This is a genomic window from Halorubrum sp. B53, assembly GCF_059752395.1.
Map to the genome: position 1 here is coordinate 169384 of NZ_MWTH01000015.1, position 54075 is coordinate 223458.

Annotated in this window: 57 protein-coding genes, 4 tRNA genes and 1 pseudogene; 21 read left to right on the plus strand and 41 right to left on the minus strand. The window is 69.6% G+C overall.

Going from position 1 to position 54075, the window contains the following annotated elements:
* The 3 genes and pseudogenes from gcvPA to fen all read right to left on the minus strand — a co-directional run.
* Positions 1–1004: pseudogene (gene gcvPA, locus B4V06_RS13335) on the minus strand (aminomethyl-transferring glycine dehydrogenase subunit GcvPA); the annotation flags it as partial.
* Between the two features lie 171 nt (positions 1005–1175).
* On the minus strand, positions 1176–1559 hold the full coding sequence (gene gcvH, locus B4V06_RS13340) for a glycine cleavage system protein GcvH (RefSeq protein WP_123112466.1): 384 nt from the start codon (positions 1557–1559) through the stop codon (positions 1176–1178).
* A 270-nt stretch (positions 1560–1829) separates the two neighbouring features.
* On the minus strand, positions 1830–2807 hold the full coding sequence (gene fen, locus B4V06_RS13345; protein ID WP_123112467.1) for a flap endonuclease-1: 978 nt from the start codon (positions 2805–2807) through the stop codon (positions 1830–1832).
* Positions 2808–2929: 122 nt separating this feature from the next.
* On the opposite strand from fen, the gene fer reads away from it, so the two are divergent.
* Positions 2930–3586, plus strand: coding sequence for a ferredoxin Fer (gene fer, locus B4V06_RS13350; RefSeq protein WP_498170197.1), 657 nt, complete (start codon positions 2930–2932; stop codon positions 3584–3586).
* An 82-nt stretch (positions 3587–3668) separates the two neighbouring features.
* On the opposite strand, the gene B4V06_RS13355 is transcribed toward fer, so the two are convergent.
* Together B4V06_RS13355 and B4V06_RS13360 are read right to left on the minus strand one after the other, a co-directional pair.
* On the minus strand, positions 3669–5900 hold the full coding sequence (locus tag B4V06_RS13355) for a DHH family phosphoesterase (protein ID WP_498170198.1): 2232 nt from the start codon (positions 5898–5900) through the stop codon (positions 3669–3671).
* A gap of 150 nt (positions 5901–6050) precedes the next feature.
* A complete protein-coding gene (locus B4V06_RS13360; protein ID WP_123112470.1) occupies positions 6051–6665 on the minus strand; it encodes a YIP1 family protein in 615 nt (204 codons plus the stop codon).
* Between the two features lie 171 nt (positions 6666–6836).
* Here B4V06_RS13360 and B4V06_RS13365 point away from each other — a divergent pair, with 171 nt between their 5' ends.
* A complete protein-coding gene (locus B4V06_RS13365) occupies positions 6837–7310 on the plus strand; it encodes a type IV pilin domain-containing protein (RefSeq protein ID WP_498170199.1) in 474 nt (157 codons plus the stop codon).
* Between the two features lie 46 nt (positions 7311–7356).
* On the opposite strand, the gene B4V06_RS13370 is transcribed toward B4V06_RS13365, so the two are convergent.
* Both B4V06_RS13370 and B4V06_RS13375 read right to left on the minus strand, forming a co-directional pair.
* Positions 7357–8529: a Gfo/Idh/MocA family protein gene (locus tag B4V06_RS13370; RefSeq protein ID WP_498170200.1), complete on the minus strand. Its 1173-nt coding sequence runs from the start codon at positions 8527–8529 to the stop codon at positions 7357–7359.
* A 15-nt stretch (positions 8530–8544) separates the two neighbouring features.
* Positions 8545–9516, minus strand: coding sequence for a sugar phosphate isomerase/epimerase family protein (locus B4V06_RS13375; protein WP_123112473.1), 972 nt, complete (start codon positions 9514–9516; stop codon positions 8545–8547).
* A 165-nt stretch (positions 9517–9681) separates the two neighbouring features.
* Between B4V06_RS13375 and B4V06_RS13380 the strand changes: the two genes are divergently transcribed.
* Positions 9682–10614: a PspA/IM30 family protein gene (locus B4V06_RS13380; protein ID WP_123112474.1), complete on the plus strand. Its 933-nt coding sequence runs from the start codon at positions 9682–9684 to the stop codon at positions 10612–10614.
* Between the two features lie 50 nt (positions 10615–10664).
* Here B4V06_RS13380 and B4V06_RS13385 read toward each other — a convergent pair whose 3' ends face one another.
* The 3 genes from B4V06_RS13385 to B4V06_RS13395 form a co-directional block, all read right to left on the minus strand.
* Positions 10665–11714, minus strand: a complete 1050-nt coding sequence (locus tag B4V06_RS13385; RefSeq protein ID WP_123112475.1) for a dipeptide epimerase — start codon at positions 11712–11714, stop codon at positions 10665–10667.
* Entirely contained in the window at positions 11711–12832 is a 1122-nt protein-coding gene (locus B4V06_RS13390; RefSeq protein WP_176329415.1) for an N-acetyltransferase DgcN family protein, read from the minus strand. Before B4V06_RS13390 ends, B4V06_RS13385 begins: the two co-directional genes overlap by 4 nt.
* Before the next feature lie 601 nt (positions 12833–13433).
* Positions 13434–13751: a DUF5785 family protein gene (locus B4V06_RS13395; protein WP_123112476.1), complete on the minus strand. Its 318-nt coding sequence runs from the start codon at positions 13749–13751 to the stop codon at positions 13434–13436.
* Between the two features lie 121 nt (positions 13752–13872).
* Between B4V06_RS13395 and B4V06_RS13400 the strand changes: the two genes are divergently transcribed.
* Complete coding sequence (locus B4V06_RS13400) at positions 13873–14340, plus strand: hypothetical protein (RefSeq protein ID WP_123112477.1); 468 nt, start codon at positions 13873–13875, stop codon at positions 14338–14340.
* Positions 14341–14368: 28 nt separating this feature from the next.
* Here the strand turns inward: B4V06_RS13400 and fdhF are convergent, their stop codons facing one another.
* Positions 14369–16507 carry a formate dehydrogenase subunit alpha gene (gene fdhF / locus B4V06_RS13405; RefSeq protein WP_498170201.1) on the minus strand — a complete coding sequence of 713 codons (2139 nt, stop codon included), beginning with the start codon at positions 16505–16507 and terminating at the stop codon, positions 14369–14371.
* Positions 16508–16714: 207 nt separating this feature from the next.
* On the opposite strand from fdhF, the gene B4V06_RS13410 reads away from it, so the two are divergent.
* A complete protein-coding gene (locus B4V06_RS13410; RefSeq protein WP_123112479.1) occupies positions 16715–17884 on the plus strand; it encodes a glutathione-independent formaldehyde dehydrogenase in 1170 nt (389 codons plus the stop codon).
* Positions 17885–17940: 56 nt separating this feature from the next.
* On the opposite strand, the gene B4V06_RS13415 is transcribed toward B4V06_RS13410, so the two are convergent.
* Complete coding sequence (locus B4V06_RS13415; RefSeq protein ID WP_176329414.1) at positions 17941–18108, minus strand: hypothetical protein; 168 nt, start codon at positions 18106–18108, stop codon at positions 17941–17943.
* A gap of 183 nt (positions 18109–18291) precedes the next feature.
* Between B4V06_RS13415 and B4V06_RS13420 the strand changes: the two genes are divergently transcribed.
* Positions 18292–18444 carry a hypothetical protein gene (locus B4V06_RS13420; RefSeq protein ID WP_004046465.1) on the plus strand — a complete coding sequence of 51 codons (153 nt, stop codon included), beginning with the start codon at positions 18292–18294 and terminating at the stop codon, positions 18442–18444.
* A gap of 1 nt (position 18445) precedes the next feature.
* Here the strand turns inward: B4V06_RS13420 and B4V06_RS13425 are convergent, their stop codons facing one another.
* A complete protein-coding gene (locus tag B4V06_RS13425; RefSeq protein ID WP_498170204.1) occupies positions 18446–19567 on the minus strand; it encodes a CobW family GTP-binding protein in 1122 nt (373 codons plus the stop codon).
* Positions 19568–19682: 115 nt separating this feature from the next.
* On the opposite strand from B4V06_RS13425, the gene B4V06_RS13430 reads away from it, so the two are divergent.
* A complete protein-coding gene (locus B4V06_RS13430) occupies positions 19683–20342 on the plus strand; it encodes a hypothetical protein (protein ID WP_123112481.1) in 660 nt (219 codons plus the stop codon).
* Between the two features lie 6 nt (positions 20343–20348).
* Here the strand turns inward: B4V06_RS13430 and yqeC are convergent, their stop codons facing one another.
* Positions 20349–21080, minus strand: a complete 732-nt coding sequence (gene yqeC / locus B4V06_RS13435) for a selenium cofactor biosynthesis protein YqeC (RefSeq protein ID WP_123112482.1) — start codon at positions 21078–21080, stop codon at positions 20349–20351.
* Positions 21081–21184: 104 nt separating this feature from the next.
* On the opposite strand from yqeC, the gene B4V06_RS13440 reads away from it, so the two are divergent.
* Complete coding sequence (locus B4V06_RS13440; RefSeq protein ID WP_123112483.1) at positions 21185–23188, plus strand: aldehyde ferredoxin oxidoreductase family protein; 2004 nt, start codon at positions 21185–21187, stop codon at positions 23186–23188.
* 36 nt (positions 23189–23224) lie between these two features.
* Here the strand turns inward: B4V06_RS13440 and B4V06_RS13445 are convergent, their stop codons facing one another.
* Genes B4V06_RS13445 through mvk form a run of 4 tightly spaced genes read right to left on the minus strand, consistent with a single transcriptional unit; the run spans position 23225 to position 26438 of the window.
* Complete coding sequence (locus B4V06_RS13445; protein ID WP_123112484.1) at positions 23225–23545, minus strand: DUF7976 family protein; 321 nt, start codon at positions 23543–23545, stop codon at positions 23225–23227.
* Positions 23542–24585, minus strand: coding sequence for an Mrp/NBP35 family ATP-binding protein (locus B4V06_RS13450; RefSeq protein WP_498170207.1), 1044 nt, complete (start codon positions 24583–24585; stop codon positions 23542–23544). The genes B4V06_RS13445 and B4V06_RS13450 overlap by 4 nt, the downstream gene beginning before the upstream one ends.
* A gap of 45 nt (positions 24586–24630) precedes the next feature.
* Positions 24631–25425 carry an isopentenyl phosphate kinase gene (locus B4V06_RS13455; RefSeq protein WP_498170208.1) on the minus strand — a complete coding sequence of 265 codons (795 nt, stop codon included), beginning with the start codon at positions 25423–25425 and terminating at the stop codon, positions 24631–24633.
* Positions 25422–26438, minus strand: a complete 1017-nt coding sequence (gene mvk, locus B4V06_RS13460) for a mevalonate kinase (RefSeq protein ID WP_123112487.1) — start codon at positions 26436–26438, stop codon at positions 25422–25424. Before mvk ends, B4V06_RS13455 begins: the two co-directional genes overlap by 4 nt.
* Positions 26439–26567: 129 nt before the next feature.
* Here mvk and B4V06_RS13465 point away from each other — a divergent pair, with 129 nt between their 5' ends.
* Together B4V06_RS13465 and B4V06_RS13470 are read left to right on the plus strand one after the other, a co-directional pair.
* Positions 26568–27116 carry a mechanosensitive ion channel domain-containing protein gene (locus B4V06_RS13465; protein WP_123112488.1) on the plus strand — a complete coding sequence of 183 codons (549 nt, stop codon included), beginning with the start codon at positions 26568–26570 and terminating at the stop codon, positions 27114–27116.
* 63 nt (positions 27117–27179) lie between these two features.
* On the plus strand, positions 27180–27530 hold the full coding sequence (locus B4V06_RS13470; RefSeq protein ID WP_123112489.1) for a DUF4870 domain-containing protein: 351 nt from the start codon (positions 27180–27182) through the stop codon (positions 27528–27530).
* 165 nt (positions 27531–27695) lie between these two features.
* Here B4V06_RS13470 and rpsB read toward each other — a convergent pair whose 3' ends face one another.
* From rpsB to B4V06_RS13535, 13 genes are all read right to left on the minus strand, one after another.
* Positions 27696–28544: a 30S ribosomal protein S2 gene (rpsB, locus tag B4V06_RS13475; protein WP_498170210.1), complete on the minus strand. Its 849-nt coding sequence runs from the start codon at positions 28542–28544 to the stop codon at positions 27696–27698.
* A gap of 16 nt (positions 28545–28560) precedes the next feature.
* The gene (gene eno / locus B4V06_RS13480) at positions 28561–29763 is read right to left on the minus strand and encodes a phosphopyruvate hydratase (protein ID WP_123112491.1); all 1203 of its coding nucleotides are present in this window, start codon (positions 29761–29763) and stop codon (positions 28561–28563) included.
* Positions 29763–29942, minus strand: a complete 180-nt coding sequence (locus B4V06_RS13485; protein WP_008008427.1) for a DNA-directed RNA polymerase subunit K — start codon at positions 29940–29942, stop codon at positions 29763–29765. Before B4V06_RS13485 ends, eno begins: the two co-directional genes overlap by 1 nt.
* Before the next feature lie 2 nt (positions 29943–29944).
* Positions 29945–30139 carry a DNA-directed RNA polymerase subunit N gene (locus B4V06_RS13490; RefSeq protein WP_123112492.1) on the minus strand — a complete coding sequence of 65 codons (195 nt, stop codon included), beginning with the start codon at positions 30137–30139 and terminating at the stop codon, positions 29945–29947.
* Positions 30140–30151: 12 nt separating this feature from the next.
* Positions 30152–30550: a 30S ribosomal protein S9 gene (locus tag B4V06_RS13495; RefSeq protein ID WP_123112493.1), complete on the minus strand. Its 399-nt coding sequence runs from the start codon at positions 30548–30550 to the stop codon at positions 30152–30154.
* The gene (locus B4V06_RS13500; protein WP_123112494.1) at positions 30544–30993 is read right to left on the minus strand and encodes a 50S ribosomal protein L13; all 450 of its coding nucleotides are present in this window, start codon (positions 30991–30993) and stop codon (positions 30544–30546) included. The genes B4V06_RS13495 and B4V06_RS13500 overlap by 7 nt, the downstream gene beginning before the upstream one ends.
* The gene (locus B4V06_RS13505; protein ID WP_092564725.1) at positions 30990–31343 is read right to left on the minus strand and encodes a 50S ribosomal protein L18e; all 354 of its coding nucleotides are present in this window, start codon (positions 31341–31343) and stop codon (positions 30990–30992) included. Before B4V06_RS13505 ends, B4V06_RS13500 begins: the two co-directional genes overlap by 4 nt.
* 39 nt (positions 31344–31382) lie before the next feature.
* Positions 31383–31467, minus strand: a tRNA-Leu gene (locus tag B4V06_RS13510).
* Between the two features lie 167 nt (positions 31468–31634).
* Complete coding sequence (locus tag B4V06_RS13515) at positions 31635–32387, minus strand: DNA-directed RNA polymerase subunit D (protein WP_123112495.1); 753 nt, start codon at positions 32385–32387, stop codon at positions 31635–31637.
* Position 32388: 1 nt separating this feature from the next.
* Entirely contained in the window at positions 32389–32778 is a 390-nt protein-coding gene (locus tag B4V06_RS13520) for a 30S ribosomal protein S11 (protein WP_004046448.1), read from the minus strand.
* Positions 32779–32784: 6 nt separating this feature from the next.
* Positions 32785–33312, minus strand: a complete 528-nt coding sequence (locus tag B4V06_RS13525; RefSeq protein ID WP_092564730.1) for a 30S ribosomal protein S4 — start codon at positions 33310–33312, stop codon at positions 32785–32787.
* The gene (locus B4V06_RS13530) at positions 33309–33830 is read right to left on the minus strand and encodes a 30S ribosomal protein S13 (protein WP_123112496.1); all 522 of its coding nucleotides are present in this window, start codon (positions 33828–33830) and stop codon (positions 33309–33311) included. Before B4V06_RS13530 ends, B4V06_RS13525 begins: the two co-directional genes overlap by 4 nt.
* A gap of 57 nt (positions 33831–33887) precedes the next feature.
* Positions 33888–33973, minus strand: a tRNA-Ser gene (locus B4V06_RS13535).
* Between the two features lie 246 nt (positions 33974–34219).
* Here B4V06_RS13535 and B4V06_RS13540 point away from each other — a divergent pair.
* From B4V06_RS13540 to B4V06_RS13560, 5 genes are all read left to right on the plus strand, one after another.
* A complete protein-coding gene (locus B4V06_RS13540; RefSeq protein WP_123112497.1) occupies positions 34220–35260 on the plus strand; it encodes a zinc-binding dehydrogenase in 1041 nt (346 codons plus the stop codon).
* Positions 35250–35579 (plus strand): DUF7977 family protein, encoded by a 330-nt coding sequence (locus B4V06_RS13545; protein ID WP_123112498.1) that lies wholly within the window; start codon positions 35250–35252, stop codon positions 35577–35579. The genes B4V06_RS13540 and B4V06_RS13545 overlap by 11 nt, the downstream gene beginning before the upstream one ends.
* Before the next feature lie 48 nt (positions 35580–35627).
* Entirely contained in the window at positions 35628–36206 is a 579-nt protein-coding gene (cmk, locus tag B4V06_RS13550) for a (d)CMP kinase (RefSeq protein ID WP_123112499.1), read from the plus strand.
* Positions 36207–36231: 25 nt separating this feature from the next.
* Complete coding sequence (locus tag B4V06_RS13555) at positions 36232–37209, plus strand: RNA-guided pseudouridylation complex pseudouridine synthase subunit Cbf5 (RefSeq protein ID WP_123112500.1); 978 nt, start codon at positions 36232–36234, stop codon at positions 37207–37209.
* A gap of 158 nt (positions 37210–37367) precedes the next feature.
* A tRNA-Pro gene (locus B4V06_RS13560) sits at positions 37368–37438 on the plus strand.
* Positions 37439–37676: 238 nt separating this feature from the next.
* On the opposite strand, the gene B4V06_RS13565 is transcribed toward B4V06_RS13560, so the two are convergent.
* Complete coding sequence (locus B4V06_RS13565) at positions 37677–38492, minus strand: enoyl-CoA hydratase/isomerase family protein (protein WP_123112536.1); 816 nt, start codon at positions 38490–38492, stop codon at positions 37677–37679.
* A gap of 199 nt (positions 38493–38691) precedes the next feature.
* Here B4V06_RS13565 and B4V06_RS13570 point away from each other — a divergent pair, with 199 nt between their 5' ends.
* The gene (locus tag B4V06_RS13570; protein WP_123112537.1) at positions 38692–40197 is read left to right on the plus strand and encodes a replication factor C large subunit; all 1506 of its coding nucleotides are present in this window, start codon (positions 38692–38694) and stop codon (positions 40195–40197) included.
* A 36-nt stretch (positions 40198–40233) separates the two neighbouring features.
* Here B4V06_RS13570 and B4V06_RS13575 read toward each other — a convergent pair whose 3' ends face one another.
* Positions 40234–41358, minus strand: a complete 1125-nt coding sequence (locus B4V06_RS13575; protein ID WP_123114830.1) for a sensor histidine kinase — start codon at positions 41356–41358, stop codon at positions 40234–40236.
* A 270-nt stretch (positions 41359–41628) separates the two neighbouring features.
* Between B4V06_RS13575 and B4V06_RS13580 the strand changes: the two genes are divergently transcribed.
* Entirely contained in the window at positions 41629–42705 is a 1077-nt protein-coding gene (locus B4V06_RS13580) for a zinc-dependent alcohol dehydrogenase family protein (protein WP_498170211.1), read from the plus strand.
* 1 nt (position 42706) lies between these two features.
* Here the strand turns inward: B4V06_RS13580 and B4V06_RS13585 are convergent, their stop codons facing one another.
* From B4V06_RS13585 to B4V06_RS13610, 6 genes are all read right to left on the minus strand, one after another.
* Positions 42707–43633, minus strand: coding sequence for an amino acid ABC transporter permease (locus B4V06_RS13585; protein WP_123112539.1), 927 nt, complete (start codon positions 43631–43633; stop codon positions 42707–42709).
* Positions 43633–44379, minus strand: coding sequence for an amino acid ABC transporter ATP-binding protein (locus tag B4V06_RS13590; RefSeq protein WP_123112540.1), 747 nt, complete (start codon positions 44377–44379; stop codon positions 43633–43635). The genes B4V06_RS13585 and B4V06_RS13590 overlap by 1 nt, the downstream gene beginning before the upstream one ends.
* Positions 44376–45173, minus strand: coding sequence for an amino acid ABC transporter permease (locus B4V06_RS13595; protein ID WP_123112541.1), 798 nt, complete (start codon positions 45171–45173; stop codon positions 44376–44378). The genes B4V06_RS13590 and B4V06_RS13595 overlap by 4 nt, the downstream gene beginning before the upstream one ends.
* A gap of 1 nt (position 45174) precedes the next feature.
* Complete coding sequence (locus B4V06_RS13600) at positions 45175–45975, minus strand: basic amino acid ABC transporter substrate-binding protein (RefSeq protein WP_123112542.1); 801 nt, start codon at positions 45973–45975, stop codon at positions 45175–45177.
* A gap of 138 nt (positions 45976–46113) precedes the next feature.
* The gene (locus B4V06_RS13605; RefSeq protein ID WP_123112543.1) at positions 46114–47007 is read right to left on the minus strand and encodes a COX15/CtaA family protein; all 894 of its coding nucleotides are present in this window, start codon (positions 47005–47007) and stop codon (positions 46114–46116) included.
* A gap of 619 nt (positions 47008–47626) precedes the next feature.
* Entirely contained in the window at positions 47627–48082 is a 456-nt protein-coding gene (locus B4V06_RS13610) for a DUF5814 domain-containing protein (RefSeq protein ID WP_498170644.1), read from the minus strand.
* 171 nt (positions 48083–48253) lie between these two features.
* On the opposite strand from B4V06_RS13610, the gene B4V06_RS13615 reads away from it, so the two are divergent.
* Positions 48254–48326: transfer RNA gene (locus tag B4V06_RS13615), tRNA-His, on the plus strand.
* 223 nt (positions 48327–48549) lie between these two features.
* Here B4V06_RS13615 and B4V06_RS13620 read toward each other — a convergent pair.
* Entirely contained in the window at positions 48550–49284 is a 735-nt protein-coding gene (locus tag B4V06_RS13620) for an MBL fold metallo-hydrolase (protein ID WP_498170215.1), read from the minus strand.
* A 124-nt stretch (positions 49285–49408) separates the two neighbouring features.
* Between B4V06_RS13620 and B4V06_RS13625 the strand changes: the two genes are divergently transcribed.
* From B4V06_RS13625 to B4V06_RS13635, 3 genes are all read left to right on the plus strand, one after another.
* Positions 49409–50545 (plus strand): DUF7972 family membrane protein, encoded by a 1137-nt coding sequence (locus B4V06_RS13625; RefSeq protein ID WP_498170217.1) that lies wholly within the window; start codon positions 49409–49411, stop codon positions 50543–50545.
* Between the two features lie 149 nt (positions 50546–50694).
* On the plus strand, positions 50695–51330 hold the full coding sequence (locus B4V06_RS13630) for a PH domain-containing protein (protein WP_123112546.1): 636 nt from the start codon (positions 50695–50697) through the stop codon (positions 51328–51330).
* A gap of 4 nt (positions 51331–51334) precedes the next feature.
* The gene (locus tag B4V06_RS13635; RefSeq protein ID WP_123112547.1) at positions 51335–52003 is read left to right on the plus strand and encodes a PH domain-containing protein; all 669 of its coding nucleotides are present in this window, start codon (positions 51335–51337) and stop codon (positions 52001–52003) included.
* A 359-nt stretch (positions 52004–52362) separates the two neighbouring features.
* Here the strand turns inward: B4V06_RS13635 and B4V06_RS13640 are convergent, their stop codons facing one another.
* Positions 52363–54042, minus strand: a complete 1680-nt coding sequence (locus B4V06_RS13640; RefSeq protein WP_498170220.1) for a Na+/H+ antiporter NhaC family protein — start codon at positions 54040–54042, stop codon at positions 52363–52365.
* Positions 54043–54075: the final 33 nt, after the last annotated feature.

Below are 54075 nucleotides of genomic sequence, written 5' to 3' on the forward strand. Positions count from 1 at the left end.
CACGCCTGGTTCGTGCAGATGTTGGAGGTCGCCCGCTCCTTCCGGATGTGCTGTTCGCGCGTCTGGAGCGTGAGCGTGAACGCGCGGTCGCCGTCGGCGTCCTCGCTCGCGCCGACGAGTCGCCCCGGCACCTGCCGGAGGAACTCGTCGCTGCAGGCGAAGATCCCGAGCCCCATCCCGTAGGCGGTCGGGAGCCCGAGCGCGCCGGCCTCGCCGACGACGACGTCGGCGCCGACGCTCGCCGGCTCCTCGAGGACCGCGAGCGAGACGACGTCCGAGCCGAGGACGAACAGCGCGTCGGCGTCGGCCGCGATGTCGCCGACCGCTCCCAGCCGCTCCTCGATACAGCCGCGGACCGTCGGGTTCTCGGCGTACACCATGACGACGTCGTCGCCGACGCGGTCGGCGAGGGCGTCGACGTCGGCGTTGCCGTCGACCATCGGATAAGCCTCGACGGTCAGGTCGGCGCCGGCGCAGTAGTTCTCCAGCACGGCCCGCTTGCCCTCGCGGAGCTGCTCGGGGACGAGGACGGTGTCCCCCGAGGTCGACCGGACGCGGTCCGCCAGCGTCGCCGCCTCGCCGAGCGCGGTCGCGGCGTCGTACATCGAGCAGTTCGCGACCGGGAGCCCCGTGAGCTCGACGAGCATCGACTGGTACTCGAACAGCGCCTGGAGGAACCCCTGCGATATCTCCGGCTGGTACTGGGTGTAGCTCGTGAGGAACTCCGCGCGGTCCGAGAGGTGGTCGACCACGCTCGGCACGTAGTGGCCGTAGTGCCCCCGCCCGAGGAACTCGGTCAGGTCGTCGTTCCGGGCGAAGATCCGCGAACACTCCGCGCGGATCTCCCGCTCCGCGCGGGGTTCGATCCCGAACTCGCCGTCGAAGGCGACGTCGTTGGGGATGTCGAACAGCGCCTCCTCGTCGTCGACGCCGATCGCCGAAAGCATCGCCGCGGTCTCGTCGTCCGTGTGCGGCGCGTACGGGGTGCCGTCCGTCCCGCTCATCGGTTCGCCCCCGCGCGTTGGCTCGCCCCCGCGCGTCGGCTTGCCCCCGCGCGTCCGCCGTCGCTCTGTCGTCCGGTTCCGGGTCGTCCGTCGAAGGGTGGCGTGGTCATGGTGGTGTGTCGGCTGCCGAGTCCCGCTCCGGGACTCGGTTCGGTCCGCGGTCCGCGGTCGTTACGCGATCTGCGCGTCGTACTCGTCGGCGTCGAGGAGCCCCTCCGCCTCGCCGCCCTCGGTCGCGTCGACCTCGAGCATCCAGCCGTCGCCGTACGGGTCCTCGTTGACGAGCTCCGGCCGGTCGAACAGCTCCTCGTTAATGGCGACTACCTCGCCCGAGACGGGCGCGTACAGGTCCGAGACGGCCTTGATCGACTCGACGACGCCGAACGGCTCGCCGGCGGTCACCTCGTCGCCGACCTCGGGGAGCTCGACGAAGACCACGTCGCCGAGCTCGTCCTGCGCGAAGTCGGAGACGCCGACGCGGACGGTGTCGGCGTCGCTCGTGGTCCACTCGTGCGATTCCAGGTATCGTAACTCGTCGGGAACTTCGAAGCTCATTGGTGAAAGTGGTCGTCGTGGGACACCCGATTCTGCGCGCGCGAGCGGATCGACGCGCTCCGCCGCGCCGCGCGGGTCCGACGGGCCGCCCCCCGCGAGGCGCCGACCGGCGGAATCGTCGGTCGAGAGGTGGTCCACGACACGTGTAGGTCATCCTTCCCACGACGGGGAAATAAAAGGTATGTTCGCGGCCACTGCGTCGTTCTCTCGCCGTCCGTCTTGACTGCGACCCCGACGGGAGGCGGGGGACCGTGCTCGCCGCAACCCCGTTCACGACCACCGGTCGAGCCCGGTCTGGACCTGCGACTCCGTGATGCGCTCGAAGCCCCGCTCGACCTCCTCGGCCGCGACGCCCCACTCGTCGACGACGTACGCGCGAGCGGCGTCGACATCGGGGTTCACGTCCGCGTCGACGTCGACGTCGGTCGCCGGCGGGTTCATGAACAGCTCGCGGATCTCCGCGGCGTTCGGGATCTCGGCGCCGCGCGCGTCGAGGGCCCCCCACAGGTCGCCGTGTTCCTTCACGGCCGTCACCGCGGTCTTCGGCCCGACGCCGTGGACGCCCTCGTTGAAGTCGGTGCCGCACAGCATGGCGACGTCGACGAGCCCCTGCCGGTCCAGCCCGAGCTCGTCGAGGGTCGCCGCGAGCTCCATCAGCTCCGGATCGCCCTTGCTCGTGAGCTGCCGGAGCGTCGTGGGGGCGCCGAACAGCAGCGTGTCGTAATCCTCGCTGCCGGCGTGGTCGACCGTCCCCGTCGCCGCCATATGCGCGCACTGCGCCTCCCCCTCCGCGGGGGCCTCGACGATCGGCACGTCGAGCAGGGAGAGCAGCTCGCGGGTCGTCTCCTGGATCGTCTCCGTGAGCCGCTGGGTGCGGGCCTCGAGCCGGGCGGCCTCGACCGCGTCGCCGCGCTCCTGGGCCGCCGCCCGACGCTCCTCGGCCCGCTCGCGCTTCTCGCGCCGGTCCGCGACCTCGTCGGCCTTCAGGTCGGTGACGGCCCCGTCGAACACCATCACCGGGATCAGGTCGTGTTCGAAGAACTTCGGGAGCCCCTGCACGACGCCGATCAGGTTCGCGACCTCGACGCCGTCGGCGGTGGTGTACTTCTCGTCTGCCGTCCACTTCACCGTCGTCGTGAGATACCGGTACAGCCAGTTGTGCGCGTCGACGGCGACGACGCCTCCCCCGATGTCCTCGAAGGCGACGTCCCGGATCGCCGCGAGGTCGCGTAGATCGGCGTTTCCCATCACTCGATCCCTCGGCGCGGCGGCTCTTAAACCATCGACTCGCGCGCCGCATCGATCCGCCACCGCGCGCTGCCGGCTTGTGGGGCGTTTATGTGCGTCAGTCGACTACGATTCGGTACCGAATGGTCTCGCCGTTCGAGGTGTTACGAGTCGACGAGGACGCGGACGAGGCCGCGATAGAGCGCGCCTACCGCGAACGGGTGAAGGAGGCTCACCCCGACCAGGGCGGGACCGTCGAGGAGTTCCAACTGGTCAGGCGCGCCTACCGCGAGATCGACGAGCAAAGCCGAAACGGAAACGGGGCCGACGCCGCCGACGTCACCGAGGTCGACCTGGCCGACGACGGGGACGAGGCCGCCGAGGTCGATCCCGTGCGCGTCGAGTTCCTCGATTACGACGCCCTCGCCGACTACGGCTGGTCGCTCGACGACGACGATCTATTTAAAAAGGCCTCGCACGCGGACCTCGGCGAGGCCGAGCACGGCCGCCTGCTCGTCCAGCCGGACGAGAGCCTGCTGGAGGCGGCCGAGAACCGCGGGTTCGGGTGGCCGTTCTCCTGTCGCGGCGGGGCCTGCGCGAACTGCGCGGTGTACCTCGTCGAGGGCGACCTCTCGCAGCCCGCCAACCACATCATGCCCGATGAGCTGGCGGCGCGCGGGTTCCGGCTCTCGTGTAACGGCTACCCGCTGAGCGACGAGCTGAAGGTCGTGTTCAACGTGAAACACCTCGCCGAGCTCGACGACCTCATCCTCCCGCCCGGGCCGTTCACGCGGCGGTGACCGTCCTCGGGACCGACGTCGAGATGGCGCTGCTCTTATAAAAGAAACCGCGGCGGCGGGCCTCGAACCGATTCGCCTCCGATCAGAACGCTTCGGCGACGGCGGCGACGACGGCGTCCTCGACGGCGTCGCGCTCGCCCGAGAGGAACTCGATTTTCCCCTCGCGGAGCCCGGCCGTGGTGACGTCGGCGGCGGGCGCGAGCTCTGCCGCGCGCTCGGCCACGTCGCGGACGGAGACGTCCTCGCTCGTCCGGAGGTACAGCTCGTCGGTGCCGATGCCGACGGTCGCGTGCGCCTCGCCGTTCACGCGGCGGCGGTGGAGGTCGTCGAGGAGGAGCGGCGTCGGCGGGAAGTCGTATCGGTGCGTGTAGCCGTCGGTGTCGAGCACGTCGAACTCGACGCCGTCGACCGCCTCGGTGACGACGTTCGCGGTCGCGGTCTCGACCTCCGTCTCCAGCTTCTCACGGAACTGCTCGGAGACGTGCGCCGCGAGGTTGCCGCCGTCCTCGAAGAGGAGGTCGGCGACCAGCTCGCGCTTGTCCTGATACGACTGGTAGTACGCCTCCAGCGCGACGGCCTCGCGGAGCTCCGCGACGCGCTCGACGTCGTAGCCCGCGTCGCGAGCGAGGTCGACGTAGCGGTCCGGGGTGTCCGCCCAGTAGCTCACGGCCGGGAGGTGCCGCAGGTCGTCGCGGACCTCGTCGTTGACCGCGGAGGCCAGCGAGGCGACCAGCGCGCCCGTCGAGAGGTCGCCCTCGACCGACTCGATCTCCGGCGAGACGAGCGTGTCGACGGCCTCGCGGGTCTCGGGGTCGGCGACCTCGGCGTCGACGACGACGGCGTCGACGCCGTAGACGGAGAGCAGGTCGATGCCGTCCGCGGACTCGACGGTCGAGCCGGTGCCGACGAGTAAGAAGAGCGGGAGCTTCTCGTCGTGGCGGTCGCGGTCCTGCAGCATGCGGGTCGCGTCGTTCGTCGCCGCGTCCATCCCGTACACCGGGTCGTCGAGCGGTCGTCGGGTGAAGTAGTGGTACTCGGCGTCGCTCTTGGCGTGCTCGTCGCGGATCAGCGGGAGCACGGCGCGCTCGACCGCCGCACCGGCGACGTAGCCGTCGGCGGTGGCGGGGTGGCGCACGACGATCGGGCGCGACTCGAGGACCGCGCGGCGGAGCGCCTCCGCGGCGTCGAGCAGTCCGTCGGCGAGCTGCGCGACCGTCTCGTCGCCCGCGAGCGGCTGGAGCCCGTCGGGACGCGCCTCGTCGGTGAGCGCCTCCGCGAGCCGGCGGCGGACCGTCTCGGCCCCCTCGCCCTCGAGGAGGACGAGCGCCTCGGACTCGACCTGCACGTCGCCCCGGTGGCTCTCGACCTCGCCGTCGATCCGCACCGCGTCGCCGACCTCGACGTCCGGGTACGCCCGGACGCCGGGCTCGACGAACGCCGCCACGTCGACGACGCCGGTCTCGTCGCGGACCTCGAAGACGGTCGGACCGCCGGTCTGCCGGACGCCGACCACTTCGCCGTCGATCCGCACCGCGTCGCCGACGGCCTCGGAGAGGGTCCCGATCTCGACGCGCTCGCGGTCGTCGTCGAGGTCGTCCTCGCTCTCGGTGTCGGTCTCGTTTTCGGCCTCGCTCTCCCTTTCGGCCTCCGCCCCGCTCTCGGTCTCGGCCTCGGCCTCGCTTTCGTCGGCGGTGTCGGTGCCTGCTGCCTCGGTCGCGTCGACCGTCTCGCTCGTCTCCGCCGTTTCGTCGGCGTCCTCGCTCACGGCGTCGACGGACTCGTCGTCGGTCTCGGATTCAGTCGCTTCGTCGTCGGTCTCGGTGGCGTCCTCAATCTCGGCAGCGCCCTCAATCTCGGCAGCGCCCTCAACCTCGGCGTCGTCGGCCACGGCGGCCTCGTTCGCTTCGGCCGCGTCCTCATCGCCGTCCTCCTCCGGGAGGTACTCGGTGTCGCCGTCCTGGACGAGCACGCCGCGGAACTCGCGGTCGGCCTGTCGGATCGACCACGCGAGGTCGATGTTCCCGTTGTCGCGGACGCCCTTCACTTGGACGAACACCTCGTCACCGGGCTCCCAGTCGAGGCTGTCGAGACGCCGGTCGAGCTCGGAGCGGTGGAGGAGTCCGGTCACGCCCGGCGCGAGGTCGACGAACACGCCGAACTCGGCGTAGCCGTCGACGACGCCGCGGTAGAACCGGTCCGGTACGAGCTGGTCGGGGGAGTTTCCGCGGAAGTCGAACACGACGTCCTCCTGGTGCGGGTCGCAGATGCGACCGCCGCCGTCGACGTCGACGCCACAGATGATACAGGATCCCATTTGAGTACACCGAGAGCCTCGGGCCTAAAACGGTTGTCGAAAGCCTCGCGGGAGCTACTCGACGGAAACGACCGCGGCGGCGAGTTCCGGGCACGAACGAGCGAGACCGCTCCGGGCGCCCCGCCGTTCGAGGTGACCGCACTCCCGCCGCTACGCGAGGACCGTCCGAACCGACGCGATCACGCGGTAGCCGACGCCGTAGCCGAGCAGGGCCGGCGGGACCCCGGCGACGAGCGTGCGCGGCCACGAGGTCCCGTGAACGACCCGGAACCCGATCAGGAGCAGCGCCGCGGCGTACGCGCCGCAGGCGATCCGCAGCGCCGGGACCGGCGGCCCGGCGAGCGCCATCGGCGAGCTCGCGTACGCGACGACCTGCACGGTCTCGCTGACCCCGCCGCGGTCCCGCAGCGAGAGCCCGTCGTCTAACTCGACGCTGGCGAGGATCACGCTCACGGTCGCGACGGCCGCGGTCAGGTGCAGTCCGACCGGGGCCGCGAGCGCGACCACGACGAGGAAGGCGATCAGCGCGGAGACGGGCACGGACGCGACGATCCCCGGAACGGCGGACGGGTCGGCGGCCATCCAGCCGAGCGCAAACGCGGCGGCGACGGCGACGGCGAACGTCAGCGCGGGGGCCTGATCGCCGGGCGCCACGCCGTTCGCGAAGAGGCGACGCGGCCGGACGAGCGCCTCGACCCAGGCGCGAGCGAGCCCGCGCGGCCCCCGCGCTCGCCCGCCCGCCGGGTCCTCGATCCACGATGTCACGTGCGCCTTTCGGACGGGTGGAATAACGGGGTTCCGGTTCGGCGCGGCGGACCGCGCGGCGACCCGACACGGGCGACGGCGGACTTCCCCGCACTCTCGTGGGTCACCCGTTCTCTCGTCTGATAAGCGGCGCGTAAACTCTTATACCGGGCCGCGCGGAGCGGTAGTCGAATGCGAGGGTTCAGGAACGACGAACGGGGGTTCACCCCGATAGCCGGCACGGGGCTGCTCGTGGGCGTCGTCGTCCTGCTGCTGGCGGTCGTGGGAGCCGCGATGTTCGGCCTGATCGACGGGGTCGCGCCGCCGGACGCGGAGTTCCAGGTCGAACACGAGAACGGCGACCTCGTCGTCGTCGCCGCCGGCCCCGAGCCCGTCCCGGCCGAGGAGCTGTACGTCCGCGGCGAGGACCCCGACGGCGAGGTCGAGTTCGGCGCGTGGCCCGGTGACGGGGTGGTCGAACCCGGCGATCGCGTGGTCGTGCCGAACGCGACCGGGAACGAGCAGTTCGACGTGGTCTGGGAGCCGGTCGCGTTCGACACCCGCGAGACCCTCGGCACCTATAACGGCGAGGACTCCGCGATCCAGGAATGGAGCGAGGACAACGGCGGCAGCACGCCGGGCGGCGGCGTCGGCGTCGGCGTCTGACGCCGGGCCGGGCGAGCGGTCGGAGTGAACGCCCGCTCGCGAGCGCTCACTCGACTGTGACCCACTCGCCGCGCTCGTCGGAGCGCTCGATCGCGTCGAGGACCTCCTGGACCGCGTACCCCTCGGCGAACGACGGCGAGAACTCACCGCCCTCGGCGACCGCGGAGAGGAACTCGTAGTTCTCGTGGACGAAGGTGTGCTCCCACCCGATGACGTGGCCGGGGGGCCACCAGTGGTCGACGTACGGGTCGGTCTCGTCGGTGACGAGGACCGTCTGGTAGCCGCGGTCGCCCTCCCGGAGCACCTCCAGTTCGTTGAGCCGCTCTAAGGAGAACTTCAGGCTCCCCTTCGAGCCGTGGACCTCGACCGTGTGATCGTTCTTGTGGCCGGTCGCGAACCGGGTCGCCTCGAAGGTTCCCGTCGCGCCCGACTCGTAGGCGACCTGCGCGGAGTAGGCGTCGTCGACCGTCACGTCGCGGTACTCCTCGACGGCGGGGTCGTCAGCGTCGTCGCCGCCGTCACCGTCCTCCCCCGAGTCGCCGTCGGCGTACACGGGGCGCTCGTCGACGAACGTCCGGAGGTGACCGGAGAGGCGGTCGATCTCGCCGACCTCGTCGCCGACGAGGAAGTCCGCGAGGTCGATCGTGTGCGCGCCGAGATCGCCGAGCGCGCCGGAGCCCGCCATGTCGGCGTCCATGCGCCACGCCCACGGCGCCTCGGGATCGACGAGCCAGTCCTGGAGATAGCGCCCGCGGACCTGACGGATCTCGCCGAGCTCGCCGTCCTCGATCAGCCCCTTCGCGTAGCGGATCGCCGGGACGAACCGGTAGTTGAACGCGGTTCCGGCTGGGACGTCCGCCTCGGCGGCGGCGTCGCGCATGGCCGCCGCTTCGTCGAGGGTCGGCGCGAGCGGCTTCTCGCAGAGGACGGGCACGCCCGCCTCGAGGGCCGCGATCGACGGCTCCGCGTGGACGTGGTTCGGGCCGAGGTTGTAGAATACGTCCACCTCGTCGATCGCGGCGGCCCAGTCGGTCGCCGTGTGCGAGAAGCCGAACCGGTCGGCGGCCTCCGCGAGCGCCTCCTCGTCGCGGCCGACGAGCGTGTGGCGCTCGACGTCGGGCGCGTCGGGGAAGAACATCGGCAGCCGCGCCAGCGCGTTCGCGTGCGCCTTCCCCATGAACCGATACCCCAGCACGCCGATCTTGAGTGGCTGTGTCATGATATCGCCCTCCGTCTACTCCGCCCAGTAGGCGTCGCCCGCTCGCGTCTCGAAGACCGCGCGGTCGAGCACGTCGACCGCCTTCTCCAACCCCTCGCGCGAGGAGGTGAGCGAGTCCTCGTGTTCGATCGAGAGCGCGCCCTCGTAGCCGACCATCCGGAGCGTCGAGACGACGTCCTTCCAGTGGGCCTCGTCGTGGCCGTAGCCGATCGACCGGAACAGCCACGAGCGGTCGGGCTCCTCGGTGTAGCTCGTCGTGTCGAGCACGCCCTTCACCCTGGCGTTGGCGTCGTACACCTTCGTGTCCTTCGCGTGGACGTGGTGGATCGCGTCGTGGTCGCCCAGAAAGCGGATCGCCTCCGTCACGTCGATCCCCTGCCAGTAGAGGTGCGACGGGTCGAAGTTGGCGCCGATCCGCTCGTTCGTGGCCTCCCGCAGCGCCAGCATCCCGGTCGGTTCGTAGACGAGCATGTTCGGATGCATCTCGATAGCCACGTCGACGCCGTGGTGGTCAGCGTGTTTCGCGAGGTCACGCCAGTACGGGATCGCGACCTCGTCCCACTGGTACTCGTGGGCGTCGGCGTGCTCCGTCGGCCACGGCGCCGTGATCCAGTTCGGCGTCGAGTCGCCGGGCGCGCCCGCGGGGAGCCCGGAGAAGCAGGTCACCGTGTCGACGCCGAGCAGATCGGCGAGCTCGATCGCCTCGCGGAGCTCGCGGTCGGCCGCCGCGGCGCGCTCCTCGTCGGGATGCAGCGGGTTGTTGTGGGTCGCCAACGCCGAGATCCGGAGGTCGTGACCGTCGAGCAGGTCGAGCAGCTCCTCGCGCGCGCTTTCGTCTGCGAGGTGCGCCTCGCGGTCGACGTGGTCCTCGCCCGGCCACCCGCCGACGCCCAGCTCGACCGCGTCGACCCCGACGGAGTCGAGGTACGCTGCCGCGTCGTCGATCGATTCTCCCCCCAACGGAACGGTCAGTACGCCGATGTCCATACGCGGGGATAGTACAACACCCCGAATAAATCTTCAGGACCGATGGCCCGGGTGGCCCCGCGACCGACTTCCGGCCCCGTTCCGGGCGTTTCGGCCCCCGTTCCGGCCACGCGCGGGCCCGGGAACTACATGAGGTTTTAACGGGTGGAACGCGTAAGCCGGGACATGGGAATCCTCTCGCGCGCCTCCTACGTCATCCGCTCGAAGGTGAACGCCCTCCTGAACCGAGCGGAGGACCCGACCGAGTCGCTCGACTACTCGTACGAACAGATGCGCGACGAGCTCCAGGACGTCAAGCAGGGGATCGCCGACCTGACGACCCAGAAGAAGCGCCTGGAGATCCAGAAGCGCAAGCTCGAGGAGAACGTCGAGAAGCACAACCGACAGGCGCGCGAGGCGGTCCAGCAGGACCGCGACGACCTCGCGCGCAAGGCCCTCGAGAAAAAGAAGTCGAAGATGACGCAGATCGAGGAGCTGGAAGGCCAGATCGCGAAGCTGAACGACACCCAAGAGCAGCTCGTCGAGAAGAAGAACAAGCTCCAGAATCGCATCGAGGAGTTCCGCACGAAGAAAGAGACGATGAAGGCCCGCTACGAGGCCGCGGAGGCCTCCTCGCGCGTCTCCGAGGCGATGACCGGCGTCGGCGACGAGATGGAGGACGTGAGCCGCTCGATCGAGCGCGCCGAGGAGCGCACCGAGGAGATGGAGGCGCGCGCCGAGGCGATGGACGAGCTGGAGGAGTCCGGCGCGTTCGAGGACGCGCTCTCCGACAAGGACAGCATCGACCGCGAGCTGGAGAGCCTCTCGACGGACAGCGAGGTCGACGCCGAGCTGGAGACGCTCAAAGGCGAGCTCGGAAAGGGCGAGCCCGCGAACGGCGGCGACGAGGTCGACGCCGACGAGGACATCGACGCGGAGCTGGCGGACATCGAGAACGAGATGAACGCGGACGACCTCGAAGCGGACCTCGACAGCGAGGCGCAACGCGCCTCTGGCAGCCGGACGCAGTCCGGCGACGACGGCGACGCCGACATCGACGAGGAGCTCGACGTCGAGCTGGAGGAGTCGGAAGTCGACGCAGACGAGCCGAAAAACTGAGGCGAACGGGTCGCAGAAACTGACGCCTCCGGGCCGCAGAAACCGACGCGTTACTGCTCCGAGCTCGGCCGGGCCCCGGTCCCCGCCCGCTCCTGGTTTTCGAGCCGGATCGCTCCGCCTTTCATGTCGATCCCGTCGTACGGGTCCTCGGCGAGCAGCAGCGAGCCGTCGAGGTCGGCGTAGTCCAGCAGGGGTGCGAGCCCCGCCGCAGCCGCGATCGACGCGTTCGACTCGATCATGCAGCCGCACATGACCTCCAGCCCGTGGGCGCGCGCGGCGGCGATCATCCGTCGCGCCTCCAGCAGACCGCCGGTCTTCATCAGCTTCAGGTTCGCGATGTCGCAGCGGTCGGCGATCGCGGGAATGTCCGAGAGCGTGACGCACGACTCGTCCGCCGCGATGGGGAGCGCGGACCGCTCGTAGGCGAACCGGAGCCCCTCCGGGTCATCGGCGGGCACCGGCTGCTCGACGAACTCCACGCCGCGTTCGGCGAGCCACTCGCTCTTGTCGACCGCCTCGCGGGGGGTCCACGCCTCGTTGGCGTCGACGCGGAGGCGGGCGTCCGGCGCGGCCTCGCGGACCGCGTCGATCAGCTCGCGGTCCCGGTCGGTGCCGAGCTTGATCTTGAGGATCGGGTAGCCGGCCTCGACCGCGGCTGCTGCCTTCTCGCGGACGCGCTCCGTCTCGTCGAGCCCGACCGTGTAGGAGGTCTTCGGCGCGGTCGAGGGGTCGAGCCCCCAGAGCCGGTGGAGCGGGACGCCGAGCCGCTTCGCGGCGAGGTCGTGGACGGCGGTCGAGACGGCGGCCCTAGCGGCCGGGTTGTCGCCGATCGCGCTCGCCATGCGGGACTCGATCTCGTGGAGCGCGTGCGGGTCGCCGACCGCTTCGACGACCGAGAGGAGCTCCGGGAGCACCGCCTCGACCGTGGCGGCCGTCTCGCCGTAGTGAGCCGACGGCGCGGCGCCGCCGACGCCGGTCATTCCGGCCTCGTCGGCGATCCGGACGATCACGTTCTCGGCCTCGGTCTGGGTGCCCCGCGAGATGGTGAACGGGTTCTCGAGCGGGAGCGAGACGCGCTCGAACTCTGTCTCGAGGCTCATTCGCCGCCGGCCCTCCCGTCGACGGCCCCCTCGTCGGTGGCCCCCCCGTCGGCGGCCGCGGTCTCCCCGCTGAGCCCCGCGTCGACGATGCCATCGACGATCGCCTCGGCACCGTCGCGGACCGGGTCGGCGGCGGGCGTCCCGAGCGCGTCGCCGAAGTCGGCGACCGCGTCCGCGGCAGCGCCGTCGTCGGCGACGTCTTTGGTGTTGAGCGCACCGGCGACGACGCTCGCCTCGCGCACGGGCGCCGCGAGCCCCTCGTAGAGGTCGACGTACTCTTCGATCGAGGGGAGCGAGAACGACTCGTAGCCGTGGACCGCCTCGCGGCCCGCGGCGTGACAGAGGACGAGCCCGTCCGCCATCGAGCCGTGGAGGATACCGCAGGTGACCGCCGAGTAGGCGGGATGAATGATGCTCCCCTGGCCCTCGACGACGAGGAGGTCGTGGGCGTCGCCGACCTCGACGAGCATGTCCTCGACCGCGCCCGCCGTGAAGTCGGAGACGACGCGGTCGATCGGGTTCCCCCACCCGGCGATCATGATTCCGGTCTGACCGGTCGGAACGAAGGCGGCGTCGATCCCGCGCTCGCGGGCGGCGGCGACGATCTCCAGCGAGGCGGTCATCTTCCCGACCGAGCAGTCGGTGCCGACCGTGCACACCACGTCGGCGTCGACGTCGCCGGATGCCCCCGTCGCCACCGTCAGGTCGTCGTCGGGCTCGCGGACGTCGACGAGGTCGACGCCGTGCTCGTCCGCGAGCGCGGCCAGTTCCTCGTTCTCGTTTAAAAAGTAGTGGAGTCCGCTGACCACGTCGCAGCCGGCCTCGATCGCGGCCTCCACGTCCCCCCGCCACGACTCGTCGAAGCCGCCGCCGATCGGGGCAATTCCGATATATAAGGCGTCGACGTCGCCGTCGGCGGCCGCGTACGCCTCGTCGAACGACTCGACGATCGGCGCGTCCGCGACGTCGGGGACGTGGTCGCCGACGCGGTCGCCGGCGCGGTCGCGGTCGAGGACGGCCCGCACGTCCTGGTCGCCGTAGCGCATCACGCCGAGGGCGGTCTTCGCGCGGTCGGGGAACTTCTCGTGGGCGAGGATGACGATCCGTTCGTCGCTCATGTCCGGCCGGTCGCCCCGGCCGGGCTTAAAAGAGTCGGGGTCAGTCCGCGAGTCGATCGACGGCTTCGTCGTCGTCCGAAGAACTGCGGACAGCGTCGAGACTATTTATAAAACAGCTGCGGTGGCGCGCCCCGGTGAGCGGCCGACAGGCCGCGAACCGAGCGCGAGGGAGTCGGACCGGCGCACTTGCGCCGGTCCGACGAGGCTGGGGAGGTGTGAGGCTGCGGTCGCGGGACGGGTTGGGATGGGACTCAAAGGGGCAGCCGCGAGGGCCGCGGAGGCGACGCAAGCACCACAGGGAGCGAGCAACGCGAGCGACCGAGGAGCGCAGCGAGCGTGCGCGGCCCTCGCGGCTGGGGCTTTGGAGGAGTTCTTGGCGTCCTCGACCGCAACGACGTATCGCCGAGCGGCTGGGGCTTTGGAGGAGTTCTTGGCGTCCTCGACCGCAACGACGTATCGCCGAGCGGCTGGGGCTTTGGAGGTGTTCACAACTGATTCGGACTCACCTACTTATAAAGAGACGACTAGGGAGCCAGAGACGCGTCCCGTGATTTCGGCGGTCATATATAAACTAACGACGCCGGGACCGATATCTACGTATTCAGGCGCTGCCGTCGACGAACTGGTCGGCGCCCTCGTAGAACCAGTAGCCGTTCTCGCGCATCGCGCGGCCGAGCTCTTGGTGGAACTCGACGAAGTCCGCGAACTCCTCTTTCTCGACGCCCTCGAAGATCTCCGCGACCGAGACGACCGTCTCGAAGTCGATCCGGACCGGGTGGTCGCCGTACTGCTCGACGTACTCCGCGGCCGACAGCGGGAAGTCCTCCTCCTCGTCGATCTTCTTCGCGAGCACGGCGTGGCCGTACTGCCGCCTGCCCTCGCTGCCCTGCTCGCCGTCGGGGTCGTGTGGCCAGTCCATACCCACCGTTTACCGTGCCACAGGAAAGTCGTTGCGCTCCGTCGGACGACCGACGACCGCCGCGGTCGCTCGCTCGCGAGCCCCCACAAAGTATTCCCCGACGGCCGGGCCGCGTCCACGCATGCGCCGCAGAGCCCTCCTCGCGTCCGCAACCGCCGTCGGTACCGCCTCGGTCGCAGGATGTCCCACGCCGCCGTGGAGTGACGACCCCGTACAGATCGACGGCGCCGAGGTGACGTTCCGCCGCGAGTACGACGGCGAGATCGATGGTGTCGAGACCGAGCCACACGATATCGCCGAGGTGCGCCGGCATCTCGACCGAGATCCGCCGCGATTGGTCGTGGCCGGCCGCCTCCTCGACGGGTCTCGACGCTGTTATCGAGTCACGCTGTTCGAGGCCGCGCTCGACGACGGGGCGCTCAGGCTCCGAATCGTCTCCGAGGACGATCCCGACTGGGACGGCGACGTCTGTTCGGACATCGCCGAGCACCACCCGTACTCGGTCGCCGTCGCGTTCGTCGAGGCGGCCGTCCCGGAGCGCGTCGTCGTCCGCCACGAAGACGAGACGATACTGGAAGAAAGCGTGTGAAAAAAAAGCGTGCGAGAACCGACGCCGCTCAGTCGTCGGCCGACGCCGATTCGTCTCCCGCGGACTCGAGCCCGACCTCGATCTCGGCCGCCGCGGCCTTGTACTCGGGTATCTTCGCGCGGTCGTCGAGGACGTCGTTCGTGAGTCGGTTCGCGGAGGCGGCCGCGAAGTGCGGCGTCGTCCAGACGACGCCCTCCTTGATATCCTCAGTTACCTGCGCTTTCACCTCGATCTCGCCGCGCCGCGACCGGAGCGTCACCATGTCCCCGTCCTCGATCCCGTACCGCTCCGCGTCGTTCGGGTGGACGTCGACGAAGTTCTCCGGGTGCTGCCGCGACAGCGTCGGCGAGCGGCGGCTCATCGTCCCCGTGTTGTAGTGCTCCTCTAAGCGCGCCGTGGTGAGGATCAGCGGGTACTCCTCGTCGGGGACTTCCTTCGGCGGTTGGTGGCGGACGCCCTCGATCTGCCCGAGACCGTTCTCCGTGTCGAAGGAGTCCTCGTAGAGGAACTGGTCGCCCTCGTCGCCCTCCTCGTAGCAGGGCCAGTGGAGCCCCTCCTCGCCGAGCCCGTCGTAGGTCATCCCGTGGTAGATCGGGCACACCGCTCGGAGCTCCTCGAAGACGGCCTCCACGTCGTCGAATCGGAACTCCTCTTCGCTGAAGAGGCGGCTCCCGACCTCCATCAGGATGTCGAGGTCGTGCTTGGTGTTCTCGTGGACCTTCTCGACCCCGCGCATCCGCTGGACGCGGCGGTCGGTGTTGGTGACGGTGCCGCCGCGCTCGGCCCACGTCGTCGCCGGGAGGACGACGTCGGCGAACTCGGCGGTCTCCGTCATGAAGATGTCCTGCGCGACCATGAACTCCAGCGACTTCAGCCGCTCTTCGACCTCGTTGCCGTCGGGCTCGCTCATCACGGGGTTCTCGCCCATCACGTACAGCCCCTTCACCGAGTGGCCCGCCTCGTGGGAGATCTCGACGTTGGTGAGCCCGGGTTCCGCGGGCACCTCGAAGCCCCAGACCTCCTCGACCGACTCGCGGACCTCCGGGTCGTCGACGAGCTGGTAGCCGGGGAGCACGTTCGGCATCGCGCCCACGTCGCTGGTCCCCTGAACGTTGTTCTGCCCGCGGAGGGGGTTGACGCCGGTGCCGGGCCGGCCGAGGTTCCCCGTTATCAGCGCGAGGTTGATCTCGTTTTGTACGTTGTCGACGCCGCAGGTGTGTTGGCTCATCCCCATCCCGGTGAAGATGGCGGCGTTGTTCGCCATCGCGTACTTCTCCGCGGCGAGCTCGATGTCTTCGAGGGGGACGCCGGCCTCCTCGGCGGCCGCCTCCTTGTCGAAGTCCGCGAGGGTCTCCTTCAGGTGTTCGAACCCCTCCGTGCGCTCGTCGATGAACGCCTCGTCGATCCAGCCCGCGTCGGGCTCTTCCTCGTGGCGCTCGAGGATCGTCTTCAGGACGACGTTGAGGAGCGGGATGTCGGCGCCGGGGTTGAGCTGGAGGTGCATGTGCCGCTCGGTCTCGTCGATGTCGAACGAGCGGGTGGTCTTGTTGGCGTGGGGGTCGACCTGGATGACGGTCGCGCCCTCCAAGACCGCCTGTCGGAAGTACTGGCTGTTGGCGATCGGGTGTTGCTCGCCGGGGTTCGCCCCCTGGATCCAGAACACGTCGGCCGCCTCCTCTAAGTCCTCCATGCTGTTCGTCATCGCGCCCGCGCCGAGGCTGGTCCGGAGCGCCCACACCGTCGAGGCGTGGCACATCCGCGTGCAGTTGTCGACGTTGTTGGTGCCGTACCGGCGCGCGAGCTTCTGGAGGAGGTAGTTCTCCTCGTTCATCGTCTTCGAGGAGCCGAAGAAGCCCATCGCGTCGGGGCCGTAGTCGTCTCGGATGCGCTCCATCTCCGAGACGATCCGGTCGTACGCCTCCTCCCACGTGGCCTCGCGGAACTCGCCGTCCTCCTTGATGAGCGGCTCGGTCAGTCGGTCCTCGTGGTCGACGACCTGCGTCGCCGCGCCGCCCTTGATGCAGACGCGCCCCTCGTTGACCGGCGCCTCGCCCCACGGCATGAAGTTCACGTCGCCGGGATCGTCGCCTTGTCGGACCTTGATCCCGCAGCCAACGCCGCAGTACGGACAGATCGTCTTCACCGCGTCGTCCGGCTCACTAGACATCCGTCTCACCGTCCACGTGTGTGTTCATATCACACGATCTATCGTCGGAGTCCATGAGTGTACCGGTGGTTATCACGAGCGAGTGACGGGAACGGGTCGGTGCCCGACGCACAGCGGCTGTTAACAGCGATCTGAACTGGCTTATTAATGGTAAAATATAACGGAAAAACATTTACTATGGATTATTAACACGATTCAAACGCAACCATGAGAGCAGTTGTCTATCAAGGCCCGTACGACGTGGCCGTAGAAGAGGTAGAAGAGCCGGAGATCGAACACCCGAACGATGTCGTCGTCGACATCACGACATCCTGTATCTGTGGGTCGGACCTCCACATGTACGAGGGGCGGACCGCGGCCGAGGAGGGCATCGTCTTCGGTCACGAGAACATGGGGATCGTGAGCGAGGTCGGCGAGGCCGTCTCGACGCTGGAGGAGGGGGACCGCGTCGTGATGCCGTTCAACGTGTCGTGCGGCTTCTGTCAGAACTGCGAGGAGGGGTACACCGGCTTCTGTACCAACGTCAATCCGGGCTTCGCGGGCGGCGCGTACGGCTATGTCGCCATGGGCCCGTATCCGGGCGGACAGGCCGAGAAGCTGCGAGTGCCGTACGCCGACCACAACGCCCTGAAGCTGCCCGAGGGGCGTGAACACGAGGACGCGTTCTCGCTGCTCGCGGACATCTTCCCGACCGGGTGGCACGGCACCGAGCTGGCCAACCTGCAGCCCGGCGAGTCGGTCGCCATCTTCGGGGCCGGTCCGGTCGGACTGATGGCCGCCTACAGCGCGAAAATCAAGGGCGCGGCCGAGATATACGTCGTCGACCAGGTGCCCAGTCGACTGGAACTGGCAGAGGAGCACTGCGACGCCAACGCCATCGACTTCTCCGAGGGCGACCCGGTCGACCAGATCATCGAGGAGCACGGCGGGATGGTCGACAAAGGCGTCGACGCGGTCGGCTACCAGGCGACCGACCCCGACGACGTCGACACCGAGACCGAGGACTACTCCTACCAGCCGGCCAAGGAGAACCCGGCGGTCGTCATCAACAACCTCATCCGCGTGGTCCGACCGACCGGCGAGCTCGGCATCCCCGGCCTGTACGTGCCGGAGGACCCGGGCGCGCCCGACGACATGGCCGCGCAGGGGCGGCTCGGCATCGACTTCGGGAAGTTCTTCGAGAAGGGCCTCAAGTGCGGCACGGGCCAGTGTAACGTGAAGGAGTACAACCGGTACCTCCGCGACATGATCATCGAGGGACGCGCCGACCCGAGCTGGGTCGTCTCGCACCGCGTCAACCTCGACGAGGCGCCGGAGATGTACGAGGCGTTCGACGCCCGCGAGGAGGGCGTCACGAAGGTCCTGCTGGAGCCCTGAACCGACGAGGACGTGCCTCGCCGCCGTTCCGATTATTTTTCAGACCGTGACGAGCGTCAGGCCCGGAGCCACGCCTTCGGGTGTTCGGACCGGAGATGCGACTGATACCGGCCGATCAGCTCCGGATACCCGTCGGCGACGCAGTGCCACTCGCAGTGGTCGCAGCCGCGTTCGACCGCTTCGTCGCCGCCTTGAACGTATCCGCCGCGCCTGTATGTGACCATGGGTGTCTCGTCGCGGCCGAGCCGCGTCGATAGGTACCGTACGTCACGGAGGGGGTTCACTCTGTCGCCGCTCGCATCACGCTACCGGCGCGGATCTGAGACGGACGCGACGGCGGAACCACGGGAATTTGTCCCACCCGTACCGCCGAAACCGGTATGTCGCTCCCTCGCGTGGGCTCCCGTATGTGCAAGTACTGTAACTGGGCGTTCCACGACGGGTGGGGCGAGCTGTTGAAGTACGACGACGTTTATCAGTCGGCGGTCGGCGCCGAGACCGAGTCCACCCACGGGTTCCACGAGGACTGGGACGACCTGCAGGCCGAACTGGGGATCTGACTCAGAGCGGGAAGACGTCGGCCGCCGCCTCCCTGTCGGCGTCGGTCGTCGTCAGGTCGTCGAGCTCTCCGCGGATCTTCGCTTCGTCCATCTCGCTGCCGATGAACACGAGCCGGGTGCGGCGGTCGTCGCCCTCCCCCCACTCGCCGATGGGACCCGCCTGGACCGAGGGGCCGGCCTGGCTCACGCCGATGACCTCGTCGGTGCCCGCGACGTTCGCGACCCCCTTCGCCCGCACGATGGCGCCGTCCCAGTCGTCGAGCCAGTCGGCGAACGGCTCCGGGTCGAGGGCGTCGGCGGAGCGGTAGACGAACGAGTCGACCCCGTGGGCCGCGGCGGCCCCCTCGGCGTGGTCGTGGCCGTGGTCGTGCTGATCGGCCGCCGACTCTTCCTCGCCTTCGCTCTCGGCGATCGTACGCTTCCACCCCGGCGACCGCTTGGTCGTCTCGAAGTCGAACCGACCGGTGTCGAGGACGTCGCCGGGATCGACCTCGGAGTAGCTGGTCCGGATCCGCTTCGCCCGCGGGCCGAGCTGATCCGCGACCGACTCGATCTCGTCGACCACGTCGTCGGGGACCATGTCCGTCTTGTTCAACACGAGCACGTCGCAGAACTCGATCCCCTCGACGAGCACGTCCGCAAGGGGGCGGTCGGCCGCCGGCTCCCCGTCGCCCGGGAGGCTCTCGCCCGCGTCGAACTCCTTCCAGAACCCGTAGGTGTCGAGGACCGTCACCATCGTGTCGAGCCGGAAGCGCTCGGTCGGGTCGATATCGGAGTCGGCGGTCCCTTCGGTGAACGCCCGCGCGACCGGGATCGGCTCGGAGATGCCCGACGACTCCACGAGCAGGTAGTCGAACTCGCGGGACTCCGCGAGCGCCGCGGCCTCGCTGAGCAGGTCGTCCTGCAGCCGACAGCAGATGCAGCCGTTCGAGAGGTCGACGATCCCCTCCTCGTCGTTCTCGCGGGCGACCAGCTCCGCGTCGACGTTCACCTCCCCCATGTCGTTTAAGATGACGGCGATCCGCCTGTCGCCGGGGTTCGCGAGCAGGTGGTTCACCAACGTCGTCTTCCCGGCGCCGAGATAGCCGCTGAGAACGGTGACCGGGATCCGGTCGTCTGTCATGCGTGCTACCAGCGCCCACGAGTGTATGAAACGATCGATCGACGGGATCATGAAAACGACCGATCGACGGGGTCGTGACGAACGTTCATGCCCCCCACGCTCGTATCGGCGAGCCATGAACCTGACCGAGTCGACGATCCGGGACCGCGCCCGGGAGTACGCGGAGTCGGAACCGCTGTACGACGTGGAGCGGCAGCACGTGGAGACGGTCCCGAAGACGTTCGCCGGCGACGAGTACGGGCGACGGGACGCACAGTGGATCGTCAGGTGGTACTTCCGGCGGTACTTCGGCGAGTACCCGGACCGGGAGCGGCGCGAGCGGGAGGAGGCGTTCCGGGACAACGAGTTCGGCGACGTGATGGACGCCATCCGGGCCGCCGTCGACGCGGTGGGAAAGGGATCGACCGCGAACGACGACCCGCCGAACGCCGACGACCCGCCGGACGCCGACGACATCGCCGGCGCCCTCGACGCGCTCACCGCGCTCGACGGAGTCGACGTCGCGGTCGCGTCCGGCTACCTCCAGTTCCTCGCCCCGTCGCGGTTCGTCGCGATCGATCCCCGGACCTGGCGCGCGCTGAAGGAGGCCGGCGAGCTCGACGACCCGTACCCGGAGCCGCCGTCGGCCGCCGACTATCGGCGCTTCGACGACGCCTGTCGCGCGGTGACGGCGCGGACCGGAGTCGACGCCTGGACGCTGTACCGTGCGCTCTGGCGATCGGGGGCGGAGCTGTCGGACGCGGACCGCGGCGCGGGACCGGACGCCTCCACCTAACCGGCGCTACGAGACGACCTCGACGATCGGGTCGTCCGCGATCAGGCGAGTGAGGAGGACGCGCGGCACGTTGGCGTGGTCGAGCACCCCCTCGGCGACGGCGCGGGCCGCGGCCGCGTCCGCCTCGTCGTCGACCTTGTTCACGACGGGGACCGCGGTCGCGCCGTCGGGGACGCCCTTCAGCCCGCCCGCGTCGCTCGCGAGCACGGCCGCGACGTCAGCGGGTCGGATCTCGTCGCCGAGCGCGCGGCCCGTGATCGCGGCCACGCGCTCGGGCCGGTGAACGAGGTCCGCGGAGAGCGGTTCGCCGACGACGTGCGCGCTCGCTATCGGGACGACGACGTCCGCGGTCGCCGGGATCTGCGGCTCGCGGTCCCCGGGCGCCTTGAACTCCCGGAGCCGCGCCCCGTCCGCCTTCACGAGGGTCGCGCCCGGCGCGACGTCGGCGATCTCGGCGACGGTCTCGGCGTCGTACCCGAGGTAGCGGTCCGATCGGTCGCGTTCGGGGACCAACCCGAGCGGCCAGTCGTTGCCCGCCGCTTCGCCGACCGCCGCGACCGGATCGCCGGTCACGCGCACCGCTGCGACCCGGTCGTCGAAGATCGGGATTCGGACGGTCGCGGTCACTACCGCTCGGTCGAGCCGGTCGGCAAGCGCGAACAGCACCGACTTCTTCCCGCCCGCGCCGACGACGCAGACGGTGGCGTCGCGGGCGTCGAGCGCAGTCGTCAGGTCCATACCGGGCGTTCGGCCGCGGACCGCCTCACTCTGACGGTCGGAGAGACCAGCGACCGACACCCGTGGCGAACATTTGATACGTCTCCGCCGCGCAGGGCGTCTAAATGAGTCGGCGCCGCACCCACGTCCTCCGCGTCGACCTCTCGGCGGGCGAGACCGCCCGCGAGCGCGTCCCGCGCGACTGGCGACGCGATTACGTCGGCGGAAAGGGCCTCGGGGCGCGCTACCTCTACGAGGAGCTGTCGCCGGGGACGGACCCGACGGGCCCGGGGAACCTCCTCGCGTTCTTCGTCGGCCCGCTCGCGGGGTTCCTCCCGGGAGAGACGCGCTACGCCGCGGTGACGAAGTCCCCGCTCACCGGCGCCTTCCTCGACTCCTACGCCGGCGGGGCGTTCGCGGACCGACTCGCCGGGTCGCTCGACGACTGCCTCGGGCTGCTCGTGACCGGCGCCGCCGACCGGCCGGTTCACGTCGAGATCGAGGGGGGAAGCGCCCGGATCGAGGCGAGCGACGCGTGGGGCGCCGACGCCGCCGAGACCGCGGCCCGGTTCCCGGACGCCGGGGTCGCCTGCGTCGGCCCGGCCGGCGAGCGCGAGGCGGTGTACGCGACGGTCGCGAGCGACGGCGGCGACCACCACGCGGGCCGCGGCGGCGCCGGCGCCGTGATGGGCGCGAAGCGGCTGAAGGCGGTCGTCGCCCGCGACCCCCCGCCGGCGGTCCCGGACGACCTCGCCGCGCTCCGGGACCGCGACGCGGCGGCGTACGGACGGGACGCGACGGGCGAGTGGCAGGCGGCCGGCGAGACGATCGAGACCGTCGACTACGCGAACGAGGTCGGCGTCCTCGCGGCCGAGGGGTGGACGGAGACCGGGTTCGACGGCACCGACGACATCGGCGTCGAGGCCGCGCTGGAACGCGCGACGGGCCGCGAAGCGGTCGGCGATCGCCGATCGCAAGACGACGGTGTCGGCGCCGTCGACGCCGAGGGCGCGGACGCGGCCGTCCCCGGCGGCTTCCGGATCGACACGCCCGACGGCGAGGTGGTCCCGCGCGGCGCGGCGCCGATCACGCTCGGCGCGGGGCTCGGTATCGACGACTTCGATCGGGTCGTCGAACTCTGCGGGGTCTGCGACCGACTCGGCCTCGACGTGATCGGCGCGGGCAACGCCGTCGCGTGGGCGATCCGCGCCGGCGAGGCGGACGTGATCGACTGTCCGATCGAGTTCGGCGACCCGGACGGCGCCCGCCGGCTGCTGGAGGCGATTGCGACACGCGAGCCCCCGGCCGACCTGGACGTGGCCCCCGGACTGCCGGACGCGCTCGCCGACGGGATCGACGCCGCCGCGGCCCGGTTCGGCGGCGAGGCGCTCGTACCCACGGTGAAGTCCATGGCGCTCCCCGGCTTCGACCCGCGCGCTGCGGTCGGCGTCGCGCTCGCGTACGCGACGAGCGACCGCGGTGCGTGCCACCGTCGGGCGCGCCCGCAGGACACCGAGCCGAGTGCTCGGCCCGGCCGGACGCCGACCGATCGAGTTCGTGACGTAGTCGGAGAACAGAACGCGCGGTCGGTGTTGTGGAGCCTCGTCGTCGACGACTTCGTCGGCGAGGCCGTCTGGACCGACCTGGGCGCGGAGTGGCTCTCGGCGATCGACCATCCGGCCGTCGCCGACGTCGGGCGCGACGGCGCGACTCGGGGTGACGCGGTCCGCGGATCTGATCCCGATACGCCGGCCGAACCGGATACACCGACCGACACCGACACGCCGACCGACACCGACACGCCGGCCGACCCGGTCGAGACGCTCGCGGAGACCGGCGAGCGGATCTGGACCCTCACCCGGCTGTTCAACGCCCGCGAGGGGTTCGATCGCGCGGACGACCGTCTCCCCGACCCGCTCCGGTCGCCGACGGCCGACGGGACGCCGGGAGTCGACGGCGACGCGTTCGGTCGGCTGCTGGACCGGTACTACGCGATGCGCGGGTGGGGCGACCGCGGGCTTCCGACGCCGGAGACGGTCGAGCGGCTCGGGCTCGCCGCGGTCGTCGACGACGCGACCCCGCTCGACGACGGGCCGATCGACCCCGCCGAGACGGCCCCGGAGGACTGACTCCCGCCGTCGCGGATCGCCGCCGTGGCGGTCCGGTCAGCGCTCGATCCCGCCCTGCTCTTTGATCCGCATGATGTGCCGGACGTTGAGGTATATCTCCTCGGGAGAGGTCTGCTCGTCGGGGTCGTACAGGTCCGACACGCGGTATAAGACGGCGGAGAGCTGCTTGCTCTCGGAGCTGTCGCCCCGCACGTCGGCCGCGATCTCCCGGAGGAACGCGCGGACCTCGTCGTCCTCCGGGAACTCGCCCGCCGCGGCGTCCGCGGCCGACTCGGGGACGACCGGGTCGACGCCGGCGGCGTCGAGAGGGTCGGCGTGCTCGTCGCCGCCCTCGTCGTCTCCGCTCTCCCCGCTCATCGCCCCTCGCTCACCCCGCGGCGGCGAACGACGCCGGCGTTGTTAGCGACGTTCTCGACGATCACCCGGAACGCGTCGGCGGTCTCGCCCTCCCCCAGAACCACCGGCTCGCCCTCGTCGCCGCCGGTGCGGACCGCGGGGTCGAGCGGGACGCCCCCCAAGAACGGGAGCTCGTGCTCCTGCGCCAGCGCCTTCCCGCCGCCGGAGCCGAAGATCTCGTGGAAGCCGCCGCAGTCGGGGCACCGGAAGCCGGCCATGTTCTCGGCGATCCCGAGCACGTTCGTGTCGTGTTTGCCGAACATCCGGAGCCCCTTCACCGCGTCGTCGAGCGCGACCTCCTGCGGCGTCGTGACGATCACGGCGCCCGTCAGCGGGAGCGTCTGGAGGATCGTGAGCTGGGTGTCGCCCGTCCCCGGCGGCAGGTCCATCACGACGTAGTCCAACTCGCCCCACTCCACGTCCTCGACGAGCTGGGTGATGATCTTGTGGACCATCGGCCCGCGCCAGATGACCGGGTCGTCCTCGCCGGTGAGGAAGTCCATGCTCATCAGCTTCACGCCGAAGCGCTCCGGCGGGACGATCGCCTCGCCGTCGGTCTGCGGGCGCTCCTCGGCCGAGACCATCCGCGGGACGTTCGGCCCGTAGACGTCGGCGTCGAACAGCCCGACGCGCGCGCCGAGCTCCGAGAGCCCCGCAGCGATGTTCACGGCCATCGTCGACTTGCCGACGCCGCCCTTCCCCGAGGCGACCGCGATCACGTTCTTCACGCCGGGTAACACCTGCTCGTCGGCGTCCAGTTCGTCCGGGATCGACGCCGAGAGCGACACCTCCAAGCCCGTGTCGGCGAGCGCCGCCCGGACGTCCTCGGCGATCGCCGACTCGTGGGGTGAGAAGGGAGCGCCGAGCGCGAGCGAGACGTGGACCGTCCCGTCCGCCCCGTCGACGGCGACGTCGTTCACGAGACCGAGCGAGACGATGTCGTCCCCGAGGTCGGGGTCCTCGACGTCCGCGAGCCGCTCCCGCACGTCCGCTTCGTTCATACCTAGAGGGAGGACGGTGGGGCGAATAAGGGTTCTGTCCCCCGATCAGTCGACCCGGGTGCCGGCGTCGCCCCCCCGCAGGAACGGCGCCAACCCGTCGGCGCCGAACACGTGCGCCGGCGCGTCGAGCGCCAGGAGCTCCCGCACCTTCGCCGCCATGCCCCCGGAGACGTCGGTCGCGTCGCTCGCGCCGAGGGCGTCGGCGACCGCGTCGAACGAGTCGATGGCGGGGATCACGTCGCCGTCGGCGTCGAGGACGCCCGGGACGGTCGAGCAGACCCCCACCCGGCGCGCACCGAGCCCGGCGGCGAGCTCGACGACCAGCTCGTCGCCGGAGACGACGGTGACCCCCTCGCCCGCGGTCGCGACACCGTCGCCGTGGAGCACGGGGACGAACCCCTCGCCGAGCAGCGTCGCAGTCGAAGAGAGCGGGAGGTCGAGGCCGCCGTCGACCCCCTCGGCACGGGCCGACAGCGACAGCGGATGAACCGGCACCGCGGGCACGTCGCGGTCGTGGAGCCGGTCGAGCACCGCCCGGTTCAGGGTCGTCATCGCGCCGTGGACGTCCATCACCGCCGCGGGGTCGCGAGTCCCCGCGGTGGTCGACACGCCGTGCTCGCTGGCGTGGTGGTGGCCGAAGCTCCCGCCGCCGTGGACGACGACGAGCCGCTCGACCGATCCGTCGGCGAGGGCGTCAGCGATCGCGTCGCAGGCGGCGGCGAGGGCGTCGTCGTCGAGCGTCTCGGGCCGGTCCTTCTCCGTGATCAGGCTCCCGCCGAGCTTGAGCACGACTGGGGGCGTCGAACCGCCGGCGTCGGGGGCGGGTCCGTCGCCCGTCACGACTCCACCACCCGGACGCCCTCGGTCGCGAGCTCAGCTCGGAACGCGTCCTCGCAGCCCTGCGTGAACGAGAGCGCGGTCTCCGTCGAGCCCGTCTCGTCCAGCGCGACGATACAGCCGCCGCCGCCCGCGCCGGTGAGCTTCGCGCCGTGCGCCCCCGCGTCCCGGGCCGCCCACACCATCGAATCGAGCGACCGCGCCGAGACGCCGAGCGCGGCGAGCAGCCCGTGGTTGAAGTCCATCAGCTCGCCGAGCTCCGCGAGCAGCTCCGGCGACGGCTCCGCGTCCGGTTCGGCGTCCGCGAGCAGTCCTTCGCCGGTCCGGACGACGTCGCCGATCGACTCGACGGTGTCGGCGGCGAACCCGTACTCCTCGCGCAGTTCGCCGACGCCGGCCACGAGCTCGCCGGTGTCGCCGGCGCCACCGTCGAAGCCGACGACGAACGGCAGGTTCGGCGCCGCGATCGGCTCGCAGTCGTCGCCCTCGACGCGGACAGCGCCGCCCATCGTCGAGCAGAAGGTGTCGGCGCGGGAGGCCTGCCCGTCCTGCACCTCGTGCTCGGCGCGGTACGCGCGGTCGGCCAGCTCCCGGCGGTCGAGCGGCTCGCCGAGCGCCCGCGTCGCGGCGTCGATCCCCGCGACGACGACGGCGGCCGAGGAGCCGAGCCCGGCCCCGAGCGGGATGTCGCTCTCGACGGTGATGTCGAAGCCGGCCTCGGGCGCGTCGGCCGCGTCCCGGGCCTGTCGCACCGCGGCGTCGACGTACCCCATCGCGGCCTCGACCAGCGGCGTCGGCACGTCGACGTCGGGGCGGTCGTCGGTGCCGCCGGTGTACTCCACGGTGAACCCGTCCAGCGAGAGGTCCTCGGCCTCGACGCGGACGTGGTCGTCCGCCCGCGGCTCGGCGGTCACGGCGGCGCGCCGCTCGATCGCGGCCGGCACGGCCGGCTCGCCGTAGACGACGGCGTGTTCGCCGAAGAGGTACACCTTCCCCGGCGCTTCACAGACGGTCATACGAACTCCCTCTCTCCGGGGGCTTACAGGCGTTGCGCTTGCCGGGCGGTCGCGTTCGGGGGTCGGGCTCGGACGGCGAGCCCTTCCGACCCCGTCACCTTTTCGACGCCGGGCCGCGTCGCCTGGGCCATGACGCAGATTCCGTCGCTGCTCGCGCGGTCGATCGCGAACTTCGTCGACGGCGTCGCGGTCGCGATCCCGCGGCTGCTCTCGGGACTTGTCTTCCTGACGCTGGCGTATGTGACGGTCCGAATCGTCCTCTCGCTCGTCCGGACCTCGATCGAACGAGTGTACGTCGGCGACCGCGAGCTGGTGGGCGACCTCATCGTCACCCTCGCGGCGGTCTTCCTGTGGTTCGGCGTCGCGCTGACGTTCCTGAAAGTCGTGGGCATGGGCGACATCGCGGCGAGCCTCGGCACCGCCGTCGGCTTCATCGCGCTGGGCGTCTCGTACGCGCTCTCGGAGATGATCGAGGACACCGTGGCGGGCGTCTACCTCCTTCGTGACCCCGACTTCAACGTGGGGTACCGCGTCGAGGCGAAGGGCGTGACCGGCACGGTCGCGGCCATCGAACTCCGGAAGACCCGGATCGACACGGACGCGGGCGACCGCGTCGTGCTCGCGAACCGGGAGATCGAGCCGCGCTGGACGCACGACATCCCAGACGAGGAGCCCTGATTTCGCAAGCTGAGCGAGGGAATACACCCAATACTTATTAATTCAGTCTGAGATATTCGACGCATGTCCTCCGAAGAAGACGCGAGCGCCGGGGAAACGGTCGACGGAGACACGACTCTCGCCGCCCTCTCGCACGCGTCGGCGCTGGTCGCTTCGTTCCTGGGACCGCTGTTGTTCCTGGTGCTCGCGGACGACGACGACGATCTCGTCAAGCGGAACGCCAAGAACTCCCTCAACTTCCAGATCGTCGTGTTGGTCGCGCTCGTCGTCGCCGGACTTCTCAGCTTCGTCTTTATCGGGATCCTGCTGTTCCCGCTCATCGGCATCATCGACGTCGTGTTGGTACTGATCGCCACGGTGAAAGCCAACGAGGGACAGGTCTACTCGTACCCGTACACGCCGGATATTCTCTGAGGACCGCGCGGCGACCCCGTTCGCGTCCTCGCCTTCCACGTTCGAGCCCTCCCTTCCGCTTCCGAGAACGCTCGCTGATCGGTCGGGACCGCGATAGTGACGAGGGGAGCGGCGGCTCAGGGGGACGGAGGCGTCGGAAAAGTCGAACTCGACGTCGACGGCCGGTTACAGCTCGTCTTCGAAGTCGTCGAGGGCGAAGACGGTGTCGGCGCCGCGGCGGTCGAGCGTCTCGTTGGCGAGCAGCCAGTAGACGACCGACAGCGCGCGTCGACCCTTGTTGTTCGTCGGGATGACGAGGTCGACGTTCGACAGCTGGTTGTTGGAGTCGCACATCGCGATGACCGGGATGCCGACGGTGATGGCCTCCTTGACGGCCTGCGCGTCGCCGATCGGGTCGGTCACCACGACGACGTCCGGCTCGATGTAGCCGGCGTAGTCGGGGTTCGTCAGCGTGCCGGGGATGAAGCGTCCCGTGCGGGCGCGGGCGCCGATGGCGTCCGCGAACTTCTCGGCCGGGAACCGACCGTACTGCCGCGAGGACGTGACGAGGATCTGTTCGGGGTTGTAGTCCGAAAGGAAGTCCGCCGCGGTGCGGATCCGCCGGTCCGTCGTGCTCACGTCGAGCACGTACAGGCCGTCGTCGCGGACGCGGTGGATGAACCGCTCCATGTCCTTCGTCTTCTGCTGGGTCCCGATGTGGACACCCGCGGAGAGGTAGTCCTCGACCGGGATCAGCAGGTCGACGTCGTCGTCGGGCATGACGTCGTCGTCGAACGGGGAGGCCTCCTCCTCGTCCGCGGCGTCGTCGCCCGCGTCCTCCGTCGCGTCGGCCTCGGCGGCCTCGTCGGGTTCGGCGTCGGCGGACGCCCCAGTTTCGGCGTCGGCGGACGCCCCGTCGGCGGCCGCGTCGGCGGTCGGTTCCTCTGTCGTGTCGGCCTCCTCCTCGACCGCCGCGTCGACCGCCTCGGTCTCCGCGTCGTCGTCGAGTTCGACCGCGTCGTTGTCTTCGCTCATGCGTGGTGTGGGCCCGTCATACCGCGTCGTCCGCGATGCGGACCAGTTCGTTCAGCTTGGCGGTGCGCTCGCCGCCGACCGTGCCGGTCTTGATGTAGCCGGCGTCGGTCGCCACGGCGAGGTGTGCGATGGTGGTGTCCTCCGTCTCGCCCGAGCGGTGGGAGATGACGGTCTCGTACCCGTTGCGGGCGGCGAGCTCGACCGCGTCGAACGCGTCCGACAGCGTCCCGATCTGGTTCGGCTTGATCAGGATGCTGTTTGCGGCGCCGACGTCGATCCCCTCTTGGAGCCGCTCGACGTTGGTGACGAACAGGTCGTCGCCGCAGATCAGCGTCCGGTCGCCGACCCGGTCGGTCAGCTCCGCGAACGCCTCGTAATCGTTCTCGTCGAGCGGGTCCTCGACGTACGCGAGGTCGTACTCGTCGACGAGGCCGGCGACGTATTCGACCTGCTCGTCGGTCGACTTCGTCTCGTCGCCGTACACGTACGACTCGGTGTCGTCGTCGTACAGCTCGGCCGCCGCCATGTCGAGCCCGAAGCGGATCTCGAAGCCGACCTCGTCCTCGACGCGGTCGACGGCCTCCTCAACGACCTCGAACGCGTCGGCGTCCGAGATGGGGGGCGCCCACGCGCCCTCGTCGCCCTTCGCGGCCGGCACGCCGCGCTCGTCGAGTACGTCCGCGACCGCCGCGTGGACCGCGGCGTTCGCGAAGACGGCCTCCGAGACGCTGGGCGCGCCGACGGGCGCCGCGAGGAACTCCTGGATGTGGGTCGCCTCCTTGGCGTGCTCCCCGCCGCCGACGACGTTGCCGAGCGGGATCGGGAAGTTCTCGCCGCGGAACGCGCCCCCGAGGTGCTGGTACAGCGGCGCACCGAGCACGTCGGCGGCGGCCTTCGCGGCCGCCATCGAGATGGCGACGGCGCTGTTGGCGCCGATGTTCGAGAAGTCGTCCGTGCCGTCGGCCGCCCGGAGAGCGTTGTCGACGGCGCGCTGGTCGCCCGCGTACAGGCCTTCCAGCCGCGGCACGGCGTGTTCGCGGGCCTTCGCGATCGACTCGCTGGCGGGCAGTTCGATCGCCTCGTACTCGCCGGTGGACGCCCCGCTGGGCGCGGCCCCGCGGCCGAAGCCGCCGGACTCCGTGAGCACGTCGGCCTCGACGGTGGCGTTTCCGCGGGAGTCGAGCACGCGACGCAGCGAGACGCTGGTGATTCGGGTCATCAGTTGGATTCCCTCCGAACGGTGAACGGGAGCGCACCCGCGTCGTACTCCTCGGCGGCGACGAGGATGGGCTCCGTCTGGTCCGTCTCGATCAGCACGGGCGCCCCGTAGGACACCTGCAGCGCTCGCGCGCCGAGAATTCGTGCCTTCTCGTATCGGTTGTATCTCTGTCCTGACATTATTACTGGTACGGCGAGACGACGTCGACGAGGTCGCGATGGCTGACCATCATCCGGCGGCAGCAGTGCCGGTCGACCCCGAGGTCGTCGAGCACTTCGCCCGGGTCCTCGTCGCCCTCGCGGGCGCGCTCCTTGAACTCCTCCCAGTGTTCACCGATGACGTTGCCGCACGTGAAACACCGGACGGGGATCATCATGACTGGATCACCTCAGCGGTAGGACTTCTGGTAGCGGGCACGCGCGCCCGGTCCGCCCCACTTCTTGGGTTCGGACTGGCGCACGTCGTTGACCAGCAGCGTGCGGTCGAAGTTCATGTACGCGTCGCGCAGCTCGGCGTCGCCGAGATGCTGGACGAGACCGCGCGCGATGGCGGTCCGCGTCGCGTCGGCCTGGCCGCTGAAGCCGCCGCCCTCGACGTTGATGTCGATGTCGACGCCGTCGCGGAGCTCTTCGCCCGCGATGCGGAACGGCTCCATCATCTTGAGCCGCGCCTGTTCCGGTTCGACCAGCTCGACTGGCTGGGAGTTGATGCGAACGCGACCCTCGCCGTCGCGCACGGTGGCGCGGGCGACGGCCGTCTTCTTCTTGCCTGAGGTGTTAGTTACCATGTGACGTTGGCTCCCAGAGACTCGGAGATGTCCCCGAGCGTCGTGAACTTGATGTTCGAGAGGCGGTCGAGCGAGGTGCCGTCGAGAACGACGGTCTCGGCGTCCTCGTCGCGCTCGTAGGGGTTGCCCACGTAGACGCGGACGTTCGAGAACGCCTCACGACCGTCCTCCGTCTTGTACGGCAGCATGCCGCGGATGGCACGCTTGAAGATCCGGTCGGGGCGCTTGGGGTAGTACGGCCCGCTGTCGGAGCCGAGCTCCGCGCGGGTGTGGTACGTCTCCATCGTCGCCTCCTCGTTGCCGGTGATGACCGCGCGCTCGGCGTTGACGACGGCGACCGTCTCGCCGTCGAGGACGCGCTGCGCGACCTTCGACGAGACGCGACCGAGGATGCAGTCGCGGGCGTCGACGACGACGTCCGCGTCTATCTTCGCGAGACTCATCGGATCACCCGGACGTTGCTCCCTTCGGGATTCTGTTCGATGAACTGTTCAAGCGACACCGCTTCGCCGGCTCGGTCGATCTTCGTGCGGGCGGTGCCCGAGAAGTCGACTGCGGCGACGGTGACGTTCTTTTCGAGCACACCGCTGCCCAGCACCTTGCCGGGGACGACGACCGTCTCGTCTTCCTGAGCGTACCGTTCGATGCGGCCCAGGTTGACCTCAGCGTGCGTGCGCCGTGGCTTCTCCAGTCGGTCGGCGATGTCCTGCCACACGTTGGCACCGGAATCGCGCGAGACCGACTTCAGATCGGCGATGAGGTTCTGTAGTTTCGGATTCGTCTTGCTACTCATAGCTGTCCCTCCTGAAGCGGAGAGTTAGTGAAAACGGAGTGCAGGGAGCAGGATTTGAACCTGCGGACCTCTACAGGACAGCGCCCTGAACGCTGCGCCGTTGGCCTGACTTGGCTATCCCTGCGTGCACTCCTGCGTAACCCGGCTCCCTTCAAACCACTTTCGGTCCCGCCGTCGGAACGACCCGACTCGAGCCCGGAGCGATCCGACGCGGCGTCGGATCGGGACGCGGCGCCGCGGCTCCGTGCAGGGGCGAGCGCCGGCCGCGTGATCTGAAGGTCCGTCATTACGTTAGACCGCGACTTTCGTCTGTAGTTCGTCCGCGCGCTCCTCGATGGAGTCGATCGCGCGGAGCAGCAGTTCCTCGACGCTGAACGACCCGTCCGTCTCGATGTGGAAGACGAACGCGCCGGGGACGTCCTCGACCGTGACCTCCTTCCCGGGGAACCGCTCCGAGAGGTCGTTGTCGAACTCGTCGGTGAGCTCGATGTCCCCCTCGGGCGTCTCGATGACGCCGCGGAGGATCCGTGGCTCGTCGTCGTCGAACTCGCCGAGGTCGCCCTCGACCGAGACGCGCTGGAGGTGGCGGTAGCCGACGGAGACGCCGCCCTGGTGTTTGGCGTGGTCTTTGCCGGTGTTCAGCACCGCGTCCGCCTCGAACTCCAGCCGCTGTCCCTCCTTCAGCTCGATGATCGGTACGTTCTCGTCGGCGACTCCGACGAGCGGGTCGGCGCTCTCGATGTCGCCGGAGTACGCCGTCGCCGGGCCCTCGACGTCGAGCGCGAGGGTGACCTCGTCGCCGACCTCGAAGTCGTCGAGCGGCGTCGTCAGGGGTACCAGTCCCAGTCGAAGCCCGATCATCTCGTCGAACATGACGGAGGAGTTCTCGACGAACCGGACGGTGTCGATCGAGAACGTCGGGACGTCGGCGATCATCGCGCGGCGGATACCGTTCGCGAACGCCGGCGTGAGCCCGCGGATCAGCACCCGCGCGCTGCGTTCGTCCCGTTCGACGTACTGGACGTCGAAGTCGTCTTCCGTCATGTCAGACTCGCTTGTTCTTGGGCGCCTTCGTCCCGTCGTGCGGGATCGGCGTGACGTCCTCGATGCGCCCGATCTCGACGCCCGCACGCGAGAGCGCGCGAATCGTCGCCTGTGCACCGGGACCGGTGGACTTGTTGAGGTTCCCGCCGGGGCCGCGCACGCGAACGTGCACGCCCTCCAGGCCGGCGTCCTTGACGCGCTCGGCGACGACCTCCGCCATCTGCATGGCGGCGTACGGCGACGCCTCGTCGCGGTTCTGCTTCACCACGGTGCCGCCGGACGACTTGGCAATCGTCTCGGCGCCCGTCTCGTCGGTGACCGTGATGAGCGTGTTGTTGAACGACGCGTACACGTGGGCGATGCCCCACTTTCCGTCCTCGGATTCACTCATGGTTGGTTACTCCTGTGACTCCGCGCGCTCGGGGTGGAGATCGTCCGCGAGCGGGCTCGTCTCGTCGAAGGCGATGGCGCCCTCGTCGTCCACGTCGACCTTCACCGAGGGGCGCGTGACGCGCGCGCCGTCGACGGTGATGTGGCCGTGAACGATGAACTGGCGGGCCTGCTGGGTCGAGGACGCGAACCCCTGTCTGTAGGCGACCGTCTGGAGACGGCGCTCGAGCAGGTCGGTCACGTCCAGCGAGAGGACCGCGGAGATGTCGTCGTTGTCGCCGAGGATGCCGATGCGGCGGAGCCGTGCGACGAACTCCGCGCCGGCCTCCTGGGCGGCGTCGACGTCGCCCTGGGCCTCGCCGAGCAGGCGACGCGCCTCGCGTCGCATGCTGCGCAGCTCGGACTGGGCGCGCCAGAACTCCTCTTTGTTCTTCAGACCGTACCGCGAGAGGAGGTCGGACTCCTCGGCGATGCGCTCGCCCTGGTACGGGTGATTCGGCGTCTCGTAGCCCTTCGTGTTCTTGCCGGTGCTCATTCGTCGTCAGCCTCCGCTTCCTCGGCCATCTCCTCGCGGATCTCCTCGACGTTGACGCCGATGGTGCCCTCGGACCGGCCCGTGGACTTCGTGCGCTGGCCGCGTACCTTCTGGCCGCGCTTGTGGCGAACGCCTTTGTACGATTCGATGACCTTCATCCGGTTGATGTCGTGGCGGCGCTTCTCGTTGACGTCGGTGCCGACGAGGTGCGTCGTCTCTCCGGAGTAGAAGTCGTTCTGTCTGTTCGTCATCCACGACGGGACGTGGTCTTCGAGGTTCTCGGCGATGTCGACCACCGCGTCGATGTCACCCTCGTCGAGGAGCCCGAACGTGGCGTTGCGGTCCACGTCGGCCTTCTCGGCGACCAGCCGCGCCGTGCGCGTGCCGATGCCGTCGAGTTCGGACAGGCTTCGCTCGACCGTCTTCGTCCCGTCGAGGTCAGCGCCCCCGATCCGGACGAAGTACTGGAGGTCTTCCTCCTCCTCCGGCGAGTCGTCCTGTGGTTCTTCCGTGCTCATGTGTTGGTTGTGGTGAGCCCTACCGGCGCGAATCCGGCGGTGCTCGGTCCGTTCGAGCGTTGCGGCGGGGATTCGAACCCCGGAGGCAGTGACGCCACAGAGTTAGCAACCCTGCGCCTTGGGCCAGGCTTGGCTACCGCAACTCGCGTCGTATCATCGCCCTCGTGGACTCGGGACCCGGTGCCCCTGCAGTTCGTGCATCAGTACGGTCCCGCTTTCGCTACTTAAACATCACGGAAGGGCGGAGCGAGTGTGCCCCGTTCGCACGGGTGTGAGAGGTTGACACTGGTGAACCGGAATCCGCCGAAGCCGCCGGGCCGCGGAACCCCCGCGTCGCGAGGGATTCCGTTTGGCGTACTGTTTAGTGGATGCCGCGGGTGGTCCGATTCATGAAGGCAGTCCAGTTCGATTCTCATGGCGACCGCGACGTGATCGAGTACGGCGAGTTCCCGGACCCCGAGCCCGACCGCGGCGAGGTCCTCGTGGACGTCAAAGCGGGCGCGCTGAATCACCTCGACATCTGGACACGCCGCGGGCTGCCGGGCGTCGACCTAGAGATGCCGCACGTCCCCGGCAGCGACGCGGCCGGCGTCGTCGAGGCGGTCGGCGAGGGCGTGACGCGGTTCGAGCCCGGCGACCGCGTCGCCGTGAGCGCGGGGGTCTCCTGCGGCGAGTGCGAGTTCTGCCGCCACGGCGAGGAGTCGCTGTGCCCCTCGTTCCACATCATCGGCGAGCACGTCCGCGGCGTCCACTCCGAGCTCGCGGCCGTCCCCGCGGAGAACCTCGTCCCGGTCCCCTCGGGCGTCGACTGGGAGGTCGCCGGCTCCGCCTCGCTCGTCTTCCAGACCGCGTGGCGGATGCTCCAGACCCGCGCGGACATCGAGGCCGGCGAGAAGGTGCTCGTGCTCGGCGCCTCCGGGGGCGTCGGTCACGCGGCCGTCCAGATCGCCGACCACGCGGGCTGTGAGGTGTTCGCGACCGCCTCCACCGAGGCAAAGCTCTCGCACGCCGAGGAGTGCGGCGCCGACCACGTCATCGACTACGAGGCGAACGACTTCGCCGAGGAGATCGCCGAGCTCACCGGCCGCCGCGGCGTCGACATCGTCGTCGATCACGTCGGCGAGGCGACGTATCCGAACTCCCTGAAGTCGATGGCGAAGGGCGGCCGGCTGGTCACCTGCGGGGCGACGACGGGACCGAACCCCGACGCGGAACTCAACCGCATCTTCTGGAACCAGCTGTCGGTCATCGGCTCGACGATGGCGACGCCCGGCGAGGTCGACGACGTCTTAGAGCTCGTCTGGGACGGCACCTTCGAGCCGCGCGTCCGCGAGACACTCCCGATGAGCGAGGCCGCGCGCGCCCACGAGATGATCGAGAACCGTGAGGGCTTTGGCAAGGTAGTGGTAAAACCGGACAGTGAGCTCTGAGACCGACGCGGACGGGGGCGCGGACGGCGGCTACGTCCACGTTCCGGAAGGCGAGAGCGGCGGCGAGGCCCCGACCGGAGAGACCCCGACCGGCGAGGAACCGGTGGCGGACGGCTTCGGCCGGAAGGGGTGGGCGCTGACGGCGGTGCTGTTCACCTGCGTCCTCGTCATCCCCGGGATCATCTACCTCTACCCGTACGTCGCGGGCTGGTTCGGGCTCCCCTTCTTCGCGACCTACCTCGCGCTGCCGCTCGTCCCCGCCGTCCTGCTCGGCGCCGTCGCCGTGTGGTCGATGACCGCGGCGACGCGGACCTCGTAGCCGGCGCCGAACGACAACCGTTTTGAACGCCACCCGCGGAGTAGCGATATGTTGATCACCGTCTCCGGCCCGCCGGGCAGCGGGAAGAGCACGAACGCCGCCGGGCTCGCCGACCGGCTCGGCGTGGACCACGTCTCCGGCGGCGACATCTTCCGCGAGATGGCGGCCGAACGCGACATGTCCCCGGTCGAGTTCAACGAGTTCGCCGAGGAGGACCCCACGTTCGACCGCAAGCTCGACCGCCGCCTCCGCGAGATCGCCACGACCCGTGACGAGCTGGTCCTGGAGTCGCGGCTCGCCGGGTGGCTCGCGGCCGACCACGCGGACTTCCGGTTCTGGTTCGACGCCCCCCTCTCGGTCCGCGCCGAGCGGATCGCCGAGCGAGAGGGGAAGCCCGTCGACCGCGCCGAAGCGGAGACGAAGCGCCGCGAGGACTCCGAGCGCAAGCGGTACGGCGAGTTCTACGGCATCGACATCGACGACCTCTCCATCTACGACGCCGCGTACAACACCGCCCGCTGGAGCCCCGACCGGTTCCTCGACGTGCTCGTCGCGACCGTCGAGGCGTACGACCCCGCGGCCGACGAGGGGAAGGCGCCGATCGAGGGCGTCAGCTACGACTTCTGAGTCAGCGATCACACGGTACCCACGAATGACGGACACAGCCGACGACGCCCCCGACCCCGCGGACGACCCCCTCAGAGCCCCGCCCGGCGAGCGCTCGGTCCCGGAGCTGCTCCGGTTCGGCGTCGTCAACGTCGACAAGCCCGCCGGCCCCTCCTCCCACCAGCTCTCCGCGTGGGTTCGCGACGCGATCAACGACGCCCTCGCCGCGCTCGCTCCCGAGGGCGAGCCGATCGACGGCGTCGCCCACGCCGGCACCCTCGACCCGAAGGTCACCGGCTGTCTGCCCACGCTCACCGGCGACGCGACGCGGGCGGCGCAGGTCTTCCTGGAGGGGAGCAAGGAGTACGTCGCCGTCCTCGAGCTCCACGGGTCGCCCCCGGGCGACTTCCGCGAGGTCGTCGGCGAGTTCGAGGCGGAGATCTACCAGAAGCCGCCCCGGAAGAGCGCCGTGACGCGTCGACTCAGAACCCGAACCATCCACGAGCTCGACGTGTTGGAGGTCGCGGACCGGCAGGCGCTCCTCCGGATCCGGTGCGAGTCGGGGACGTATGTCCGGAAACTGTGTCACGACATCGGCCTCGCGACCGGAGTGGGCGCCCACATGGGGCACCTCCGCCGGACCGCCACCGACCCGTTCGACGACGGCGACCTCCACGCCCTACAAGACCTCGTCGACGGGCTGGCGTGGGCGCGCGAGGGCGACGAGTCGCTGCTCCGCGAGGTCGTCCGCCCGGCCGAGGACGCGCTGGTGCACCTCCCGTCGGTCACGGTCGCCCCCTCGGCAGCGCGCAACGTCGCCACCGGCGCGCCGGTGTACGCGCCCGGGATCATCGGCGTGGACGGAGCGGCGGACCCGGTCGAGGAGTCGGCTTCGGCGAGCGACGACCCGCCGCTCGTCGCCTGCCACACCCCCGACGGCGTCGCGGTCTGTCTCGGCCGGCTCGTCGGCGACCCCGACGCCGAGTCGGGCGTCGTCGTCTCGCTGGAACGCGTGCTTTTATAAACGACTCCTCGTGACGTCCGAGACGTTCCTCGCGGGGGCCGTGCTTGACGAGCGCCGGATGACCGAGGCCGTCGACGGCGACCTCGTGGTCCCGCGCGCAGACGAGGAGTGAAACGAAGTCCTTAATTACCGCACCGCCATTTTTCCGCGTGCAGACAGGGACCGTGGGGTAGTGGTATCCTATGCGGATGGGGTCCGTATGACCTGAGTTCGACTCTCAGCGGTCCCATAAACATTCTGGCTGGCTTTCATTATCGGATTTTGGAGCCGTATACCGCCCGAAAAGCGCATTTAACACGCACGTCCCGAGCGGCTCACCTCTGATTGTCGCGAGCCACCGCCGGAACTCGGCGGAACGCTGGTGCCGCCCTGACCGAGATCGGATACGACGAAGCGGTGACCGACCGGCTCCGATCGGAGTGGAGTATCCAGCGGCTATCAGCGAGGGGAGACGATCGGGCGTCGCGTTATCGCTTTTCCGTTTCGTTCATCCACTTGATGGCGGCCCCGACTCCGTCTTCCTCCCGGATTTCGAAGAACTTCCGTCCGGGAACGGTCTGGTGAGAGAGCGTCGCGAGATAGCCGCTGTTTCTGACCGCCGGGCGGTAGCCCTGCATCTCGACCACGTCGTTGAGCATGTGTTTCGTGATCTGGACGGTCGCTCCGGGCGTCTTTTTTATCGCCTCGACCTCAGACAGCGCCTCGTCCATCAGCTCGTCGTGAGGCACCGTTCGATTCACCATGCCGATGCGCTCGGCCTCCTCGGCGTCGATCGTCTTGCCGGTGTACAGCAGCTCTCGGGCGTGCTTGATCCCGATGACGAAGGGGTAGATCAACGAGAGCGGCAACCCGCCCATCCGGACGCCAGGGTAACCGAACGTCGCGCGATCGCTCCCGATCGTGATGTCACAAGTCAACGCCAGGTCGCTCCCGCCGGCGAGCGCCGCGCCGTTGACGGCCGCGATTACCGGCACCGTGAGCTCGTGAATCGTCGTGAAAAGCGGGAGGACCCGTTGTTGGCGCGCGATGCCGTCCTCGACGGTTGGTACGCCTCCGTCGTTCGTTCCGCCGGATTCCGAGAGGTCGTATCCCGAAGAGAAGGCGTCCCCGTTGCCCGTGATCACGACTGCCCGAACCCCGTCGGCCTCCTCGGCGGCTTCCACCGCGTCCGCGAGTTCGACGACGAGGGCCTCGCTCAGCGCGTTTTTCTTCTCCGGACGGTTCAGGCGAAGTATCGCCGCGCCGTCGACTGTCTCGCATTCGACGAGCCTGTCGTCAGTCATTCTCTGGAGATGGTCGCCTCAGGTAATCAAAACAGCGGTGCGATTCAGCGGTCGCAGGGACGGCCGTGTCTTTGCGACGACCTCGCCGAGGCGAAACTCACAGCCCGACCGAGGGAACACGGCACGGGCCGGGCGCCTCGGAGACCCCGCGGCGTACCGCTCCGGAACCACTAAACGCCGCACCGACCTACCACCGGTAATGGTCGATTGGACGGAGAAGTACCGCCCGAGCACCCTCTCGGAGGTCCGCGGCAACGACAAGGCCCGCGACGCGTTCGCGGAGTGGGCGCGCTCGTGGGACGACCACCGCGAGGCCGTCGTCCTCCACGGGAGCCCGGGCGTCGGGAAGACGAGCGCGGCCCACGCGCTCGCGAACGACATGGGGTGGGAGACGGTCGAGCTGAACGCCTCCGACCAGCGCACCGCCGACGTTATCGAGCGCTTCGCGGGCCGGGCCGCCCGCAACGCGACCCTCGGCGGGAGCGCGGCAGGGGGCGGCGCGGCCGGCGGCGACACGGCCTCCCGCCAGCTCGTGATCTTAGACGAGGCCGACAACATCCACGGCAACTACGACCGCGGCGGGGCCTCGGCGATCACGAAGCTCGTCAAGGAGTCGGGTCAGCCCATCGTCCTCATCGCCAACGACTACTACGACATGGCGCGGGGGCTCCGCAACGCCACCCAGGAGATCGAGTTCCGCGACGTCTCCGCGCGCTCCATCGTCCCCGTCCTTCGGGACGTCTGCCGGAAGGAGGGGATCGAGTTCGAGGCCGACGCCCTCCAGCGCATCGCCGAGCGAAATCGCGGCGACCTCCGCGGCGCGATCAACGACCTGCAGGCGGCGACCGAGGGACGCGACTCGATCGCGGTCGAAGACGTGGTCACCGGCGACCGCGACAAGGCGCTCGGGCTGTTTCCGTTCCTCGACACGGTCCTCAAAGAGGAGTCGGCGGAGGAGGCGCTCCAGTCGGCGTACGCCGTCGACGAGACGCCCGACGACCTCACGAAGTGGATCGAGAACAACGTCCTGGACGTGTACGAGCCCGCGGAGGCGGTCCGGGCGTACGACTTCCTCGCGAACGCCGACGTGTGGCTGGGCCGCGTGCGCGCCACGCAGAACTACACCTACTGGCGCTACGCGACCGACAACGCGGCCGCCGGGGTCGCCGCCGCCCGCGACGGGGAGAAGGGCGGGTGGACCCGGTACTCCCGCCCGCAGTTCTGGGGCTCCTCGGACGCGACCGCCGACGAGGTGGTCGGACGGATCGCGGCCGCGAGCGGCTGCAGCGTCGCGACCGCGCGCCGCGAGGTGCTCCCGTTCTTGGAGACGGTCACCCATCACTGCAAGCCCCGCGAGCTGACGGTCGCGATGGCGGCCGCCTACGACCTCGACGAGGCGGGCGTCGCCTTCGTCACCGGCTCCGGCGAGTCCACCAACAAGGTCGCGTCGGTCGTCGAGGACGCGCAGGCGCTCCGGGAGGAGCGGATGGAAGACCACGCCGAGGGCGCGTTCGCCGGCGGCGCGCGGGCAGCGGAGCTCGACGCCGACGCGGATCCGGCCGACGGTGACGCGGCCGCGGACGGGACCGACACCGATGCCAACGGCGGGCTCGGAGGCGGCGCGACCGCGGACGACGTCGCCGACGACGCCGGCGACGAGGGGGACGAGGACGACGGACAGGCGGGGCTAAGCGACTTCGTCTGAGGCCGCTGTCGTCCGCGGGCGCCGCGCGCCGCGCCGCTACTCCGTCGGCGAACCGCCCGATTCGGACGTGACGCCTCCTCGGTCGGACTCCGCCGATCCGGCCTCGTCGACGACGTCGACTCCCTCGAACTCGAAGCGTGCGCCGCCGCCGCGGCGCTCGGTGACGGACACGGACCAGCCGTGGGCCTCGGCGATCCGCTCCACGATCGCGAGCCCGAAGCCGGTGCCGTCGTCCGCGGTCGTGTGGCCGGGTTCGAACACCGCCTCTCGCTCCGAGGGCTCGATCCCGGGACCGTCGTCCGCGACGTAGAACCCGCCGGGAAGGGTACCGACGAATATCCGGAGCGACGCGTCCCGAGGCGCGACGTCTCCGTTCCCGTCGTCGGCGAACGGTCCGGGTGCGGCGTCGTCGTCCGCACCGACGTCGCCGGGGAGCTCGCTCGGCGAGCAGTCGCCCGGCGCCCCGTGTTCGATCGCGTTCCGAAAGAGGTTCTCCAGCGCCTGTCGGAGCCGGCTGCGGTCGCATTCGATCGCCGGGAGCGGACCGTCGACGACGAGTGCGACCTCGGGACCCGATCCCACCGTGCGCCACGCCGCGTCGACGACTGAACGCAGGTCGACCGTCGCGGTCTCCTCGACCGAGCGGCCCTCGCGGGCGAGCGTCAGGAGGTCCGAGATGAGGTCGTCCATCCAGTCGAGGGCGTCGTGGGCTCGGTCCAGCCGTTCGTCGGCCGCTTCGCCCTCGAACTCCTTCGCCAGTTCGACGTTTCCGACGGCGACCGAGAGCGGGTTCCGGAGGTCGTGCGAGACGACGCTGGCGAATTCCTCCAGCCGCTCTCGCTCCCGTTCCAGCCGGCGCCGGCGCTCGGCGCGTTCGCTCGCGGGCAGGAGGTACCCGACCACGTCGCCGCTCTCGTCGCGGCGCCCGCACTCTCGGACCCACGTCTGGTCGTCACCGATCGCGAGCCGGTACGTGACGTCGACTGTCCCGTCGTCGAGCGCCGATCGGAGCCGTTCGCGGTCCGCTTCCGCCGTGGCCTCCAACCAGTCGGTCTGAGGGAGAGCGTCGGCGTCCAGTCGCGGCTCGCCACCGGCCTCGACGACGAACCGGCTCGGGTCGCCGTTTGGCCGTCGATACGCGACCCCCGGTCGACGCTCCATCGGCGAATTCACGTTCAGACCGCTATCTTGTAGGATATTAAACCTTACCTAACTATCAATCGCCTTACCATCGATATCAACGCCAGCTCATATGAAATCAAGCAGAAGGGCGGCGAAAAGAGCGTTTCGCGTCGGACGCGCGATCCGCTGGTACGCGCCGTGACTCGTTTTATCACAAACAAAATAGGTGTCTGACGGGCTGAATCCGGTCTCAATCGCCGCCGTTCGATCTCGGGCGGGTTTTACGACGCTCCGTTCCCACCACCCGGCATGCGCGCGGCGATCCTTCGCGAGTACGGCGAACCGCTGGCGGTCCGCGACGTGCCCGCCCCCGAGCCCGGACCGGCCGAGGTCGTGATTCGGGTGGAGGCCTGCGGCGTCTGCCGGAGCGACTGGCACGCCTGGATGGGACACGGCGAGTGGGCGGACGACCGCGTCCCCCGCGGGCAGGTCCTCGGACACGAACCCGCGGGCGAGGTGGTCGCCGTCGGGCGGTCGGTGGACCGGTTCGCGCCCGGCGACCGCGTCGTCGTCCCCTTCTCGCTCGGCGACGGCACCTGTCCGTACTGCCGCCGGGGCGCCGGCAACGTCTGCGCCGACGGGCGCGCGCTCGGTTTCGAGCCCGACGCGCCAGGCGCGTTCGCGGAACGGGTGGCCGTCCCGAACGCCGATTACAACCTCGTCGAGCGGCCGCCGTGGCTCGACGCGACCGCCGCGGCCGCGCTCGGCTGCCGGTACATGACCGCATACCACGCGCTCGCCGAGCGGGCCGGGCTCGGCGGCGGCGACCGGCTCGCCGTCCACGGCTGCGGGGGCGTCGGGCTCTCCGCGGTCCAGCTCGGCGACGCGCTCGGCGCCCGGGTCGTCGCCGTCGACGTCGACGACGACGCGCTCTCGCTCGCGCGCGACCTCGGCGCCGACGCGCTCGTGAACCCGACCGAACTCGGGGACGCGACTGACGTTCCGGAGCGCGTCAGAGCCCTCACAGACGGCGGCGCCGACGTCTCCGTCGACGCGCTCGGGATCGCCGAGACCTGCCGGAACTCAGTCCGCTCCGTGCGACCCCGCGGGACGCACGTCCAAGTGGGGCTGACCACCGAGGCCGAGCGCGGCGAGGTGTCGCTGCCGACCGACTGGATGACCCGCTGGGAGGTGTCCTTTCTCGGCTCGCGCGGGATGCCGCCGACGAGCTACGGGGACCTGTTCGCGCTCGTCGAGGCGACCGACGTCGACCCCGGCGCGCTCGTGAGCGACGAGATCGGGCTCTCGGCCGTCTCGGGCCGACTCGCCGCGCTGGGCGAGTACGAGGTGCACGGCGTCGAGGTCGTCACGGAGTTCGAGGGGTAGCTCACTCCTCCCGATCGGCGCCCAGCCCGGGGATCGCGACCGCGTCCTCGACGCGACCCATCAGCTTCGAGGCGGTGAGGACTAACGCGAGGTACGTCACGCCGGTCACGACGAAGATGAGCGTGTACCGGAACGTCTCGGCGGCGATCCGATCGGCCCGGTAGTACAGCTCCGGGACCGTGATGAACGCCGCCAGCGACGAGTACTTGATCAGGTAGACGAACTCGTTGGTCCACGAGGGGATCGCGTAGCGGAGCCCCTGCGGGAGCACCACGTAGGAGATCGTCTCCAGCTTCGAGAGACCGATCGCGCGGCCGGCGGTGATCTGGCCCTCATCGACGCTCTCGATGGCGCCGCGGATGTACTCCGCCTGATAGGCGGCGCCGTTGAGCGTGAATCCGACGATAGCCACCCACACCACGTTGCGCGGGAAGACGCCGGAGAGCGCGGCCGGGACGTAGCTCGCGAGGTTGAGTCCGTAATAAAGCACGAACAGCTGGGCCAAGAGGGGCGTGCCGCGCAACAGCTCCGTGTACGCGAGCGAGACCCACGCCGAGAACCGACCGTACACCCGCGTCACCGCCAGCGGGACGGCCATGAAGAAGCCGAGGACGAGGCTCACGGCGGTGATCACGACGGTGAGCCACGTCCCGCGCGCGAGCTCGGGCGTGAGTTCGACCACGAACGCGGCGTCGGCCGCGTACGCCGCGAGGCCGGGGAGCGCAGCGAGCGTCGACTCGACCGCCGCCGCCGACACCAGCGGGTCGCCGACCGGCACGAGGACCCCGCCGAGCCATCGGTTGCCCCAGCTGACGACGAGCCAGCTCCAGAACAGCGCACCGGCGGCGACGAGGAGGAGCCGGCCGACGGAGCGGTCGGAGTCGGCCACGCGCTCGCGGACTGTCGTGGGTCTCGTCGCGCTCGCCATCAGTCGTGACTCGCGATGCGTTCGAGGAAGCGGCCGGTCCGCTCCTTCTCCGGTCGTTCGAACAGCTGGTCCGGCGGCCCCCGCTCCACGACGTGCCCCTCGTCGAGGAACACGACCTCGTCGGCCACCTCGCGGGCGAAGCTCATCTCGTGGGTGACGACGAGCATCGTCATCCCCTCATCGACGAGCCCGTGCATCACCTCCAACACCTCGCCGATGAGCTCCGGGTCCAGGGCGCTCGTCGGCTCGTCGAATAACATGAGCTTCGGCTCCATCGCCAGCGCGCGCGCGATACCGACTCGCTGCTGTTGACCCCCGGACAGCTCCGCGGGGTAGGAGTCGAGCTGGTCGGCGAGGCCGACGCGGTCGAGCTGGTCCTCCGCGCGCTCCCGGGCGTCGGCCTCCGAGAGTCCGAGGACCCGACGGGGACCGAGCGCGACGTTGTTAAGCGCGGTGAGGTGCGCGAACAGATTGAACCCCTGGAACACCATGCCGACCTCCCGGCGGAGGTCGTCGACGTCGAGGTCCGGCGAGAGCACCTCCTCGCCGTCGAGCCGGATCGACCCCTCCTGTGCCTCCGCGAGCCGGTTGACGCACCGGAGCATCGTCGACTTGCCGGAGCCGGACGGGCCGATCAGGACGGTCACGTCGCCGCGGTCCATCTCGAAGGAGACGTCGTGAAGCACCTGCTCGTCGCCGTACCACTTCGAAACGTCGGACACGGTGAGGAAGTCGCCGTCACTCACGCCGACTCACCCTCCGGGATCGCGTAGTAGCTGCCGAGGCGGTCGAGCGCGCGGTTCGTCGTGAACGTGAGGACGAAGTAGATTGCACTGATAAAGAGGATGACTTCGAGCACCGCGGTCGTCTGCTCCGAGAACAGGTCGTACCCGCGGGTCAGCAGTTCGGCGAGCCCGATCGCGAAGACGATACTCGTGTCCTTCAACACGATCGTGAACTCGTTTTGGAACCCGGGGATCGACCGGCGCAGGGCCTGCGGCACGACGACGTACCGGACCGCCTCGAACCGCGAGAGCCCGATGGACCGGCCGGCCTCCAGCTGTCCGGCGTCGACGCTCGACAGCGCCGCGCGGAAGATCTGCGACTGGTAGGCGGCGCTGCGGAGGCCGAGGCCGAGTATCCCGGCGGTGACCGCCGAGGAGACCGACGCGACCCCGAGGTTGATCTGCGGGACGCCGACGACGAAGTACATCACGATGAGGATCACGACGATCGGCGTCCCCCGGAGAACGACGCCCGCGACGCTGACGGCTCGTTTGAGATACCCGTCGCCGTACACCTCGATCGCGCCCGCCGGGAAGCCGACGAGGAAGCCGAGGAGGATCGACGCGATGGTGAGCCCGATCGTCAACAGGGCGCCGACGCCGAGGTAGTCGGCGTTCCTGAGGACGAACTCCCAGTCTGCGGCCTCGCCGATGAACGCGGGAGCGATTCCGGCCGGTCGTGTCCCGGTCACGGCTTGAGCCGCAGGGTCGAGACTCTCGGCCGCCACGAGCGCGAGCGTCCCGGAGACCGACATCCTACTCCTGCCCGAACCAGGTGTTGGTTATCTCCTCGTAATCACCGTTGTCGCGGACGGTCGCGAGCCCGTCGTTGAGCGCCGACTGGAGCTCGGACTCGCCCTGTCTGAGGCCGAAGCCGAACTCCTCGCCGGTCTCCTCGATGAACGCGATCGTCACGTCCCGGTTGGCCGCGAAGGTCTCGGCGACGGGATTGTCGATGACGACGGCGTCGATGTTCTCGTTTTCGAGGTCCTCGACCGCGAGGACGTAGCTCCCGTACGTGCGGTAGTCGTCCTCGGCGACGAGTCCGGGGTCGACGAGATTCGACTGCACCTGATTTGCGCCGGTCGTCCCCGACTGCGCGCCGACCGCGACGCCCTCGAAGTCCTCCCACGCCTCGGGCTGGAAGCTGCCGCCCTCGCGCACGAGAATCGCCTGATCCGACTCCCAGTAGGGATCGGAGAAGGCGATCGTCTCCTGGCGGTCCTCGGTGATCGTCATGGCGGCCGCGATGACGTCGATCTGCTCGTTCTGGGTCAGCGCCGGGATGAGCGAGTCGAACTCGAAGGTCTCCCACTCGCCGATCTCGTACTCGGTCTCGCCGACGACGGCCTCCAGCAGATCGATGTCGAACCCGATCAGCTCCCCGTCCTCCTGCATCTCGAACGGCGGGAACCCGGGCGCGGTGCCGGGCGTGATCGTGGTGTCGCTCCCGCCGCCGAGGCACCCGGCGACTCCGGAGAGCCCGACGGCGCTGGCGCCGCCGGTCAGCTTCAGGTACGTCCGCCGACTCACGTCGGTCTCCGTGCGGTATGGCATACCGGTGTGAGAACGTGAACCGATTTTAACCTTTCCTCCGCGGACGAGGCGGCTCGACGGCGGTCGCCCGAATCCCTCCGGATCGATCCGGTGGATCGGCCCGCCCGTCCGAGGTGAGCGACTCGCCGCCGGGACCGCTCAGTCGCCGCCGATCGGCTCCGTCGCGGTGCCGGCGCCGTCGGCGCCGCGCGCGACCCACGCTGCCCCCGCGGCGAGCGCGGCGGCCGCGGCCAGCGCGACGAGGTTGAGCTGCTCCCAGACCGCGGTGTACAACACGAGATCGCGGCCCAGCAGGAGCGTCAGGACGAGCGCGGCCATCGCACCGCCGGCGAGCAGGCGGACCCGCCCGGCCGTCGAGCGGCTCACGCCCGCGTAGCCCGAGCGGACGGCCTCGGTGGCGAACGCGACCGTCGCGACGAGCCCCAAGTGGCCGGCGAGCCCGGTGACGTAAAACCCGGCCTGCGCGCCCGGCGAGTACGTCACGAACGGGACCGCCCGCGAGAACACCGCGCTGGCGACGATCCCCGCGACGGCGACGGTCGTCGCGATCCGGAGGAGCCGCGTCGACCCCCGCCCGCCGCCCCAGATGGTCGCCAGGCCGAGCAGCGTGAAGATCGTCAGCGCGACGATCAGGTGCGCCGCGTGCGTCGAGACGGTGTAGCCGCCGGGGACGAGGCCGCCGACGGTGACGGTGATCGCGCCGACCGTGATCTGTACCGGCAGGATGAGCACCGCGAGCGTCGCCGCGAACCGGGTCCGGCGGTCGAAGCTCCCGAGCCACGTCCAGCCGGCGGTCCCGATGATGAGGAACCCGGTGATCATCGCCCACGCGCGGTGGAACCACTCGATAAAGTCCGGGTTGATCGTCATCGCGGGGATGAGCTGGTCCGAACAGAGCGGCCACTGGGCCTCGCACGCCAGCCCGGAGCCGGTCGCCGCGGTGTAGACGCCGAGCGCGAACAGCGTCAGCGTCATCCCCGTCGTCGCCGCCGCGTATCGCCTGAAGGTCAGCCACGCGGGCCGAAGACTCATTACCCGAGTTCGGGAGCGAGCGCACTTAGACCGTTCGGACGCTCCACGCGGACGGGAACGAGACCGAACGAAGAGGACGGGTGTCGCGACCGCCCGACAGCGCCGCTTGCTTATAAATAAACGGCGCGGTGCTGTGCGGTGGCGCGCCTCCGAGCGCCCAACGGGCGCGAGTAGAGAGGGACCGAAGGTCCCTCTGACAGCCGGCGGCGGAGCCGCCGGCGAGAGCCCGCGAGGGAGTCGGACCGGCGCGGCCGCGCCGGTCCGACGAGGCTGGGGAGGTGTGAGGTGCTGTGCGGAGCGGTGTGGGGTGGGACTCAAAGGGGCAGTCCCGACGACGAAGGCGGCCGAAGTAAGCACCGCAGCGAGTGAGCGGAGCGAACGAGCGAGGAGCGCAACGAGGCCCCCAAGTCGTCGGGACTGGGGCTTTGGAGGTGGTCACCGTCGATACGCGATCACTCACTCATAAGCAAGCGACTGGGGCTTTGAAGCTGGTCACCGCGCTTTCAACGATCACTTATAAGCGGGCGGCTGAGGCCCTGTGGCCGCCCGTCGCGCCGCCGCCAGCGACGATTTATAAATACCCGATCACACAAACAGACCCGTCTCGCCGATACGCGTCTTATCCCGATAATTCCCGTTTCGCGCGCCGCGCTCGCTTGGACATCTCCTCGTTGCCCTCGACGTCCGCGAGGGTCTCGACGGCCTCCAGGTTCCGCACCGCGTCGTCGAGGAACGAGAGCACGTCGCCGGTGTACGCGTACACCATGTAGTCGTCCGTCATCACGTCCACGATCGCCTGCGGGCCGAGCCCCTCGGCGCGGAGCTCCAGCACGTACCGCATAAACTTCTCCTCGGGACAGCCGCAGTAGGGGTTCGCCTGACAGTCGCAGTCGAGGAAGTCCTCGGCGAAGTCGAGGATGCGGTCGCGCGTCGTGGAGTCGAGCTTCGAGAGGCCGTCACCGGTGAACAGCATGTCGAGGGTCGCGCCGGCGAACGCGCCCTTCGGAATGTTCGTCTCCAGCTGGGAGGCGAGCTGCCGGTGGTTCTTCACGTAGATCTTGTCGGTGAACGCCACGGGTACGCGGAAGTACGCCGGCGGACAGTAAAAGCGGCGCGGTGCGTCGACCCCGTCCGCGCGCCGGACGCCCCGAGGCGACTCGGCGCTATCACCGGACGGCACCGCGTCACACGCCCGTCCGGGAGTCGTAACGGTTATTTATCAAAGCGGGATAGATATCGACGCGTGTCCGGGTTAGGGTAGTGGACTATCCTTCAGCCTTGTGGAGGCTGAGACGCGGGTTCGATTCTCGCACCCGGACCTTCTCGCGGCGAGCAACACCGCGAGCCGCGAGGCTCCGCGGAGAATTGAAGCAGGGAGGTCGCGCGCAGCGAAGCGAGCACGTCCGACCGTGGTTCGATTCTCGCACCCGGACCCCTTTCACGACGTCATCGCGAACGAAGTGAGCGACTGCTCGAAGCGACGGAACCGCTCCGATGACCGCAGGGAGGAGTGACAAGTCCACTCTCGAACCGGCGGTGCGGCTAGAACTCGATCTCCTCACCATCCTCCGGCACGAGCACCCCGTCCGTCTCCGAGCGGAGCTCCTCCCGCGAAAGCAGGCAGTGATTGATCGCCTCCATGTGGACCGCGGCGACCGCGGCGTCGGTGGCCTCGCGGACGGCGGCGACGTCATCAACGCCCATCGTGATCGGCGCCCCCTGATTGAACCGCGCCGCGCCGCCGTTGAGGACGACCGCGTCGGGCTCGAACCGATCCAGCGTCTCCGCGACGGGGTCGTACCAGACCGTGTCGCCGGCGAGGTACAGCGTCGCCTCGTCCTCGAGGACGAACCCGGAGACGGGCCCCATCTCCTCGGCCAGCTCCCCGTGGCCGTGGCGGCCCGGGGTCCGGTGGAGGGTGACCCCCTCGAACGTCGCCGCGTCCTCGACGGGCCGCACGTCGGTGAATCCGTCCTCGACGAACGCGTCGGCCTCGGCGGGCTGACAGAACAGCGGGACGTCCGCGTCGAGCTCGGACTTCGCCGCGTCGTCGAAGTGGTCCGGGTGGCGATGCGTGACGATCACGGCGTCGTGCGACAGGTCGACATCGGGCATCGGGACGAGCGGGTTGGTGCGGTCGTTCGGCGTGTCGTCGATCGGCGGCAACGCGCCCCGCGACGCGAACAGCGGATCGACGAGGAACGTCGTGTCGCCGACGGTCGCGAGAAGGGTGGCGTTGCGAACGAGGGTGACGCTGGGGCCGACGTGCGTCGACATGTGCCGACCGCTTCGTCCGGCGCGGGGTTGTGAGTTGCGCCGCGCGCCTCGTCGTTACGTCGGGCGTCTCGTCGGGTATCGCCCCGTGTACTTATCTGTCGTTCGAGCGTCGTGTGTCGCGTAAATGACGGACGACGACCGATCGGGACCGGACGCGGCCGAAACCGACGCCGTCGAGGTCGAGCCCGCCTCGGACGTCGACGACACGGACACCGCGGAGACCATGCGAGGGCGGGCCGGCGAGAGCCGACTGAAGCTCTGGCTGCTGTTGCGGGCGAACCGGCTCGTCGTCGCCGGGGTCCTGACGGTCGTCGTCTTCGTCGCGTTCGTCGCGGTCGGCACCGGACTCTCGCCGTCGCTCCCGGCGAAAACCGGGGCGAGCGACCCGATCGAGACCCTGTTTTCCGCGATGATCACGGCCATCGTCACGGGAGCGACACTCGTCGTCACGATCGGGCAGCTCGTGCTCACGCAGGAGAACGGCCCGCTCGGCGACCAGCACGAGCGCATGGCCGGCGCGATGGACGTCAGGGACACCGTCGCGGCGTTGACCGACGCTCCGGCTCCCACGGATCCGGCCGGGTTCCTCGGCGCGATCCTCGGCGCCGCGTCGGGGCGAGCGCGCTCGGTTCGCGAGTCGGTGCACTCGCGGACCGACGCCGACGCGGAACAAGAGGGATCTGACGGAGCGGCCGCCCTTCGGAGCGATATCGGCGACCTCGCCGGGAGCGTCGTCGAGAACGCCGAGGACGTGCGCGGCCAGATCGAGGGCGCGCGGTTCGGGTCGTTCGACGTCGTCTTCGCGGCGCTGAACTTCGACTACGGGCGGAAGATCGCCCGAATCGAGCGTCTCACGGACGAACACGGGGACCGACTCACCGACCGGGAGCGCACGCTCCTCACCGAGCTCCGGGAGTCGCTCTCGCTGTTCGCCCCGGCGCGGGAGCACGTGAAGACGCTGTACTTCCAGTGGGCGCTGATCGACCTCTCGCGGCTGATTTTGTACGCGGCGGTCCCGGCGCTGCTCGTCGCGGGCGCCATGGTCGCCGTCGTCGACGTCGGGACGTTCCCGGGCCGCACGCTCGGAGTCGACCACCTCACGCTCGCGGTCGGTGGCGCGTTCGCCGTCACGCTGCTCCCGTTCGCGCTGTTCGTCGCCTACGTGCTCCGGATCCTCACCCTCGCGAAGCGGACGCTCGCGATCGGCCCGTTGGTGTTGCGGGATTCGGGGGGGTCGAGGGAATCGGACGACTCGGAGTAGCCGCGCGCGACCGGTCTCGGGACGGCGGATCGATGCCGGAACGGTCGCGATCGGATACCCGGACGCGGAGACCCCGAGATCGGCCGGCCACACCGAGCCGGAGTTCTGATAGCCATAATCTATATCTCGATCGATATTAATCGTGCCGTATGGTAACATCACCCGATTGGCTCTCGCTCGATGAGGGGGAGGAGGTCGTCTGGACGGGAAAGCCGCGGTTGCGCCGGATCGTTTCGAACGTCGTGACGTTCGTCGTCTGGTCGCTGGCGGCGTTCGTGGCGGCGTTCGTCCTCACGGCCGTTCTGAACGTCGAACTGCCCGTTCCGGATCGGGTGGTGTGGGCCGTCGCCGTCCTCTGGACGTTGTTCCAAGCCGTCACTCCCGTCCGGGCGTACTTGCAAACGAAGAACACCGACTACCTCCTCACCGACGAGAACGTCTACAAGAAGACCGGCGTCTGGTCGGAGAACGTCACCCGAATCGGCGTCGACAACGTCCAGAACACGCAGTTGAAGAAGAGCTTCTTCGGTAACGTCTTCGACTACGGGACGATCCTCCTCAGCACGGCCGGCGGGAGCGGCGTCGAGATGTCGATCGAGGACTTGGACGACCCCGACGGACTCCGTACCGAACTCCGGGCGAGGATCGCCGAGGCCGGCGACGGGAGCCGGGGTGAACCCGGAGGGGGGCACGGCGGCCTCGACCCCGAAACGATCGGGGCCCTCGTCGACGAGGCGACGGAACTGCGGAAAACCGCGGAAACCATCGAACGACACCTCCAATAGGCCCATGGCAGACGCGACTACCGAATCCGACGTCCCCGCACCGACGCCGGCCGACCACGAGGTTCCCGAGTGGCTCTCGCTCGAGGACGACGAAGAGATCCAGTGGACAGGCGAACCCGTTCCGGTCAGCATCGTCGGGACCGCCGTCTGGGGAGTGCTCCTCACGGTGGTCCTCATCGGCTTTCTCATCCTGCTTATGCTGCCGTTCTCGTGGCTCTCGCTGAAGAACACCGACTACGTGGTCACCAACAAGTCCCTGTACGTCAAGAAGGGGATCCTGGGAACGAACATCGAGAGCGTCGGCCTCGACAAGATCCAGAACACCGAGTACAGCCAGTCCTTCTGGGGGAAACAGTTCGGCTTCGGCAGCATCGACATCAGCACCGCCGGCAGTTCCGGCGCTGAGGTCAGTTTCCAGAACGTCGAAAACGCCCGCGAGGTCCGAGAGAAGATCTCCGGCCTGACCAGCGAATACGCCGCCGAAAACCGGCGGTCGGGTCCGACGGGCGACGAGACGACGGAATCGGCCGCCGCTACGGCCGACCGGATAGACGAACTGGTAGCGGAGCTCCGTGGCACTCGACAAGCCATGGAGCGGATAGAGCGGCACCTGAGCGAGGATGGGGAAACGCCGAGCGACGACTCGTCTTCCGCCGAGGACCCGCGGAACTGAGTGTTCCGCTCCTTTTCGGAGCGCCGGAGGCCTCGAAGTGAACGCTCGCCGTCGGGCCGTTTGTGTTGCGGGACTCGGGAGACTCGGACTCGCCGAGCGCGGCCGCTCTCGAGTCGCGGAAATGTCGCCCGCAACACTAACGACCGGTCTCATCTCCGGCGGCGTGCCGCGTCGACCGGGAAACCCTCGTGGCGGGCGGTCGCCTGCGCGGCGACGGGCGGGTCGCGTCTGCGACCGGATGTGACGCGCCTGGGTTCTCCGCGCTGTCATCGCTCCCATCGGGGAGTACTCGGGCGGGGACTGAGGGCGCGCACCCGACGATAGCCGGCGGGCGTATATAAGCGGCCGGACCGGCGGCCTCAGTTGTCCTGCTCGTGCCCGGCGACGACCACGCGCTCGCCGTCGTCGTCCTGTGACTCCGAGACCGACACGGGGTCGATCCCCCGGCGGGAGGCGTCGAACTCCGAGAGGAGGTACACGAGCCCGGCGAGCAGCAGGGCGCCGAGCGGGAGCAGCGCGAGCGGCGTCACCCGGGTGACTCCCCAGACGACGAGGAGGAGCACGACCACGGCGGCGACGGTGACCGCGTAGTAGATCTGCGTGCGGACGTGGTCGATCAGGTCGGCGCCGGTGAACGTCGCCGAGAGAACGGTCGTGTCGGAGATTGGCGAGCTGTGGTCGCCGAAGATGGCGCCCGAGAAGATGACGCCGACCATCGCCGCCACGAGCGTGTGGCCGGCTGCGCCGCCGCCGCTGATCTCCCACGCGATCGGGATCGCGATCGGGGTGACGATCCCCATCGTCCCCCACGAGGTCCCGGTCGAGAAGGCGATGACGCCGGCGACGACGAACACGAGGGCGGGCAGGAACGCCGGGGAGACGGACCCCACCGCGACGTTCGCGACGTAGGCGCCGGTGCCGAGCGCGTCGATCGCCCCGCCGATCCCCCACGCGAGCACGAGGATCGAGGCCGCGGTGAGCATGATCCCGAAGCCGTCGATCGTGTACTCGGTCGCGTCGCCGACGCCGAAGGTGTCGTAGGCCCTCCCGAGGACGAAGCCGCTGGCGACCATCGCGAACGAGCCGATCATGAGCGCGACCTCGTACGAGGCGTTGAGCGCGGCGTCCCACAGCCGCCCGCCGGCCGCGCCGAGCTCCCCGGCGAGGAGGTCGCCGCCGAAGCCGACCGGCGAGAAGTCGCCGGACCACAGCGCGGTCCCGACCGTCACGGCGACGAGCACCGCCACGGGGACGAAGAAGTTGACGAGCCGCGGGGTCGACGCCGGCGGCTCGCCCAGCTCGCCGGCGACGTCCTGCATCGGCACGGCCCCGTCGCGCGTCACCCGCCCGGAGGTCCACGAGCGGTTCTCGGCGGTCAGCATCTCGCCGTAGTCCCGCCCGGTGCCGACGATCAGGAGGACCATCACGATCGCGAGGATCGCGTACATGTTGAACGGGATCGAGGAGACGAACACCTCGAAGGTGCCGGGGCGGTTCGCGGCGGCGACGCCCGCGGACTCGTACCCCTCGGTGATGAGCGAGAGCTGGAACGCGACCCACGAGGAGATTCCCAGCGTCGCCACCGGCGCCGCCGTCGAGTCGACGATGTACGAGAGCTTCTCGCGGGAGATCCGGAGCCGGTCGGAGACGTCCTTCATCGCGGAGCCGACGATGGCGGTGTTCGCGTAGTCGTCGAAGAAGAGGACGATCCCGAGCCCCCACGCGACGAGCCCGGCCTGCCGCTGGTTGTCGAGGCGCTCGAGCGCCCAGTCGCGGACCGCGGCGGTGCCGCCGAGGTTCCACACCATGGCGACGCCGGAGCCGAGCAGCAGGGTGAACACGAGGATGGTCGCCTGGAACTCGTCGGATACCGCCGCGACGATCCACTCGAACGTCTGGACGATCCCGAGCCCGCCCGTGACGATGACGGCACCCGACCAGATGCCGAGGAACAGCGACAGCACCGCCTTCCGGGTGATCACCGCGAGGACGATCGCGAGCAGCGGCGGGGCGACGGACAGCGCTCCGAAGTCGGTCATTATCTCCTGCACTCACGCGAGAGTATTTAATAC

Excerpts from the sequence above, each read along its gene's own strand:
- B4V06_RS13355 (WP_498170198.1), bottom strand. The coding sequence starts at position 5,900 with ATGGGATCCTGTATCATCTGTGGCGTCGACGTCGACGGCGGCGGTCGC.
- B4V06_RS13365 (WP_498170199.1), top strand. The coding sequence starts at position 6,837 with ATGCGAGGGTTCAGGAACGACGAACGGGGGTTCACCCCGATAGCCGGC.
- B4V06_RS13600 (WP_123112542.1), bottom strand. The coding sequence starts at position 45,975 with ATGCCATACCGCACGGAGACCGACGTGAGTCGGCGGACGTACCTGAAG.
- cmk (WP_123112499.1), top strand. The coding sequence starts at position 35,628 with ATGTTGATCACCGTCTCCGGCCCGCCGGGCAGCGGGAAGAGCACGAAC.
- B4V06_RS13635 (WP_123112547.1), top strand. The coding sequence starts at position 51,335 with ATGGCAGACGCGACTACCGAATCCGACGTCCCCGCACCGACGCCGGCC.
- B4V06_RS13540 (WP_123112497.1), top strand. The coding sequence starts at position 34,220 with ATGAAGGCAGTCCAGTTCGATTCTCATGGCGACCGCGACGTGATCGAG.
- fer (WP_498170197.1), top strand. The coding sequence starts at position 2,930 with ATGGTCTCGCCGTTCGAGGTGTTACGAGTCGACGAGGACGCGGACGAG.
- B4V06_RS13620 (WP_498170215.1), bottom strand. The coding sequence starts at position 49,284 with ATGTCGACGCACGTCGGCCCCAGCGTCACCCTCGTTCGCAACGCCACC.
- fdhF (WP_498170201.1), bottom strand. The coding sequence starts at position 16,507 with ATGTCTAGTGAGCCGGACGACGCGGTGAAGACGATCTGTCCGTACTGC.
- B4V06_RS13520 (WP_004046448.1), bottom strand. The coding sequence starts at position 32,778 with ATGAGTGAATCCGAGGACGGAAAGTGGGGCATCGCCCACGTGTACGCG.
- B4V06_RS13380 (WP_123112474.1), top strand. The coding sequence starts at position 9,682 with ATGGGAATCCTCTCGCGCGCCTCCTACGTCATCCGCTCGAAGGTGAAC.
- B4V06_RS13530 (WP_123112496.1), bottom strand. The coding sequence starts at position 33,830 with ATGAGCACGGAAGAACCACAGGACGACTCGCCGGAGGAGGAGGAAGAC.
- B4V06_RS13505 (WP_092564725.1), bottom strand. The coding sequence starts at position 31,343 with ATGAGTAGCAAGACGAATCCGAAACTACAGAACCTCATCGCCGATCTG.
- B4V06_RS13625 (WP_498170217.1), top strand. The coding sequence starts at position 49,409 with ATGACGGACGACGACCGATCGGGACCGGACGCGGCCGAAACCGACGCC.
- B4V06_RS13410 (WP_123112479.1), top strand. The coding sequence starts at position 16,715 with ATGAGAGCAGTTGTCTATCAAGGCCCGTACGACGTGGCCGTAGAAGAG.
- yqeC (WP_123112482.1), bottom strand. The coding sequence starts at position 21,080 with ATGGACCTGACGACTGCGCTCGACGCCCGCGACGCCACCGTCTGCGTC.
- B4V06_RS13370 (WP_498170200.1), bottom strand. The coding sequence starts at position 8,529 with ATGACACAGCCACTCAAGATCGGCGTGCTGGGGTATCGGTTCATGGGG.
- B4V06_RS13425 (WP_498170204.1), bottom strand. The coding sequence starts at position 19,567 with ATGACAGACGACCGGATCCCGGTCACCGTTCTCAGCGGCTATCTCGGC.
- B4V06_RS13585 (WP_123112539.1), bottom strand. The coding sequence starts at position 43,633 with ATGGCGAGCGCGACGAGACCCACGACAGTCCGCGAGCGCGTGGCCGAC.
- B4V06_RS13575 (WP_123114830.1), bottom strand. The coding sequence starts at position 41,358 with ATGGAGCGTCGACCGGGGGTCGCGTATCGACGGCCAAACGGCGACCCG.
- B4V06_RS13495 (WP_123112493.1), bottom strand. The coding sequence starts at position 30,550 with ATGGTAACTAACACCTCAGGCAAGAAGAAGACGGCCGTCGCCCGCGCC.
- B4V06_RS13630 (WP_123112546.1), top strand. The coding sequence starts at position 50,695 with ATGGTAACATCACCCGATTGGCTCTCGCTCGATGAGGGGGAGGAGGTC.
- B4V06_RS13595 (WP_123112541.1), bottom strand. The coding sequence starts at position 45,173 with ATGTCGGTCTCCGGGACGCTCGCGCTCGTGGCGGCCGAGAGTCTCGAC.
- B4V06_RS13375 (WP_123112473.1), bottom strand. The coding sequence starts at position 9,516 with ATGGACATCGGCGTACTGACCGTTCCGTTGGGGGGAGAATCGATCGAC.
- B4V06_RS13525 (WP_092564730.1), bottom strand. The coding sequence starts at position 33,312 with ATGAGCACCGGCAAGAACACGAAGGGCTACGAGACGCCGAATCACCCG.
- B4V06_RS13450 (WP_498170207.1), bottom strand. The coding sequence starts at position 24,585 with ATGAACGAAGCGGACGTGCGGGAGCGGCTCGCGGACGTCGAGGACCCC.
- B4V06_RS13400 (WP_123112477.1), top strand. The coding sequence starts at position 13,873 with ATGCGCCGCAGAGCCCTCCTCGCGTCCGCAACCGCCGTCGGTACCGCC.
- B4V06_RS13605 (WP_123112543.1), bottom strand. The coding sequence starts at position 47,007 with ATGAGTCTTCGGCCCGCGTGGCTGACCTTCAGGCGATACGCGGCGGCG.
- eno (WP_123112491.1), bottom strand. The coding sequence starts at position 29,763 with ATGACCCGAATCACCAGCGTCTCGCTGCGTCGCGTGCTCGACTCCCGC.
- B4V06_RS13440 (WP_123112483.1), top strand. The coding sequence starts at position 21,185 with ATGAGTCGGCGCCGCACCCACGTCCTCCGCGTCGACCTCTCGGCGGGC.
- B4V06_RS13580 (WP_498170211.1), top strand. The coding sequence starts at position 41,629 with ATGCGCGCGGCGATCCTTCGCGAGTACGGCGAACCGCTGGCGGTCCGC.
- fen (WP_123112467.1), bottom strand. The coding sequence starts at position 2,807 with ATGGGAAACGCCGATCTACGCGACCTCGCGGCGATCCGGGACGTCGCC.
- B4V06_RS13465 (WP_123112488.1), top strand. The coding sequence starts at position 26,568 with ATGACGCAGATTCCGTCGCTGCTCGCGCGGTCGATCGCGAACTTCGTC.
- B4V06_RS13485 (WP_008008427.1), bottom strand. The coding sequence starts at position 29,942 with ATGTCAGGACAGAGATACAACCGATACGAGAAGGCACGAATTCTCGGC.
- B4V06_RS13565 (WP_123112536.1), bottom strand. The coding sequence starts at position 38,492 with ATGACTGACGACAGGCTCGTCGAATGCGAGACAGTCGACGGCGCGGCG.
- B4V06_RS13395 (WP_123112476.1), bottom strand. The coding sequence starts at position 13,751 with ATGGACTGGCCACACGACCCCGACGGCGAGCAGGGCAGCGAGGGCAGG.
- B4V06_RS13500 (WP_123112494.1), bottom strand. The coding sequence starts at position 30,993 with ATGAGTCTCGCGAAGATAGACGCGGACGTCGTCGTCGACGCCCGCGAC.
- B4V06_RS13570 (WP_123112537.1), top strand. The coding sequence starts at position 38,692 with ATGGTCGATTGGACGGAGAAGTACCGCCCGAGCACCCTCTCGGAGGTC.
- B4V06_RS13445 (WP_123112484.1), bottom strand. The coding sequence starts at position 23,545 with ATGAGCGGGGAGAGCGGAGACGACGAGGGCGGCGACGAGCACGCCGAC.
- B4V06_RS13640 (WP_498170220.1), bottom strand. The coding sequence starts at position 54,042 with ATGACCGACTTCGGAGCGCTGTCCGTCGCCCCGCCGCTGCTCGCGATC.
- B4V06_RS13515 (WP_123112495.1), bottom strand. The coding sequence starts at position 32,387 with ATGACGGAAGACGACTTCGACGTCCAGTACGTCGAACGGGACGAACGC.
- B4V06_RS13385 (WP_123112475.1), bottom strand. The coding sequence starts at position 11,714 with ATGAGCCTCGAGACAGAGTTCGAGCGCGTCTCGCTCCCGCTCGAGAAC.
- gcvH (WP_123112466.1), bottom strand. The coding sequence starts at position 1,559 with ATGAGCTTCGAAGTTCCCGACGAGTTACGATACCTGGAATCGCACGAG.
- B4V06_RS13470 (WP_123112489.1), top strand. The coding sequence starts at position 27,180 with ATGTCCTCCGAAGAAGACGCGAGCGCCGGGGAAACGGTCGACGGAGAC.
- mvk (WP_123112487.1), bottom strand. The coding sequence starts at position 26,438 with ATGACCGTCTGTGAAGCGCCGGGGAAGGTGTACCTCTTCGGCGAACAC.
- B4V06_RS13415 (WP_176329414.1), bottom strand. The coding sequence starts at position 18,108 with ATGGTCACATACAGGCGCGGCGGATACGTTCAAGGCGGCGACGAAGCG.
- rpsB (WP_498170210.1), bottom strand. The coding sequence starts at position 28,544 with ATGAGCGAAGACAACGACGCGGTCGAACTCGACGACGACGCGGAGACC.
- B4V06_RS13555 (WP_123112500.1), top strand. The coding sequence starts at position 36,232 with ATGACGGACACAGCCGACGACGCCCCCGACCCCGCGGACGACCCCCTC.
- B4V06_RS13420 (WP_004046465.1), top strand. The coding sequence starts at position 18,292 with ATGTGCAAGTACTGTAACTGGGCGTTCCACGACGGGTGGGGCGAGCTG.
- B4V06_RS13390 (WP_176329415.1), bottom strand. The coding sequence starts at position 12,832 with ATGAGCGACGAACGGATCGTCATCCTCGCCCACGAGAAGTTCCCCGAC.
- B4V06_RS13490 (WP_123112492.1), bottom strand. The coding sequence starts at position 30,139 with ATGATGATCCCCGTCCGGTGTTTCACGTGCGGCAACGTCATCGGTGAA.
- B4V06_RS13430 (WP_123112481.1), top strand. The coding sequence starts at position 19,683 with ATGAACCTGACCGAGTCGACGATCCGGGACCGCGCCCGGGAGTACGCG.